The organism is Clostridium sp. K04, from assembly GCF_019734375.1.
Lineage (GTDB): Bacteria > Bacillota > Clostridia > Clostridiales > Clostridiaceae > Clostridium > Clostridium saudiense.
Genome location: NZ_JAASHD010000025.1, coordinates 11,834 through 58,771, shown reverse-complemented (window position 1 = coordinate 58,771; position 46,938 = coordinate 11,834). Strand labels below are relative to the sequence as shown.

Sequence of the window (46,938 nt, the reverse complement as noted above, 5' to 3'; positions counted from 1 at the left end):
TTATCGAAAAAATTTCGTTAATACTCACTTTTACTTTAAAAGCAATAGTAATCTATTTCTTTAATACAACACTAAAACTAAATAGGTACCTTTTATATTTATTCTTTAAAATTAACTATTCCTAATAATTTATTATCATTTGATGCTGAAATCACTTCTACTGATATTTTACCATCTTCATATGTACAAATACTAAACTGAGCATTCTCCTCAAACCTTACTATTCCATTACCCTCATCATGCCCTATAAAACTAAGGCTACCTGTTGAAAAATATGGTTTGTCCGCAAAACTCCCATTAAAAGGATGATGAGTGTGCCCAACAAAAATTCCAACTAATGAACTTTCCCTTATTATCTTTTCAAAGTTATCATCTATATCCACCGACGGTGTAGTAAATTGATCTTTTATAAGATGATGGTGAAGTATTAAAATAGTATCTTTTTTACTACTATCCTTTAATTGATTTTCTAACCACTTATACTGTTCATTTGAAATAAATCCATCACTATTTTTATATACTGAATTATCAAAACTAATAATTCTAAGATTATCAATTTCATTAACAGTATTATAAGGCTCGTTACACTCCTTATTAAACCATCCCTTATAAAAAGCTGCCTTATTATCATGATTTCCTAATGTAAGTATATAAGGAACATTACCTAATAACTTTTCTAATTCACATTTTAAGCTAAAATAATCCTCATACATTCCTGATTCTACTAAATCACCAGTTATAATAACAAAATCAATTTTACTTAAATCTACCATAATTAAAGCCTTTTTTAGCTGAATTAAAGGACTTGTCATATCATTAAAAATAGCATTATACCCCTTTTCAGCCTTAGGATACTCTCTTAAGAAATGAATATCTGATAAATGTAAAAATTTCATATTCTACACCTACTTAATTCTCTTTTTCTTATTTCTTTTAGTTTGTATACTAAATAATATAAGTGCGACTATTGTAGCTACATAAGGTATAGATGCAGTAATTTGTGTTTTTAATGATGTATTTTGAAGTACATTTCCAGCTGCTTGTGAGAATCCAAAAAATAAACTTGATAAAAGTACCCCTATTGGATGAGATTTACCTAAGTTATTAGCTGCCATAGCAATATATCCACGCCCTGAAGTCATGTTTTGCATGAATAATGTTACAGTTCCCATAGAAAGAAGAACCCCACCTAATCCACATAATATACCTGATAAACTTATAGTAAGGAATTGATATTTTTCTACTGGTGTACCAAGACTTCTAGCAGCTTCTTTATTAATTCCAACGGCACGTAATCTATATCCTAATACCGTTTTATATAAGAAAATATACATTCCTATCGCTAATATAAATGCTAAATAATCAATAATTGTTAATCCTGAAAAAATAGTCCCTAATATAGGAATATCCTTAATAATAGGTAAATCTATTTTGGGAAGGCTTACTAAGCTAGTATCAGTAAATACTCCTTTTGTTTTGAAAATTATGTAAAGTAAATATGTTGTTACTCCTCCCATCATAGTATTTGTTGCCATACCAACAACAACTGGGGATGCTTTTAATTTAATTATACAAAATCCTACAATAGCAGATACTATCATTCCACTAATTGCTCCAGCAAGAACAGATAAAAATACATTATGAGTATAATAGTTAGCAACAATACTGAAAAATGCTCCTGTTAACATTGTTCCTTCCATTGCTATATTAAAAATACGTACTTTAGTACATATAGCTGCAGCTAAAGTCACTAATAAAATAGGTGTCATCATACGAAGAGTCGAATTAGCTACCACTGCTAAATAATCTATACTTAACTCCATTACTATACTCCTTCCTTGCCTGTTGCACTTTTCTTTTTATACCACTTTACAGCAAATCTCGCTGTAATTAGTAAAGTAATAATTCCTTGAATAATTGTTGTTACTTCTGATGGAACTCCCATACTACGCTCAATAGTACTTCCGCCTGTAGTAATTCCAGCTAAGAAAATACTACTAACTAAAATACCAACCGGGTGGTTGCTTGACATTAATGAAGCTATAATACCAGTCCATGCATAACCTGGCGATGTAATCATACTATCTACATAACGATATCTTGTTCCTAAAACTTCACATGCACCACCAAGTCCTGCTAATGCCCCACTAAGCATTAATACATAATACATCATCTTAGTACTATTAACACCACCATAGTTTGCAAAGTTAGAATTTAATCCACCCATTTTTGCTTTATATCCAAAGCTTGTTCTCTTCATTATAAAAAGTACAAATAATACACAAATAACTGAAATTACAAATCCCCAATGTAATGAATATCCTTCAAACATCTTAGGTAAAATATTATCAGTTAACTTTTGTGTTTGAATTGCTGAAGAATCTAAACCTAGCGGATCCTTTACAACATATGTTGTAAAATAAGAAGCTATATAATCAGCAACATAATTCATCATAAGAGTTATAATAAGTAAATCTAGCTTAAATCTTTCACTTACATAAGCTGAAATAAGTGAATATAAAACACCTACTATTGCACCACTTATAAGAGACATAGCAACAACAAAAGCTGGTGGGCCTGGACATATCACAGCTACAACTGCTGAAGTAAATGCCCCTAAAACCATTTGACCCGCAGCACCTAAGCTTGAATAACCTGATCCCCAAGCTAATGCACCAGCAAGACCAGCAAATATAATAGGAACTGAACGTGTTAAAGTCGTAGTTAAATAATAAGCAGATCCAAATCCACCTTTAAACATTCCTATAATTGCTTCAAAAGGATTAAATCCAGAAAATGCAATAATTACACCACCTAATAATATTCCAACAACAATAGCTTGTAGAGGATGCTTTAATGGTTCAAATATATTTGAAAGTCTACTCTTTGCAATACTCCCAGATAACGAATTTTTACTTTTCATTATTCTTACCTCCTACCATTAAAAGACCTAATTCCTTTTCATCAATACTTCCTCTTTTAAATTCACCAACAATTTCACCCTCATAAATAACGTAAATTCTATCACTTAAATCCATAATTTCACTTAACTCTGAAGATACTAATAATACACTATCTCCTTTATTTCTTTTTTCAACAAGCTGATCATGAATAAACTCTATTGCACCTATATCAATTCCCCTTGTAGGCTCACAAGCAATAATAAGTGGTGTTTCCATAGATATTTCTCTTGCAACAATAAGTTTTTGTGCATTTCCACCTGAAAGTTCTTTTATTTTTTGTGAAGGTGAATCTGCCTTAACACGGAATTTATAAATCAAATCTGTTGCATGCTTTGTTACTTTATTAATATTTAAAATTCCCTTTTTAGAAAATTCTTTATTATCTTCATATCCCATTAATGCATTTTCAGCTAATGTTGCATCTGGTGCACTTCCCCACATATAACGATCTTCAGGAATATGCGCAATACCAGACTCTCTAATATTCATTACAGTATGATTTGTAATATCTTTATTATTGATAATTACATTACCACCATCAACTTTTTCTAAACCCGTTATACATCGAATTAGCTCAGATTGACCATTTCCTGATACACCTGCAATACCTACTATCTCACCTTTTTTAATATGTAAGTTAACATTATTTAAGATATTTTTATCATGTTCACCCTTTAATATTAAGTTCTTAACTTCTAAAAGTTGTTCCTTTGTTTCCTTTTCTGGAATTACTCTATTAGCTATTTGTCTTCCAACCATTAAATACGATAACTCTTCAACACTTGTATCCTTCTTTAATCTTTCAGCTACAACTTCTCCAAGTCTCATTACTACAATCCTATCTGCAACTTCCATAACTTCATGAAGCTTATGAGTTATAATTATTAAGCTTTTTCCTAACTTAGCTAATTGCTTCATAGTCTTTAAAAGTTCATCTACTTCAATAGGTGTAAGTACTGCTGAAGGCTCATCAAAAATAATGACATCCGCATTTTGATAAAGTGTTTTTAATATTTCTACACGTTGTTGAAGCCCTACTGGACATTGCCCTACAATAGCACTTGGATCCACTTGTAACATGTAACGCTTTGACAGATCTTCTACCACTTTAATATTCTTTTTATAATCGAAGAATACTCCTCTTTTCATTTCATTTTTATATACAATATTTTCTGCAACAGTCATTGACTCAAAAAGCATGAAATGTTGCTGTACCATTCCAATTCCTTCTTGCATAGCGTCTGACGGATTATGAAAATTCATTTTATTTCCATTGATAAATATTTCTCCCGAATCAGGTCTTTCCAATCCATAAAGTATCTTCATTATAGTAGACTTTCCAGCACCATTTTCTCCAACAACAGCAAGTATTTCTCCCTTATTAAGGTTTATATTAACTTTGTTGTTAGCCACTACATTACCATATGTCTTGACTATATTTCTCATTTCTAAAAGCATATCCAAGTTACTCCTTTTTCTAAATTAATCTAGAATATTAATAAGAGGCAAAGCTAAAATCGCTTATGCCCCTTATATAATTGGTACTACGTACTAATTTTATATTCTAATTAGTTTGCAGCTTCTTCAGGAACTTCTATTATTAATTCCCCTGAAATAATTTTTTCTGCTGCTTCTTTACCCGCTGCTATAACTTCATCAGTTATAATTTTAGTATTTCTATAATTCATTTCTTCTGGAGAAACACCAACAACTCCAAATGCACCTTCTTTTAATCCAAGAATTTGTGAACCACCATTTAATTCATCTGCTAAGAATCTCTCAATTATAGTATCTACAACAGCCCCTGTATTCTTTAATAATCCGCTAATAATACTTGCATTTTCAGAAGTAGTTTGGTCTACACTTAATCCTGTTGTATATATTGGTGTACCCTTTTTGCTTAACTCTTGAGCAGCTTGGTATATACCAGAGTTTGCACTAGCAGAAACCCCACCAAAAATAAAGTTTGCTCCTGCGGCTTTTTGTTGTAAAGCATATTCATAAGCTAAGTTAGTATCATTGTAAGAATTAGTGTAGTTGTACATGAATTTAGCATCTGGGTTAACAGATTTTACACCTTCTGCAAATCCATATCTGTATTTATATGTAGCTTGTGTTTGGAATGATGAAATATATCCATATAAGCTTTCATTAGGGAAAGCAGTTCCAACCATTACCCCTAAAACGTATGAACCTTGTGCCTCATCAAATCCAAAGCTTGTTACTTTTCCATTAGATGCAGTTGTATCAATTACAGCATATTTTGTATTTGGGAATTTATCTGCAGCATCACTAAATGGATCAGCTGCTTGCCAACCAATACCTATTATTAAATCGTACCCTTCGTTAGATGCAGCAAGTGTATTTTCTTCCCATGCAGCAGTATCAGTACATTCAATAGATGTCATTTTAAATCCGTAAGTTTTACTTGCTTCTTCTAAAGCTTCATATGCTTGAAGAATAAATTTTTCAGTTCCGATTGTATCAGAAATTAAAGCTATATTTAAATTTGAATAATCACCATTATCACCTTTGCTTCCTGCTGATTCCTTATTTCCAGAGTTTGAACATCCAGCAAAAAGAAGTGTAGTCATAATAAGCAGTAAAGAAGTTATTATTTTTCTCATTATTTCATCTCCTAAAATTCATTTATACCTTGATTATAATGATTATGGTGATAAAAAAATATGACTTATGTCATATTTCGACCAAAAAACTGTATATTATTTTATTTTTTTTATTCATCATTCGCTTTTTACCTTAATATTTTTATTTAACTACATATATATTGAATACTCTTTTAATAAATATTTAGCATTTTACTTAATATTTATTAATCATATATTTGCTTATTTATTCACCAAGTAGTGATTTTTCCTTATTTTTCTTAGCCTAAGACCTTATTGTTATATGTCTATTGTTATGTTAAAATAATGACACGAATATACGAATAATATTATTAATTTACTCATTTATTTGGAGGAACTTATGATAAAGATTACGGATAATGTATTACTAGATAAATACATTAATAATACTGGTATTTCTAAATTATTTTCACAAGATATTAATAACTACTTAGAACTTTTTTCTTTAAATAAAGGTGATTTCTTAATTAACGAAGGAGAATGCTCTAATTATCTATATTTTTTAGTAAGTGGAAAATTAAAAGTTTTCTCTCATTCCACATCTGGTAAAATAATGTCTATAACCCATTTTAATTCTTTTGAAATTATAGGTGAAACCTGCAGTTTATGGGACAAACCTCCAACTGCCTCAGTTCAAGCTAGTTCAAAGGCATACTGTATTGGCATATCTATGCAATATAGAAGTCTTCTTTTAAATGATGTAGTATTCTTAAGATATATTTGTCAAAATCTTGGTGAAAGACTTAGTTATATGAATAATAACACTTGCACCAATCTTTATGAATCATTAGAAAGCCGTTTAGCATCTTTTATCTTAAAAACTGAGAAAGATGGAATCTTCTCTTATAATCTAACAGAATGCGCCGAGCTTTTATGTGCAAGCTATAGACATTTGTTGAGAATCATTAATTCATTTTGTAGTACAAATAAACTTTTTAAAAACGGAAAATATTACAAGATAATAGATAGAGATTATTTAGAAAAAGTTGCTTCAAATTCTTCTATAACCTAAAAAAACTGTATTGATTATAAAATCAATACAGTTTTTTATGTTATAGAATATTATTTAGCCCTCATTAAATAATTCTTTATTAATATTACGACTATACTTAATATTGCCATTACTAAAAATACTATTATTTCCTGTGTTCCTAAATTGCTCAAATGTAATATACTTCTAAATAAAATTGCTGCTACAAAAAATCCTATTGCTGTTGTTGTACATAAAAATAAACGCAATTTATTAAATGGTCTACACACTCTTATTACAGCTAAAATACTTGTTAATCCAATCATGTAATACATAATCGTAGTCATTTCATATAATTTTATATTTAAAGCTGGAGCTATTAAATATAAAATTATGATATTTATTATTATCACTATAGCATATGGCAATGAATTCTTTAATACACTCTTTAAAAATTTTTCTTTTATTTGCTTTCCATTTGGTTCAAATGATAAAAAGAATGATGTATATCCTTCAATAGCAAGATCTATTAATGTAATTTGTATTGGCATAAATGGAAACGCTGTACAAGTTATAATATTCAATATTGATAACATTACAGAATATAATGTTTTTATGAAAAATATTGTAGCAACGTTAGTAATATTATTTACAACTCTTCTTCCTTCCATTAATACATCTTTTAAAACACTAAAGTCAGAATTTAAAAGTACTATTTGTGATACTTGCTTAGCTACATCACTAGCTTCTGGAAGAGTTATGCTACAATCAGCTTGTCTTAATGCAATAACATCATTTACTCCATCCCCTGTCATTGCAACTGTATGTCCTTTTGCTTGTAGAGCTTGAACTAATAAACTTTTTTGATTTGGAGAAACCCTAGCAAATATACTATACTTATCAACTATTTCCATTATTTCATCGTCATTTTTTATAGTAGATAAGTCTATGTATGATTCATAATCTTCTAATCCTGCTTGCTTAGCTATACTAGAAACAGTCAATGGATTATCACCTGAAATTACTTTTACTGTTACGACTTCCCCCTTAAAAAATCCAAGCATTTCTTTTGCATTTTTCCTTAATGGATCAGACAATTCTATAGAAGCAATTATATCTATATCAGGTAATACATCTTCTACTACCTCTTTAGAGTATCCTACGAGTAATACTCTTTTACCTTGCTTTTGTGCTTCTACCAAACTTTCATCCATTGTAAAGTTGCTCTTTAATATTAATTTTTCAGGTGCTCCAACTATTATAGATCCTATGTCTTTAAATGAAATAGAACTCCACTTTCTTTCAGATGAAAATGTATTCTTATACTCAATTTCAAATGTATCACTTTCTTTAAAGTAATCTTTTAATGCTTGAAAAGTTCCATTATTATCTCCAATTTCATTAACAAAAGCACTTAAGGCCTGTTTTAATGAAATTGGCATTATTTCCTCATTAAATTTTACAACATTAGAAACTTTCATTTTTCCTTCTGTAATAGTACCAGTCTTATCAAGACATAATGTATCTACATGAGCTAATGTCTCTACACTATATAAGTCTTGTACTAATACCTTTTTCTTCGCAAGTTTTATTACACCTGTTGCAAGGGATATACTAATTAATAAAACTAGTCCTTTTGGTAGCATTCCCAATAATGCTGCTGATGTTGATATTACAGAACTTTTAATTAGTTGATTTCTAACAAAATAAGCCTCTATAAATAACAATGCTCCTACAGGTATTATGATTAAACTAGTAAGTTTTGTTACCTTTCTCATTGAGCTTAATAATTCTGAATTTATCTTCTTATGTTTTTTACTCTTTAATGTAATTTCGGCTACTAAATTATCTTTTCCTACTTTCTCAACTTTCGCATAGCATTTTCCACTAACAACATAACTCCCTGAAAATAATTTATCTCCTGGTAACTTTATAATTGTGTCTGACTCTCCAGTAAGTAAAGATTCATTTACTTCTATTTTCCCATCAATAACAACTGAATCTGAACAAATTTGATTTCCCATATTTAATATAGTTATGTCATCTAAAACTACTTCATCGACATCTATACTAATTTCTCTTCCTTCTCTTATTACATCAACCTTTGATACTGTTAGTACAGATAAATTTGCTACCAAGTTTTTAGCATGTATCTCTTGAAAACTACCAATACATATATTCAATATAATTATCAGCATAAATGCTAAATTAGAATATGCACCAACTGACATTAAAGCAATAGCAATAAGAAAATTATATAAATTGAATAATGTAAATACATTACCTGAAATAATCTCCCAATTAGATTTTACAGTTTTTTCTTCAACAATGTTTATTTTTCCTTTTTCTTTTCTATCTAATACTTCCTCTTGTGTTAATCCTAATATAGTTTGCTGTTCTCCCACATTAACCACACTCCATATCAATTCTTCTAGTAATTATTTTTATAGTACCTTTTCAATATGTATCTATATTTTTACTTATAATAACACTTATTATATCTATATAATGTAAAATCTATGTTAAATTTTAAAATTTTTCTATAATATAGTTTTTAAATTATATATCTCTTCCATATTTTGAGTTATAAAAATACTGCATCAATTAAATTAATTCAGTATCTTTTCTTTTACTATAAAACAAAAAATGGAGCCTTTATCCCTAAGAATAAAAGCTCCATCGCTTTAAAACCCATTTAATATTATAAACAATTTACAATTTATGTTTTATAAATAAATTGGCTATTTGCTAAATATTATCTATTTTCTATTAATTTAAAAACAGATAAATTAATTAACAAATTGTTCCTCCAACAGCTTTGATATCATTATCATTTTCAACTGCTGCCTTTATTGATAATTCTAATGCCTTACTAATATCAACAATACTCATTGATGGCTTTTCTGGTTTATCTACTACTTGTGCAGGTATATATGGAACATGAATAAATCCAGCTTTCATGTTAGGATATTTTTTATCAACTAAGTATAATAAACCATACATAACGTGATTACATACAAAAGTACCTGCTGTATTTGAAACTGATGCTGGAAGTCCACCATCTTTAATTTCCTTAACCATAGCCTTTATTGGTAAGTTAGAAAAGTATGCTGGTTCTCCATCTTCGTATATAGCTATATCTAATGGTTGATTACCTTCATTATCTTCTATTCTTGCATCATCAATATTAATTGCAACTCTTTCTGGTGTAACTCCAAATCTTCCACCAGCTTGACCTATAGAAATAACTATATCTGGATTATGTTTTTCTATAGCTTCTTCTATTTTAGCTAATGATTTTCTAAAAACAGTTGGAATTTCTAACTTAATTACTTCTGCTCCACTAATATTTTCTGGTAATAATTTAACAGCTTCTAAAGCTGGATTTATACTTTCTCCACCAAATGGATCAAATCCTGTTATTAATACCTTCATTTTCATCTTCTCCCTCATTTTACATTTTGTCTTTTTGGCAAATATGAGATATTTCCTTTAATCAAAACATTTAAAGAAAATATCTCATAAATAAAATTTTTAATTATAATTTATCTAATTGAATTTACTCAACATCCTAAGATGCTCAGTTTCATTTATAATAACATTATATACAATTATTCATTAAATTAAAATGCTAAGAAGTACATTAATAAAATATGAATAGCTAATAAAATTAATGCTACAGGAGCTTGTTGCTTGATTATTGCATTTTTATCCTCAATTTCAAGTAAAGCTGCTGGCATAATATTAAAGTTAGCTGCCATTGGTGTTAATAATGTACCACAGTAACCAGCTGTTAAAGCTAAAGCTCCTGCTATAGCCACATTAGCACCCTGTGCAAATACAAATGGTATACCTATACCAACTGTTATTACTGAAAATGCTGCAAAAGCATTTCCCATAATCATTGTGAATAATGCCATACCTACACAGTAAGCAGTAACCCCTATGAATATATTTCCTTGAGGTAATATACCTGATATTCCTGAAGAAATTACATCTCCAACTCCTGCTGCTGTAAATAATGCACCAAGTGCTGCTAATAATTGTGGTAATATACTTACTGCACCTACTGATTGAAGCATTCTATCTGATTCTTCAACTAATACTCTTGGTTTTGCTTTTGTAATAACAAATGTTACTATTGCTGCAATAACAGCTGCAACACCTATAGCTGCTGTTCCTGAAATTGCTGTAAATTGTGCAATCCCTAAAGCCGCTAAAGCTATAACTAATGATGGTACAAATACCTTTAAACCTAATTTCTTTGCTTGTTCTTCTCCAAATTTTTCATCTAATGCTTTAACAGTTCCTGGTTTAACTTGCTTAGTTAAAGTAAGTACTGCTATAACTACTAATATTCCACCAACAACTACTGATGGTATGTACGGTCCAAATATAAATATTATTCCTAATAATGCCCAAAATAGAGATGTCCCTATTTTTGCCTTATGATTTTTATCTCTTAATGTTAATACTGCTGTATTTAACATCATAATTCCAATTATTATATAGAATATTTCTAATAACATATTAGAAATTGCTGCAAAATCCATATGCGTCTTCTCCTTTGTTAACTATTTATTCTTTTTTCCAAACTCTCTTTCTAATCTCTTGTCCAGTAAAATGTTTTGAATTACAACTAATCCAAATGCAATTATTGCTACAGGTATTGATGCTTTTGCAATATCTAACCCTGATGTTGCATATCCTAAATCACTTAATGTATTAGCAATTAATAAAACTCCTGAACTTGCTAGGAAAAGGTTTTGTCCATAGAAGTTACCATAGTTGTCCATAGATGCTGCTGCAGCTTTTATTTTAGCTTCTGTTTTTTCATCTATCTTTCCATACTTACTTATTGCTGCACCTTGAGCCATTGGATTTATTAATGGTCTAACAAATTGAGGATGTCCACTTATTCTTAATGACATAGCTCCTGCAATTTGTCTTATTAAACAATAAAGTGTTAAAAGCTTTCCTGTTGAAAGATTTTTTACTTGTTTAATTAATGCAACTGCCTTTTCTTTTAATCCGTATCTTTCTGATATTCCTATTACAGGTAAAGTTAATATGAAAATTGTTATTAATCTTTGATTAACAAATGTATTACCAAGTATTGATAGTATTTCAGTTATATCCATGTTTGCTGCAAACCCTGTAGCCAATGCTGATATTATTATTACAGCAATACTATCAAGTTTTAATGCAAAACCTACTATTACCATCAAAATTCCTATTAGCACCATTTAAATCATCCCTCCACTATTTCTTATATTATATTTATACTTCTTTTTTATACATTTGTCTACAATTTTCTGTATTTTTTTTATTCTTTTATGCTAATTGTTTAATTTAATACCGATTTAATTAACAAAGTGTTAATATATAGCATTATAAATAATTGCATCTATATATTTGGCTAATTTAGGTTATATATATAAGCTAATCATCTCCGAATAATTATTCAATATTATTCATAATTATTCATAATTATTCATAATTGTATGTATATTTCTTCATAATATTAAAGAGATTGCTAACTTTAGCAATCTCTTTAATATCAAATTCATTTTCTCTTTCATACCTACCTATAAGTTTAGATACTTTTATTATCTATTTAATTATTTCTAATATATACACTAAAAGTCCCAAAATTAATAATAAAAGTAATATAAATAATATAGCATTAAATATACTTCTCTTCCTCTCATAAATACTTTTGTTTAAATATATTCTATTTATATATCAAATATTATATTATTTGACCCTTTTTAGGTAATAGCATATCTCTATTCTCATTATAAAGTTTTTCTGGATGATATGAATGAATTGGAATTAACAACCTTGGAGTAATTAAATTAATTATTTTTACTAAATCATAAGGCCTAGCATGACCACTACATGACATCATCTTAAATTCAATATCATTATCTTCAAATTGTTTCACAAATGGTGCAAATCTAGGGTCAAAATCTCCTAATGGAGATGCATCTGAATGTATATAAATCCCTTTTTTCTTTAATTTATCTATATATTTTAATGCAAGTGTATCTAACTGCCAAAAATATTTACTTTCATCATTTATTAATTCTTTAAAATCAACTCTTAAGTTTTCATCTAAGCCATAATCTTTATTATCTAATTGATAATAATAAGTTGCTATTCCTGTAGCTTCTTTAACTACATATGAAAAATATGCATCTAACACAACAACTCTTGGGTTAGTTTTAATTATATTTAATATTCTTTCCACATTAGCAATATAATAATTAAATGTAAGCTGTTTATCAGGATTACTTTTAACAACTTCGTTTATTTTTTCTATAAGCTCTTCCTCATTTTCAGCTTCATTTTCTCTTAATTTTTCTCCAAAATCTTGAAATGAAACACTTACCCCTTCAATTAATAGAACATCACAATTTTTACTTTCTTTACAGAAATTAATAGTATCATTTTCCCTATACCCATGTAATCTTATATCACCTGAGTATGCTATCTTTAAATCTGGCGTTTCAATTAATAGCCCACATGCCCCATATGCATCATGATCAACTGGCATTACTTTAACTTTAATTTTCCCAACATTAATAATTTCATTTTCTTCAACACCAATTACTTCTCTTGTATTCGTTTGCCCTTTTTCATATAAAGGAAAAATAAAATCATTATTAATATTCAATGTATTTAATAATGATTTTGTACCTTCTAATGTATACAATGGTATTTCAGAGTTTAAATAATTTACAATTTTCGAATGATCTAAATGAATATGAGATAAAAATACAGCGGTATCATTGAACTTGTTTTCTTTTGATTTATACCCCTTTAATGGTATCTTTGGATCAAATATATTATCTAAATATGGTACTAATTTATTATCTAATAATCCTTGTAAATCACTAGGCTGAACCTTTGCCGCTGGATTAAATTCACTTCCAAAATCAAAGAATATATGACTATCTTCATATGCAATTTCTATAATAGTTCCACCTATTGTTAAGACTCCACTATGAAATGTAATTTTTGTTTTTTTATCTTTTAGCATATTTATAAACAACTCCTCGTATCTTAAATATTTTCATCATTAGTAAATTTATAACTCTATAATAACGTATTTTCCATTCTTTATAAACTCCCTCTCTATATTCACTAATCCTATTATATTTTTATAAACTGTAGAAAAATTCTCTTATCTTTTACTTAAAATTATAATTCATTTTTACAGTATCTATTTTAATACGTAAATACAATATACACTTTCTAAAATATCATTTCATAATATCTTTTAATATTTCTTTCAAGCTCTAATAAATCAACATTTCTACCAATTCTTAAAGTCTCCTTTCCTTCAATATATAGTAGAAATATAGGTAAAGAAAATACTCCATACTTTGCTGCTAGCTCTACATTTTTTTCTCCATCTATCTCTACAGCCTTTATATTTGGTAATGTTCTTAAAATACCTTCAATCTTAAATTTTATCGCTTCACATGCACCACAATCTCTCCCCGTAAAATAAACTACTACCATTTCATTATCATTAATTAATCTCAAAACCTCATCTTCACTTGATATCCTATTCAAAATTATCCCTCATTTCAATAACTATAATTTAAGTAATTCATGTTAATAAATTATAGTTAATAATATATTGCTTCTTTTAGCTTAACTTTTATAAGTAAATTATATACAAAAATATAGCTAGTACCTGAATATTCAAGTGCTAGCTACTTATTTAATTATTTATTATTTTTATAAAAATATTCTAAAATATCATCAAATGTTTCAAATGCTAATCCTGCAGCTTCACAACATTCTGTTATAGCCTCTTCCATTTCCTTAATAGGAATATCTTTTACAGTATCGCATTCTATACCTTGTTCACGATAAGATTCACATATTGCATTTTCTAAATCTTCTTGTGAAATCCCCTCTTCCTTAAACATGCTTAAAAAAATTTCTCTAATATTATTTTCTCTTTCAATTTCAGTTAATATGTTTTCCATATATCCTCCAAATGTCATCTCAAAAATTTATATTCTCATTGATAATTATACCATAATTTATAAATTTATAACATTTACAAATAGGTTTTTAATCTCTCCTATCATCAATCCTTATTTAGTTATTATTCTCTAACTTTTAATTTATATAAAAAGAGTTATCTTTAATTGATTTATTAATCATTAAAGATAACTCTACTTTTAACTCTTATTTCATTAAATACTTATCAACAGCTAATGCTGCATTTCTTCCTTCAGCAATTCCCCATACAACCAATGATGGTCCTCTTCTTGCATCTCCAGCAACGAAAACTTTCTCTTTAGATGTTCTATAATCTATATCATTGGCAGCAATATTGCCTCTTTTATTTAGTTCTACCCCTAAATCATTAGCTATATAATCTTCAACTCCTGTGAATCCCATAGCTATTAAAACTAAATCGGCATTCCAAATTTTTTCAGAACCTTCTATTTCTTTAAGATTCATTCTACCGTCTTCTCCCTTAACCCATTGTACATCAACAGTTTTTAGAGATTTGACATTTTCATTTTCATCTCCATAAAACTCTTTAACGCTCGTTAAATATCTTCTTGGATCATGCCCAAACTTTGCAATATACTCTTCTTGGCCGTAATCAACTTTTAATACCTTTGCATATTCTGGCCAAGGATTATTTGCAGATCTAGTCTTTGGTGGCTCTCCCATAATTTCAAATTGATTTACAGATTTACATCCTTGTCTAAGAGCTGTTCCAACACAGTCTGTTCCAGTATCTCCACCACCAATTACTATTACATCCTTATTAGTTGCTAAAATATCAGTACCTTTATTAAACTGGGAGTTAATTATTCTCTTAGTATTGTTAGTTAAATATTTTACTGCAAAATGAATTCCATTAAGTTCTCTTCCCGGAGCTTTTAAATCTCTTGGATTAGATGCTCCTATAGTAACTACTACTGCATCATATTCTTTATCTAATTCGCTGTACTTTACATCAACCCCAACATTAACGCAAGTTTTAAAAATTATTCCCTCTTCTTTAAGAATCTCAGCTCTTCTTTCTATAACAGTTTTCTCAAGCTTCATATTTGGTATACCATACATCATAAGGCCACCAACATGATCTTCTCTTTCATATACAGTAACACTATGTCCTAACTTATTTAAAAAATCTGCAGCTGCAAGTCCTGATGGTCCTGAACCTATTATTGCAACCTTTTTGCCTGTTCTTACTTCTGGTGGATTTGCTTTAATTAACCCTTCGCTAAATCCTTTTTCAATAAGATACTTTTCATTAGCTTTAATAGTTACAGCATCTCCATGTAATCCACAAGTACATGCATTTTCGCATAATGCTGGACATACCCTTGATGTAAACTCTGGAAAATTACTTGTTTTTAAAAGCCTTTCTAATCCTAGTTCCCATTTTCCTAGATATACAAAGTTATTCCATTCTGGAATAAGATTATGAAGTGGACATCCTGTTGCCATATTATTTAACATAACACCTGACTGGCAAAATGGAACTCCACAATCCATACATCTTGCCCCTTGTTTTCTTCTTTCCTCTTCTGTAAGAGGTGTATCAAATTCATTCCAATGATTCACTCTATTGAGTGCATCCTCTCTGCTACAATTTTTTCTATTAAACTCCATAAAACCTGTTGCTTTTCCCATGATACTCCCTCCTTACATTACCCTTCCAGTTTTTTCATAAAAGGCATTTACTAAAGCTTCATCTCTAGTACATCCCTTTTCTTCGTTAATTCTAACAAGCTCTAAAACTTCTTTATAATCTACAGGAATAACTTTTTTAATCTTAGTTATATATAAATCAAAATTATCTAAAATAGTTTTTGCTTTAACTGAATTAGTAAGCTCATAATGTTCATTTATTATATCTTTTAAGAATTTGACATCTTTATCATCTGGATTTTCAATAAGAACCATTTCTTTATTAACCTTAGAATTGAAATCTCCATCTTCATCTAACACATAAGCAATTCCACCACTCATACCTGCTGCGAAATTCACTCCTGTTTTTCCAAGTATAACAGCTTTTCCTCCAGTCATATATTCACATCCATGAGCTCCACAACCTTCTACTACAGCTGTTGCTCCTGAATTTCTTACACAGAATCTTTCTCCAACAATTCCACTAAAGAAAGCCTTTCCTGAAGTAGCTCCATATAATGCAACATTACCTACTATAATATTATCTGCTGCAACCAGTTTACTATTTTTAGGCTGATATACTATTACCTTTCCTCCAGATAATCCCTTACCAACATAGTCATTACCATCGCCTTCAACTTCTAAAGTTAAACCACTTGGTATAAATGCCCCAAAGCTTTGTCCCGCTGCTCCTGCACATTTAATCCAAATTGTATCTTCTGGTAATCCTTCTGTTTTATATCTTCTAGTTATTTCTGACCCTAAAATAGTACCAAATGTTCTATCTGTATTAACAATATCTATATTTATTTTAACTTTTTCTTTATTATCCAATGCTGGTTTTGCTAATTCTAAAAGAACAGTTGAATCTTTAACTTCATTAAGCTTATGATCAAATTTCTTATCTTCATTAAAGATAACTCCATTTTCTGAATTAATTTGAGACTTATCTAATATTAATGATAAATCAACTCTTTCAGCCTTCCAATTATTAAGATGTTCCTTTTTCTTTAACTTATCTACTCTGCCAATCATTTCATCTATACTTCTAAATCCAAGCTTAGCCATATATTCCCTTAACTCTTGTGCTATAAATTCCATGAAGTTTACAACATATTCAGGTTTACCAGTAAACCTCTTTCTAAGCTCTTCATTTTGAGTTGCAATTCCTACTGGACAAGTATCTAAATTACATACTCTCATCATTACACAACCTAAGGCTACAAGTGGAGCTGTTGCAAATCCAAACTCTTCTGCTCCAAGTAATGCTGCTATTGCAACATCTCTTCCAGTCATAAGTTTACCATCTGTTTCTACTCTTACTCTATCCCTTAAGTTATTCATAACAAGTGTTTGATGAGCTTCAGCAAGTCCTAATTCCCAAGGAAGACCGGCATGTTGAATTGATGTCTTAGGAGATGCCCCTGTACCCCCATCATATCCTGATACTAATATAACATCAGCTCCAGCCTTAGCAACACCTGCTGCAACTGTTCCAACTCCTGCTTCTGCAACTAATTTTACTGAAACATCTGCATATATATTCGAATTCTTTAAATCATATATAAGTTGTGCTAAATCCTCAATTGAATAAATATCATGATGCGGTGGTGGTGAAATTAATCCAACTGCTGTAGTTGAATGCCTTGTCTTAGCTATCCAAGGATATACCTTTGATGCAGGTAATTGTCCACCTTCTCCAGGCTTTGCTCCCTGTGCCATTTTAATTTGTAGTTCATCAGCATTAACTAAATATTCTGATGTAACACCAAATCTTCCTGATGCTATTTGTTTAATTTTTGATCTCTTTGTATCTCCGTTTGCTAATGGAATCCATCTTTCTCTATCTTCTCCACCTTCACCAGTATTAGATTTACCACCTAATCTGTTCATAGCTATAGCAAGAGCTTCATGTGCTTCCTTTGAAATTGATCCATATGACATTGCTCCTGTCTTAAATCTCTTTACTATTTCAGATACTGGCTCTACTTCTTCTAATGGAATAGGATTTTCTTCAAATTCAAAGTCTAGTAATCCTCTTAAAGTTAATCCTTCTTCTTCTTTCATTATTAATGAAGAATACTCCTTAAACTTATTGTAATCTCCACTCTTAGTCGCTTGTTGTAGTAAATAAATACTTATTGGATTGTATAAATGCTTTTCTCCATCACTTCTTAATTTATCTCTACCAAAGTTATCTAAATCAAAGTTAAGTTGCTTAAGTCTCTTATTATAAGCATCTTCATGCTTTCCTAAAGCTTCTTTTTCAATATCCTTTAATGTTAATCCACCAATTCTGCTTGTTGTATTTGTAAAGTATTTATCTATTACAGTTTTATCTATACCTAACGCTTCAAATATTTGAGCTCCTTGATAAGATCTAATAGCCGATATTCCCATTTTAGAAAGTATCTTAGTTATACCTTTTACAACAGCATTATCATAATTGTTAGTTGCCTCTTCATAAGGAATTGTAATCATTCCATCTTCAACTAACTCATGAATAGTTTGATAAACTAAATATGGATTAACTGCTGTAGCACCATATCCTAAAAGTGTTGCAAAATGATGTACTTCTCTAGCTTCACCAGTTTCAACAATTATATCTGCTAAACTTCTAACACCCTTTTTAATTAAATAATTATTCATTGCAGCAACTGCTAATAATGAAGGTATTGGTGCATTATCCTTATCTACAAATCTATCTGATAATATAATTACATTAGTTCCTTCTTTAATTAATTGAAGTGCTTCTCTACATAAATACTTTAATGATATTTCTAAGCTATTTTCCTTTGTAATATCAAAAGTAATATCTAATGTACTTATTTTATACCCATGTCCATTTAATGATTTTATTTTTTCTAAATCCTTATTATTTATAATTGGATTAACTATTTCTATTTGTCTGCAGCTTTCTGGACAATCATCTAAAATATTTCCTTTAGATCCTAAGTAAACATTAGTAGATGTTACGATTTCTTCTCTTATAGCATCTATTGGAGGATTTGTTACTTGAGCAAATAATTGTTTAAAGTAATTAAATAATGGTTGATCCTTTAATGATAATACTGCAAGTGGTGTATCAATTCCCATAGCCGCCATTGGTTCATGCTTATTTTGAGCCATTTCAAAGATATTAGTTTTTAAATCTTCATATCCATAACCAAAAACTTTTTGATAAGTTTTTCTTTCATCTTTGTTCATGAACTTTTCTTCATAATTTTCTATTTTTATATCTCTTAATGGTGTTAATCTTTCATCTAACCATTCTTGATATGGATGCTCTAAGCTATATTTTTTCTTAACTTCTGAATCCTCTATTAATTCTCCCTTAACAGTATCAACTAATAAAATCTTACCTGGTTCTAATCTTTCTTTTCTAATAACTCTTTCCTCATCAATTGCAACAGCACCTGTTTCTGATGCTAAGAAAAGATAACCATCATCAGTTATGTAATATCTAGAAGGTCTTAATCCATTTCTATCTAAAACTGCACCAACTTTATCTCCATCAGTAAATACTATTGAAGCTGGTCCATCCCATGGTTCCATTATTGTTGAATTATATTTATAGAAAGCTTTTTTATCAGGATCTATATTTTTTGATTTTTCCCATGGCTCTGGAATTAACATTAATATCGCTCTTGTTAAATCTCTTCCACCCATATATAAGAATTCTAATACATTATCGAATGTTGCTGAATCAGAACCTTCCTTATTAATAATAGGTAATACCTCTTGTAATCTTTCACCAAAAACTTCTGATTTAATAGAATCTTCTCTTGAATAAATTTTATTAACATTACCTCTTAAAGTATTTATTTCACCATTATGAACCATCATTCTATTAGGATGTGCTCTTTCCCAACTTGGGAATGTATTTGTTGAATATCTTGAATGAACTAAAGCAATAGCTGATTCTACTTCCTTATCTAATAGGTCATGATAAAACTCTCTAACCTGTGTAGATAATAACATCCCTTTATAAACTATAGTTTTAGACGAAAGTGATGCTATATAAGTACTACAATCATTTAATTTTTCTTCATTATTAAATGACTTTTCAATATCTCTTCTTAATATATATAATTCTCTTTCAAAATCCCTAGATGAATTTATACCTTCTGGCTTATTAATTATAATTTGCATAATCTTTGGCATAGCTTCTAAAGCTGCTTTTCCAAGCCCACTATAATCTACTGGAACTTCTCTTAATAATAAAAGTGAATATCCTCTTTTATTTAAAACTTCATTAATTATATTTAATGCTAATTTCCTTTTACTTTCTTCAGTTGGTAAAAATAATGCTCCTACTGCATACTCACCTGAATCTGGTAATTTTACATTAGCTTCATTACATACTCTTTTAAAGAAATTATGTGGTATTTGAATTAATATACCAGCTCCATCACCAGTATTTTCATCAGCCCCAGTACCACCTCTATGCTTCAAATTTTCTAAAATATCTAATGCATCATTAATAACCTTATTAGATTTCTTTCCTTTAATGTTTACTACAGCTCCAATTCCACATGCGTCATGTTCAAAATTGCTGTTGTATAAGCCCCAATTTTCTTTCATAAATAACGCTCCTTTTATTTATAATTTAGTCATATTATCTTCTTTGCTTTTCAATAAAAAAATGGTTCTTTAACAAAAACTTTTAACTTATTAGCTTTCATAAACTTCGTTAGTTATAATCACAAATATGAAATAATATTTTTATTAAAAATCTCTTTTTACTAAATTAATACATTTTTATTTTATAAACATTATATACAACTTTGTATATAATTTCAATTTTTTATTAATATTTTTATATACTTTCCTTTAAAAAAATTAATTATTAATCACTTAAACTTATTTTTTTTAATAATATGTTATTTTTAAAATTCAAACTCCTTATTACATTTATAAGTTTTATATACATATTTTTACGAAATTATGAATGATATATTTTTATTTCTGTCATTTTCTCAAAAACTTTCATTATCTTTCAAACACAAAATATAGTTATTAATTTTAATAACATAAATAACTAATTGATATATCCTAATAGCAAAAAATTCTTACTAAAAAAATATATTACTTCATATATTATTAATAAAATAATTTTTATATAGGTGTTTATATGAACGATATAATTTTTAAATTAAATAGCTTAAAAAATTTAATTGGACATACTCCTCTAGTTGAAATTTCTTTTATATATAAAGAAAAAAAAATGAAGGTTTATGCTAAACTAGAGTATTATAATTTAACAGGAAGTATAAAAGATAGAATTGCATTATATATGTTAAAAAAAGCTTATATTAATAAAGAGCTTCATGATGATGATCTTATTTTAGAAGCAACTAGTGGAAATACTGGTATTTCTTTTGCCGCTATTGGAACTTATTTAGGTTTTAATGTTCATATTTATATGCCTGATTGGATGAGTCCTGAAAGAATTAAATTACTAGAAAGTTATAATGCTACTGTGCATTTGGTTTCAAAAGAAGCTGGTGGATTTTCAAAATGTATATCTTTAACTGAAGAATGTAAAGCTAATTGCTCTAATATATATTTACCACAACAATTTTCTAATAATTCAAATTCCTATTCCCACTACTATTCAACAGCCCCTGAAATATATAACACCTTAAAACGACATCATTTAACTCCTTCAATATTAGTTTCTGGTGTAGGTACAGGCGGTACAATAATGGGAATTTATAAGTACTTAAAAGAAAAAAATCATCATCTTAAGGCATATCCTTTAGAACCATCCTCATCACCAACATTATCAACAGGTACTCACACTGGCACTCATAGAATTCAGGGTATATCTGATGAATTTGTTCCTCCAATAGTAAATTTAAACGATTTAAACGAAATAATCAGTATTGATGACGGTGATGCAATAATTATGGCTCAAAAATTATCTCGAGAATTAGGTCTTGGAGTTGGAATTTCATCTGGTGCTAACTTTATAGGTGCTGTGAAAGCCTTAGAACTTAATAGTGCAACTTCTGTTGCAGTAACTGTGTTTGCTGATGATAATAAAAAATATCTATCTACAGATTTAATGAATAAAGAGCCTGTTAAAGAAAATTATATTTCTTCTAATATAAAACTAATCGATATCAAAGTTCTTTAATTATAAAAACAACTACCGAAAAGAAATATTATTTTTAAGTAAATTTCTAAAAATAATATTTCTTTTTTCCATAAAACATATTAACTTAAATTTATTCAATAACCACTAATACTATAACTATCTTTATTAAAAAAAATCTCATAATATTAATCTATAGTTATATTAATGTCCTAAAAATAAATCTAATAATGTGTATAAAAAAAACTACATTCATTCAATTTTTAGGCTTAAATACCCAAAGCTTTTTTAATACTTATATGAATACTAATATTTATCTTAAGCAAACTATATATATAAACTATTTTAAGGAGATGTTTAAGATGAAGAAAAAATTTAAAGCTCTATCATTAGTATTATTATCTCTACTTATCTTTGGTTTAGTTGGATGCGGTAGCAATAATAATACCACTAATAATGCTAACAATACTACTAATAATACCGACAAAAAAAATCCTCCTACTAATCAGGAGTATTATGATTATCTAACAGAAAGATATAATCATTACTTTAACGATAATACACTTGATACTACCTATGATATTTATGTAGATGATTTTACATATGATAATACATATGATGAATTTATAACTGCATACAACGATTCTTACGACCAATTAAAAAATAATTTAGAGGCTTTTAAGAATGACTTAAAAAATAACGTTGTAAAAGGAAATGACGAAGTTGATAAGTACAATGAAGAAGTAATAACAGCTGCTGATAAAGCTATTATTGCTGTTGATGATTATACTGGAACTTTTGTTGAAAAGACAAAAGATTATGCTACTTTATCTAAAGACGAAGTAGTAAAAGGTTTGAGATCCTTAACCTTAGATGCTCATAATGCTAGATTAGATTTAAAAAATATGATTGATAATGCTAAGGATAAATTAGGAATTAAATAAGATATAAAAAATGAACTCCTTTTCTAACGAAAGTTGGAGTTCATTTTTTTATATTATCAAACTACCTACTCTAAACCCCAAATATAGTTTGTCCGTTATCCCTTTCATATACCCCTTCCGCTCCAGCAATAAGATAAAGAAGAGATATTATAGATACTATATTAGATCTAATAATATTTATATTAGGCTCAAGTGAATAATCAATTTCTCCTCTTTCCTTTTCTTCATATAATATATTGTATCTAACAATTGCTATTCTAGTAAATATTAATTGCGTTGCAAAAAACATATATACAGCTTGTAAAGCTGTTTCATCAGCCTGTATTGAGTCAATATGTTCATTATTATATTTGCTATATATTAATTCAATTCCTTGTACAGTAGATGTGTATAATATTATATAAGCGTATATTGTTATATATATCATTAATATTTGTAAGTTTAATAACCCTAATGTTCTAATATCCGCCTCACTCATTTCATAAGAAACATCTCCGCCTTCATTATACTCACTATATTGATTATTATTTCTTTTCTTCTTACATCTATGTTTCTTCTTAGCCATTTAAATTTTCCTTCATTATGCTCATACTTTTATAATATTTATTATATTGTTGTTTGCTCCATAATTAACTATTTCACTAAAATATTATAACTTCTGAATAAATTATATTTTTCCTGCTTACTCTAATAAATAGTAAAAACTATAATTATGAGGTATAAACTAATGAAAAAAAATTTAAAAATTATATTTACTTTCTTATTAACTATTATAATTTTATTGACATCAGTTTCTTTTCCAATTGAAGCTTCAAGTGATGTTAATATTATTCAAGATTCTGCTAATACTAATTCGCTACCAGGTCACTTTCGTAAAACAACTAATATTTCTAACTCTTCAGCTCTAACATCTTTAAATATAGAAGGATTAGAAAAACTTAATATATCCGGAAGTGGCCAGTTTACTCCTACTAATTTGCCTTTATTAATAGAAAATATAAATACAAATCTTCCTATTGTAGATATTGATCTAAGACAAGAATCTCATGGGCTTATAAACGATGATATGGCTATTAGCTTTGCCAATGCAAATAATAGTGCAAATGCTGGTCTTACTTTAGATGAAGTTATTGGAAAAGAAAATAGTGATTTATCTTCTATCAACTTAAATAAACCTTTAACCTTATACAATAATAAAAAAAATAATTACACCCAATTTAGTTCAAAGTGAATCTACTTTAGCATACTCAAATAATATATCTTATATTAGAATTCCTGTAACAGATGGTAATTTGCCTAATGAAGATATGGTTAATTACTTTATTGACATTATTAAAAGCCATTCTGAAGATACATGCTTTCACTTTCACTGTAAAGCTGGAGTAGGTAGAACTACCACTTTTATGATAATGTATGACATTATTAAAAATGGTAATAATGTTAGTTTAAATGATATCATCGGACGTCAAGTATTGCTTTCTGGAATTTCTCAACGAGATGCTGTAGATTTTTATGTTGGTAATAGATATGACTTCTTAAGTAATTTTTATGATAAATATAAAGGTTGTAACTCTACATTTGCTAATTATAATTCAACTAATAGCACAAATCTTTCTAATAAAAACATAAGTTTATTAAATTGTAGCTATAATGATCGTATAGAAGTTAATGACTCCTATATTAAAGGTCCTATCCCCCCTAAATTGCTTTATGTTATATCTGACAATAATATGACAAAAGCCGAGCAAACCATGATTGCAACTCTTCAGGGGCTTATAGCTTCAAAAAGTGATAAGCAAATATATATATTAAGTTCAAGCGAACCTGATTATCAAATATGGCTTGATGATTTAAATAAAAACTACAATGCAAAATATAAAATAATAAATGACCCTTGGAAACTTATAGATAAGTTTAAATGCTATATAAACGGCTATGTACTATATAGCAATGTAAAGGAATCATCAATAAACAATGCCTGCACCTTAGCATCATTAAATGACTCAATAGCAATTGATGAATCTATCGAAACCATATTAAACAATCATGGCATAACAAACCTAATTGAAGACTGCAGAGAAACTGATAAATATTGGGCATTTAATAATCTATGGAACTCTGGCTTAAATCATTCTACTGTAATAGAATTACCTAGTGATAAATATATGTCATTAAGAGACTATGCCATTCTTTCAAAGTCATTAGTTTTCTACGAAGATGATATACACGATAGCACATTAAGAGAATTAATTTTTAATTCTATGGATGACGGTGGTAGAATCTTAGGCTGGGCACCTGATGAACACACAAATGTTTCAATTGCATCTAGCTTTGGTATTGACACTATTGCTGCAGATTGGTCTTATAATCTTTCAGTTTTAAGTTCGTATCCTTCAACAACAAAGCTTCAAAATATTAATAATCAAGTTACTGAAGAAGATGGAGTTCATTACATTACTTTTATTATGTCTGATGGAGATAATCAACAATGGCTATTAGGAAGTAATTTCAATATGAAGAATTGGTTTGGCTCTCCTCACAGAGGTAAATTTAATTTAGGTTGGTCTTTAAATCCATCTTTGTACTATTTAGCTCCTACAGTTTTTAATAAATATTATGAAGCTGCAAATTCCACTAAATATACTGATAATTATGTAGTTGCAGCTTCTGGTAATGGATACATGTATCCTAGTAAATATCCATCTGACAAACTACTTAGCTATACCAAAAGACTCAATGAATATATGGCAAATGTTGATGCACATAATGTATTGATTCTTGATGATGAAGCTTTTTATAGAAAAGATTTATGGGATAAATATACCTGTAACTCAAATATAGATGGCTTACTTTATCTAAATTATGATATAAACAATGCCTATAATGGAAAAATAATTTGGTCTAATGATAAACCAATTATTTCATGCCGCGATTTACTTTGGGGAGGAATAGAGGATGAAAATCAATTACTTTCTAATATCAATGATAGAATTGATTGTGGTTATACTAATATTAAAGATCCTAACTCTTATACCTTTGTTTATGTTCATGTTTGGAGTAATACAATGGATAATGTTAATGATGTCATAACTAAGTTAAATAAAAACCCTAAAGTTAGAATTGTTACTCCTGATACCTTTGTTAAACTAATACAAAATAATGTTTCACATAATGCATAATCAATGTTATACTAATACTCTTTTTACTTATCATTAATTAGATAAGATAGAATTAATATTTATATAAAACCTTATTTTATAAATATCATTTATAATTAAAAAGTTTAATTTTCTAACATTAAAATAATTCTTTTACTTCAAAAAGAAACTATAACAAAATTCAACTCTTGTTATAGTTTCTAATACCTAGGATAAATCTTACTAATTGCAACTTAAATAAATCACTACTCTATATGGAGGATATAAATTATAATTTAACAAAAATTGCTGAACGAAAGTAATCTTCTATTTAAATTATTGATTTATTATTTATAGTACAATATATGTAAAATACTATCTTATGTTACATATGTTTTAATTTATTTATTAATTTTTTAAATAAAACAGCTTTATTAAATTTTCTTAATAAAGCTGTTTCAAATAAATTATTTTATTTTGCTAATTGAATAGCTCTTGCTGCTGCTTGTGGAGGAGTACTCTTAGTCATTGCTTCACTTAATACAAAAAATACAGTATCACCTTTTTGTATTTTAAACTCCTTAGGATTAACTTTCTTAATATCTGGTTCTTCCCCTTCCTTAGGGCATTCATTTGGTATTATTAATGTTTCATCACTAACAATAGCTATAAGCTCCTGATTTTGAACTACTAATCCCTTTAAATATCCCTTAACCTTTACATTAATTGTATTATTATCCTCATTTCTTTGAACTTCTTCTACAGTTCCCATAAATATAGCATTTGGTTCTGGTTTTCTTCTGTCTGCAAAAACATTACTACTAAATACTAATAAAAATAATAGTGCCAATGCAATTATTCTTTTGTTTTTCATAATAATCTCCTTTTTATAATAAAAATTTTATATACGATTATTATTCTTCTAACCAAAATAAATATTCATAAAACTAAACTATGCTTTTACATATTTTACTTAATTTATTTTAAAGTCAAATACCCTTCATAAACTTTTTGTAACTTAACCCTTATATTTCCTTATAATCAATTGAATATAACCTTTACATGAGTTATTATTATATTATGGTATTTTTATGGGAGGAATTTTTATGGGTAATTTGTTTAATTTAGATAGTGGCTTTTCAAAATTTATGAATAGAGTAAGTGATTTGTTTTTACTTAATATTTTATGGGTAATTTGTAGTATTCCAATAATTACAATTGGTGCATCTACTACTGCTTTATACTCTGTTAATTTAAATCTACTATCTGAAAATGAAGGTCATATAACTAAAGCTTTTTTTAAGGCTTTTAAAGAAAATTTCAAAAAATCTACTGCTATTTGGTTAATTGTTTTGTTAACATCTACTATATTAGGAGTTAATTTAATTTTCTGGTTAAAATGTGGACTGTCTATTGCTTATATAGCTCTACCATTTATATTTTTTACTCTATTTATTTTTTTATTAGTAACTCCTTATATTTTTCCAGTACTATCTCAAACTAACTCATCAATATTAAGTATAATTAAGTATTGCTTTTTTATATCAATAAAAGCTTTACCTTATAGCTTACTTATTACTTTATTTGGATTATCAGTTTTATTTGCTACTTTTTATTTTCCTATTGTCTTTTTATTTATGCTCCTTTTAGGAGTTGCTATTCATAGCTATATGGTTTCTCGTATTTTTTTAATTGTATACAATAAAAATAATAACCATTTTAGTAAAATATTATCATAAGTACTCTTTTTACCTATGATAATGCAAAAAATAAATGGATTATCTCCAGTAATTTATATAATTTTCATTAGGAATTTATATTATTACTTACAGTAATCCATTTATTTTTTATTTATTTTTTATTTATTTCCAAGTTAATTGTCTTGCATCTAGCTTTAATTTAAAAAATTAATATTTTCGCTAATTTTTTTAATCTAACCTCATATATAACTTATTTACTTTTCTTTCTTAATCTAAGTCCACCAACTACTGCACTCGTTCCTCCTAATATTAATGCAAGTGCTATACCTACATCACCTGTTTGAGGTAATTTTGATGGCTTCTTTCCTGAGTCATTTCCATCATCATCCTTTGATGGATCTTGATTGTCCTCATCTTGATTGTTATCTTCATCCTGATTGTTATCATCTTCATCAGTTGGTCCTTCAGGATTTTCTGGTTCTTCTTCAACTTTCGTTTCTTCATTATAAAGAGCCTCAACTTGCTTATCAGTTAATGCAACATTATAGATAGAAACATTATCGAACTTTGCATTAGCTATATCCCTATCAGACCATATATTACCACTACCAATTCTAACATCAGTCATCAATGCTAAGAAGTTATCATTGAAACATGCTGAAATATCCTTATCTTGTCTTGCAACCTCGTTTCCATCAACATAAACTACTATTCCATCAGACTTTACTGTATAAGTAACATACTCCCATTTGTTTCCTTCCAATGATTTAGAAACTTCTGTGGCATCTGAATATGCTCCATTAGCATTTATTCTACCATAAAGATTAGCACTGATTCTTGTAATTGGGTAATCTGGCGTACCATCTTCTTTAGTCATGCTTGCTTCAAATAATGCACTGTGTTCAAAATAATTTGGATCATTTTTATCTATATTAACCCACATACTTACTGTATATCCTTCTTTAGTAATTCCATCAAATGTGTCTGTAGGTAAAGCTAAATAATTATTTTTTACTGCTCCATCTTCATTTTTTATTTCTAATACATTTCCTCTATCTGTATCTTCAACAACTGATGTAGTACCAACTAAAATTGCATTACCACTCTTACTTCCTGAATTAGCAATTGCTTCTTCCTCTATAGTTTCAAAGTCATATTTATATATTGGTTCTGCTCCAACTTCTTGTAATACACCTTTAACTGTTATATTAAACTCTTTAACTATTGATTCACTTTCCTTAGTTATTGTAGCCGTTAAAGTAACAGTTACATCTTCTCCTGTACGATTTACTTTACCATCATTAGAAATGCTCTCTTCATTATTTGATGCCCAAGTAATTGTTGTATCATATGCTCCTACTAAAGGTAATTCTATATTTGTTTTAGTTACAGTTGGTATTTTATTTTCTAAGTCCTTACTTGCATAATCGACAGCCTCACTAGCATCTAAATCAAGTTTACTTCCCCAGACAGATTCATTATTGCTTCCAACAGCAGTAAATGTCATCACTTTATTATCTTCTAATGATTCATCTTGTTGTTTAAAGAATACACCGCTATAAGTAACATCATTAGTAGTAATTGTCATATAGTAAGAACCTTCTTCCATTGTCCAAGTACCATCTATATCTCCACTTACTGTGTTATCTTCATTTAAGCTCACATTTAAAGTGTCAGCTACTTTTCCAGTTGTTGCTGTTCCATGATTTATAAATTGATAATTTCCAACAACTTGATCCTTTGAATATCCAGTTTCTGAAATCTTATCTCCACTATTTTCATAAGGTGCTACAAGAAGCCATCCTTCCTTATTAACAAACATTTGATGAACTCTTACTTCATGATATTCTGTACCATCATCAAATCTTTGGTGATGAATTAAATATCTTTCTCCATCATCATCAATAAGAACTGAATTATGTCCAGCAGCTTTTAAAGCTTTATCTTGGCAAGCAAATTTATAATTAGATATTAATTTAATTCCATTAGCTGTATTAGTAACATTTCCTGATAATGCTGCATTGTTTCCCTTTGCATCTAAATATGGTCCTGTTGGACTTTCTGATCTAAACAATCTCATATTATAACCACCATCAGAAGTTAAACTTCCATAAGTTATTGTCATGTAATAATATCCTGTTTCTGAATCATATACTACATCTGCCCCTTCCCCTGATTGAGTATATCCAACAGCTATTCTCTTACCAAAATATCTATCTGTAGGATTAATAGTATCAGTATCTGAGTCTTCTCCTGGATAAATAGGTTGTCCAGTAGTATTATCTATTTCTAATATATAAACTCCACCTGACCATGAACCATAAGTCATCCATAACTTTCCTTCTGTATCATAAAATAATTCTGGATCTATTGCATTTGGTGCATATGTTGTATTATATGATCCATCAGCTGCAAACCAAGAATCATTTACTCCACTTATAGTTCCATCTTCAATTAATTCATCAATATGTGTATTAGTATAAATTGTATTTTTATTACTATTTGAATCATAAGCATCATTTTTTGTAAATCCAGAATAAATTATGGTATCTACATATGTGTAAGGTCCCTCAATCTCTTGTGAAATAGCATATCCTATAGCAGATCTCTTATAAGTTGATGATGTACAATAATACATCATATAAGCACCCATACTTCCGTCATCGTTTACATAAGACTCATTCCAAAATACTGTTGGTGCCCAAACAGCATATCCTCCTTTACAATCAGAATCATCTTCACCAGCCCATTCAAATGATTCTTCTAAGTTATCTGATAAATCTCCAAAAATAACATTCCCAGGTGTTGTATACCCATTAGTAAAAGTAGTCCAATTTTGTAAATCCGTAGATTTAGCTGCTTCTATATGTGATCCAAACACATAATAAGTATCATCTTCTTTTACGATAGATGGGTCATGCACAGAAACACGACTCTTTTCTAATAGCTTTTCTTCCCCAGAAGTGACACTAGTAAATCCTAACGTTGAAATTAATATTCCAGCTAATATTATAGCCATTAACCTTTTAACTTTTCTTGATTTCATTTAAATTTTCTCCCCTCATACCCTCATTTTTTTATCTTTTAAATTATTTTTTAATATCGCCCTTTCTTAATAAACATAATTATAGGCATACATCAACCAACATATTTTCATATAGGAATATCTAACTTTAAATTATCATTTAGCTTAATTTTAAAAATTATATATTTAACAATAAATTTTTCTTTGCTTAAACCTTAAATAATATTGATTTACTATATTCCTATAATCTTATGTTAATTTGATATATGCCTTTTTATAGGTACTATACCTTATATTAAATTATTGAATTATCTAGATTCATGAAATTTTATCCCATTTTCTCTCTATATTAGGACAATAATTTTTCTTTACAGCTGCCCTCATTTCTACATAACAGCCACAAAGCTTACACATTCCATTAATGAGATTATCACAATCCATACAAATACCTAATCGTTCCTTATAATCTTTTTCTTCTGTTTTAATAAAACTATCTATATTACTGATGTAATCTTGCATATGCTTATATTCAGCCTGTCCCATTACTTCATTCATTAAGCACTTTTTACAAAATCTATTTTCCATAATAATTACTCAACAACAAAACTAATAACACTACAAGCTGGAATCCTAAAGTTTAATCCATTTTCTGTAATAGTAAAATCCTTAAATTTTTCTGGTTTAACTACATCTGGATTATCAAATGTATTAAATGCATTCATTTCATTAGTTAAAACAGTTGCTTTTACAGTTTTGACAGGCCTACCTACGATTATACTTTCAACATCATATGCTTCATCAATTGATAGATTATTTATTGTTATATTAATTTTTCCTTCACCATCAACTGAAACTGATTCATGTAAATTTGGTACTTGATTTTCTTCATCTAACCCAATCATTTTAGTTTCTAAATAACTTTCAACTAAAGTTGCTTCTTGATGGTTTTTATACATATTAAATACATGATAAGTTGGAGTTAACACCATCTTTTCTCCTTCTGTTAATATAACTGCTTGAAGAACATTTACTACTTGTGCTAAATTTGCCATCTTAACTCTATCACTATGCTTATTGAATATATTTAAATTAATACCAGCAATAAGGGCATCTCTCATAGTATTTTGTTGATATAAGAATCCTGGATTAGTCCCTGGTTCAACGTCATACCAGCCTCCCCATTCATCTACTATTAAATCAACTCTCTTTTCAGGATCATATTTATTCATTATTTCTAAATGCCTATTAATTAATTCTTCCATTTTTAAAGTTTTATTCATACTGATATACCAAGTTTCTTTATCAAATCCTGTTGCTGCTCCTTTATTTAACCATCCACCTGGATGAGTGTAATAATGTAATGTTAATGCATCCATAAAGTTTGCAGCAACCTTCATTACTCCATCTGTCCAATTATAATCATCTACATTTGGACCACAAGCAATTTTATAAAGTTTATTATCTCCATAATTTCTGCAGTATGTTTGATATCTTCTATACATGTTTCCATAGAATTCTGGTGTCATATTTCCACCACAACCCCAATTTTCATTCCCTACACCAAAGTATTTAACTTTCCAAGGTTCTGCATGTCCATTTTGCTTTCTTAATTCTGCCATAGGTGAAATACCATCAAAAGTTAAGTATTCAACCCATTCAGACATTTCTTGAACTGTACCACTACCAACATTTCCATTTATATAAGGTTCACATTCAAGTTGTCTACACAACTCCATAAATTCATGTGTCCCAAAGCTATTGTCTTCTACAACACCACCCCAGTGTGTATTAACCATCTTTTTACGATTTTCCTTTGGACCAATCCCATCCATCCAATGATATTCGTCAGCAAAACATCCGCCTGGCCAACGTAATACTGGAATTTTAATTTCTTTTAATGCATCAACAACATCTTTTCTCATTCCATTTACATTTGGTATTGGAGAGTTTTCTCCTACATATATTCCTTCATAAATACACCTACCTAAATGTTCAGAAAAATGACCATATATTTCTTTACTTATTTTTGATTTTTTATTGTGTGGATTAATTATTAATTTGCTCATAATTCCCAGCTCCTTTTATTTAATATATTTATTATTGTATTTTTATATTTCTTCACTAATTATTTTTAAGCCAAATACTCTTCCTGCTATAGACCCTTCTTCACTTTCAAACTTTATCCTAATATATGATTTTCCATTTGTTACTTCTTCAGGAATGCCATAAATTTTATTAAATAGTACAAATGGTTTATTTTCATCTAATTTCTCTTGTGCTATCATCAAATCTTCAGCATAAATTTTAAATTTTCTACTATACATTTTTCCATCTTCAAATATTTCTCTATCACTACCCCAGTAGGTTAACAATAAATATACCTTTTTATTATTTTTCAACTGTACTTCATAACTAAAATATCCATTATCCCTGCACTCTCTCCAGCCTTGCCCACACTCTTTAGAATAGTCTGATTTTGAATTTAAAGCTTTAATTTTATGCTCTATTTCTGATTGCTGATTATTTGGATTTACTTGATCTATAGTAATTTTCTCTATTTTATCTTGATAATTATTAGTGTTATTTTCTATATTTTTATACTCTTTCTCACTCATTACACTCCAATAAATAGTATATCTTTCATGAGTGACTTTATAAAATGGAATTAGTTTAACCTTTACATTTTCAGGCTGCCCTATTGCTTTACTCTCAAAAATTAATTCTTTTTCATTAATTTTTGTTATGCAACTTGATATTTCATCAATATCACCAACTAACTTGGGTACGTTTATTCCTGGATGATGATTTAACTTTAAGTGATCCTCTAAAATATCTGTCTCTGGGAAATTTTCTTTTCCTAAAGCTCCTGCTAAAACTAAAGGCCCATACATAAATACAATTTCATTTTTATTTTCTTTTGAATTATATAAATGTATATTCATAGGTAAATTAATATTTACTATATCACCTTTATTCCATGTTCTAGATATTGTTATATAACTATCCTCATTTTTTATATATACCGTTTCATTATTAATAGTAACTTGTACATTTTCTGAAACCCAATAAGGTATTCTTATTCTTATGCTCATGAACTCATTATCAGCTTCTTCTATCACAAGCTTTATATTTTCCTCTTCTGGGAAATTCGTTATTTGTGATATCTTAATTTTTTTATCTTCTATATTAATTTTTGATGATATAAAAAGATTTACAAACAAACTATCATTATCCTTAAAATATATATTTCTTATATACCTTGCTGGATTTTCCATACCAGTTCCTGTGCAGCACCAAAATGAATTATCTGGTGTACAATACACTTTAAAATGCCCTGGTTTAGTTGAAACAAAATAAGTTTTCATTCCACTATCAGGATCTTGTGAAGCTAATATATGATTGTATAGTGACTTTTCATAATAATCCATATACTCTGCTTTATGATGCCATTCATATAAATGTTCTGTAAGCTTTAACATATTATATGTATTACAAGTTTCAGCAGTAGTAACATCTAACTTTTCTGTCCCACATTTACCAAAATGCTCATCTCTACTATTTCCACCGATTGCATATGATCTACCTTTAGTAACTATATTCCAAAAGAATTCACAAGCTCTTTTATATTCTTCTTTACCTGTTATTTCATAAAGTGTAGCTACACCAATAACCTTAGGAATTTGTGTATTAGCATGTTTTCCTTCTAACTCATCCTTTAAATCAATTAATGGATTAATTGTTTCTTTATGAATAAATCTAATTGATAAATTTAAATAATCCTGATTTTTTGTTATCTTATAGAGATTTGCCATGGCTTCACACATTCCACCATGTTCACAATAAAGCATTTTTTCAAATTGATCTTCATTTAAATTATCAGTCCCTTTTTTAGCCCAATCAGCTAATTTAGTAACAACTTTTAAAGCTTGTTCATTTCCAATAAGTTCATATGCATCAATAAGTCCTGCATATATTTTATGAATGCTGTACCATGGAACCCAACTATCCCCTAATTCAAATCTTGTAACGTTAAAATTTCCGCTAAAAACTTTATCAAAGCATTTTCTTGGAAAACCACTCACATATCCCTCTTCATCTAAATCTTGAAGATATGCCAATTCTGATACTATATAGTCTGCTTTTTCCTTTAGCCTTATATCATTATCTGCTATATACATAGCACATAATGCTGAAAGAAAATGCCCTAATGAATGTCCACTTATCTCTTTTTCTTCCCACCCGCCATATCGTGGTTTTTTAGGAATTTGATTTATTGCTTCATAACATGGGGCTAATAACCTATCTACATCTAAATGTAATAAATACTTTTTACCTATTTCTTGAGATTCTTTAAATATTCCACCTAACAAGATTACATTTTCCATAAAAACTTCCTCATGCTTTACTAATATAACCTTAAAGTATAACTAGAAAATCTAATTTTCCAGTTATACCCTATTAACTTTTCTTTAACCTTTTCTTTTATTTATTTAACATCCAATATAAGCTATTTAATTTTAATTCTTTTTCAAAATCCCTAATATTTGTGTCTTTTCCTATAACTACTGATTCAATTCCATACATATCTGCTAATGTTGTTAATTGCTCTGAATCTAATTCATAAGTAAAAGATGTATGATGAGCACCACCAGCTAAAATCCATGCTTTAGCTCCAACTTTCAATGATGGCTCTGGCCTCCATAATACTCTTGCCACTGGAAGTTCTGGTAAATCTTTTTCAACTTCTTTTGCTTCTACTTCATTAATTACTAAACGCATTCTTCCACCTAAGTCAATTAATGATGCACAAACTGCTTGTCCTGCTTGTCCGTTAAATATTAATCTAGCTGGAGCAGCCTTATCACCTATTCCTAAATGCTTAACTTCTATTAAAGGTTTATTAGCTGAAACTGTAGGACAAACTTCAAGCATATGAGCTCCTAAAATTAATTCATTTTCTGGATCAAAGTTATAAGTGTAATCTTCCATAAATGAAGTTCTAGTATTATTAGTCATAATTTTCATTAATCTAACTAATCCTGCTGTTTTCCAATCACCTTCTCCTCCAAATCCATATCCATCTTCCATAAGTCTTTGAACTGCAAGTCCTGGTAATTGTTCCATACCATGAAGCACTTGGAAGTTAGTTGTGAATGCTGTATAGCCCCCCTTTTCTAAGAATCTTCTTAATGCAATTTCTACTTTTGCTTGATATTTAATTGAATTTCTTACTGAACCTTCAGTCTTTCCTGCTTCACAAATTTCATATTTTTCTTCATATACCTTCATTAAGTTTTCAACTTCTTCATCAGTAACTTCGTTGATTACTTCAACTAAATCACCAATTCCAAATGCATCACAAGTCCAACCTAACTTTATTGCCACTTCAACCTTATCACCTTCAGTAACAGCAACATCTCTCATGTTATCATCAAATCTTGCAATCTTAATATTTCTACCTTCAACATATCCAGTAGCAACACTCATCCACTTATTAATCTCTTTATGTGTCTCTGGCTCTTGCCAATAACCAACAACAACCTTCCTGTTATTACCCATTCTTGTGTTTATAAATCCAAATTCCCTATCTCCATGAGCTGATTGATTTAAATTCATAAAATCCATATCCATTGTATCCCATGGAATATCTCTATTAAATTGAGTATGAAAATGTAATTGTGGCTTATTTAAAATTGATAAACCTCTTATCCACATTTTAGCTGGTGAAAATGTGTGCATCCAAGTAATAATACCAGCACAACTTTCATCATTATTTGCTGCTAAACATATATCATATATCTCCTTAGCATTTCTTACTGTTGGCTTATGGATTATTTCATATTTAATTCCTTCAACATCATTTAATCCATTTACCATTTCCTTTGAATCTAAAGCAACTTGTTTTAATGTATCTTCACCATATAAGTCTTGACTTCCAGTTACAAACCAAAAACTATATTTTCTTGTATTAATCATATTTAATTCTCCCCTTTTACCATATTATTTTCACTATTTTTGAACCTTACTATAATCACTTATAAATCTTTCTATACCTGCACTTGTTAATGGATGCTTAGCCATATCTTCAATTTGGGCATATGGAATAGTTGCAATATCAACTCCTGATAATATGCATTGAAGTATGTGCTCCTTAGTTCTTATGCTGGCAGCAATTATTTCTGTTTCAAATCCATAGTTTTCTTTTGCTAATATTAAATCATTTATCAAATCCATACCATCTAATCCAATATCATCTAACCTTCCGACGAATGGGCTAATATATGTTGCTCCAGCTTTTGCTGCTAAAACACCTTGATGAACGCTAAATACTAAAGTAACATTAGTTTTTATTCCTTCTTGAGATAATACTCTTACTGCACTTAATCCTTCTAATGTCATAGGAATTTTAACAACTATATTTTTGCTTATTTTAACTAATTCTCTTGCTTCTCTAATCATTCCCTCAGTGTCTAAACTCATAACCTCTGCACTTATTGGTCCATCTACTATTTCACAAATTTGTGGAATTACTTCTGCCATTGTTTTATTTTCTTTAGAAACTAATGATGGATTTGTTGTAACTCCATCAATTAACCCCATATCATTAGCCTTTTTAATTTGTTCAATATTAGCTGTATCAATAAATATTTTCATAATAATATACCCCTCTCATAACCATTTATTTTTAACTTTACGGTTTTATTTACATTAATTTTATTAAGTTTTTAACCATATCCTATTAACTCAAAGTATTATTATTTATTTTTTCAAATATTCTACTGCTTCTTGCTCAATAGTTAATCCTTTTTTATAATTTTCTAAGAATTTTTCATATCCAATAACCATATTTTCATTTGGTTCTATTGTTATAGCTTCTGCTTCTCCAAAAATAGTATTATTTAAAAATTCTTCTAAAGAATTATTTTCTTGTTTTTTATCAAGATATAATGCTAACAATGCAATTCCCCATGCACCACCTTCTCCTGCTGTTTCCATTACAACTACCGGTACATTTATTGCTGCAGATAAAATACTTTGTGCTACTCCCTTTGTCTTAAAAATTCCTCCATGCCCAAGTATCTTATCAATCTTTACATTTTCTTCTTTTGTTAAGATGTCCATACCAAGCTTCATAGCTCCAAAGCATGTATATAGTTGAACTCTCATAAAATTAGCTAGGCTAAACTTTGCATTTGCGGGATGTAAAAACATCGGACACCCCTCAGTTAATCCAACCCCGTGCTCACCTGAATAAAAACAATAAGACATTAAATCTCCACAATCATCATCACCATCTAAAGCTTTTTCAAATAATGTTTTATACAATTCACTTGCTTTAACATTAACTCCAAATGCTTCTAAGCATTGATTAAAGATTCCCATCCATGCATTGATATCAGATGTACAATTATTTGAATGTGCCATTGCGACTAAGGCCCCAGTTGGAGTTGTAACCATATCTAACTCTTTATGAACTTTAGATAGTTCATTTTCAAGAACAACCATTGCAAATGCTGAAGTTCCTGCTGATACATTTCCTGTCTTTTTTGCTACACTATTGGTAGCTACCATTCCAGTTCCTGCATCTCCTTCTGGTGGACAAAGCTTTGCACCATATTGTAATTCTCCTGATGGATCTAAAAGTAATGCACCTTCTTGAGTTAATACACCAGCATCTTCTCCTGCAACTAAAACCTTTGGAAGTATATTTCCTAACTTCCATCTATATTCATTACTTGCTATCAATACATCAAACTTCGAAATCATATCTTGATTAAAACTTTTCTTATCTAAGTCAATTGGAAACATTCCAGATGCTTCACCTATTCCCATTACCTTTTTATCTGTAAGTTTCCAATGAACATATCCTGCTAGAGTTGTAAGGAAATCAATACTCTTTACATGCTCCTCATTATTTAAAATTGCTTGATACAAATGTGCTATACTCCATCTTTGAGGAATGTTATATTGGAATAAGTCTGTTAATTTATCAGCTGCTTGTCCCGTAATATTATTTCTCCATGTACGAAATTCAACCAATTGCTTCCCTTCTTTATTAAAAGGAAGATATCCATGCATCATTGCACTTATACCCATTGAAGCTAATCTTTTTATAGTAATATCATATTTTTCTTTGACTTTATCTGATAAATCCTTATAACACTTTTGTATCCCTGTCCATACTTCTTCTAAAGAGTATGTCCAAATCCCATTAACTAAGCTATTTTCCCAATCAAATCCACCAGTTTCAATAACAGTTCCCATTTGATCTACTAAAACTGCTTTTATTCTAGTTGATCCTAGCTCAATTCCTAGAACGGCTTTTCCAGATTCTATCGTCTTTTTTACTTCTTCTAACCTACTCATGTCCTCTCATCCTCCCATCTTCTTATGAAATAAAAAATATTTAATCTTTTATATTAATTCTTTTACCTTATTTACCACAGTTTCTTTATTAAATCCAAATAAATTCATTACCTCATTACCATTACCTGATGCCCCAAATGTATCTATACATAATACATCATCAACATATTTACTCCATCCAAAAGATGAAGCCATCTCTATACCTAACTTCTTAATTCCAGTCTTTAATACACTATTCTTATATACTTCATCTTGCATATCAAATAATCTAAAACAAGGCATTGATACAACATCAACAAATATTCCTTGGTTTTCTAATTCTTTTTGAGCTTTTATTCCTAAATCTACTTCTGATCCTGTTGCTACTATTTGAGCTACTGGATTTTGTGATGCTTCTGAAATTATATATGCACCTTTTCTAACATTATCAACACAGTTAAATTCAGCATTGACATTTATATTTTGTCTTGTTAATACTAATACTGATGGTGTTTCTTTATCTTCTAAAGCTACTTGCCATGCTGCATTTGTTTCATGTGCATCTGCCGGTCTTATTACATTTACATTTGGTATAGCTCTAAGCCCAGCTAATTGTTCAATTGGTTCATGGGTTGGTCCATCTTCTCCAACTGCAATTGAATCATGTGTTAATACATAAATTAATGGTTGTTTTTCAATTGCTGACATTCTTATAGCTGGTTTTAAGTAATCACTAAATACAAAGAATGTTGAAACAAATGATCTTAACCCACCATGAAGCATTATTCCATTTCCAGCTGAAGACATTCCAAATTCTCTTACACCAAACCAAATATTCTTACCTTCTGGAGATTCTTTTCTAAAATCACCTTGTTCTTTTAAGTAAGTCATATTTGAATGTGCTAAATCTGCTGATCCTCCAAATAAACCATCATAAGCCTTTGCAATCGCATTCATTGTAAATCCTGAAGCATTACGAGTGGATATTGATTCATTTTTCTCATATTTAGGTAATACTTCTTCAAAATTAATATTTAACTCGCCATTAATTGCAGCTATCAAACTATCATAAAATTCTGGATATTTTTCTCTATACTTATTAACTAACTCATTCCATTGAGCTTCTTTTTTCTTTCCCCTTGCAATAACACCATTAACAAAGTTTTCTTTTACTTCTGTTGGAACAGTAAATGGCTCGTAATTCCAATTTAACTTTGTCTTAGTTTCTAAATATTCATTAGCTCCTAAAGGTGCTCCATGAACTCCATTAGTTCCACCCTTATTAGGTGCTCCATATCCAATTGTTGTCTTTATCTCAATTAATGTTGGCTTATCTGTTGCCTTTTTAGCTTCTTCTATTGCAGCTGAAATTGCTTCTACATTTGTATCACCATCTCCAACCTTAATAGTATGCCAATTCATAGCCTTTACTCTATCGATAACATTATCTGAAAATGAAGTTGAAAGCTTACCATCTAAACAAATATCATTTGAATCATATAGAACTATTAATTTTCCTAATCCTAAATGTCCTGCTAAAGATATAGCTTCATTTGCTACACCTTCCATTAAGTCCCCATCACCAACTATTGCATAAGTATAATGATCAATTATATTTAATTCGTCCTTATTATATTTAGCCGCTAAATGTTTTTCTGCCATTGCCATTCCAACAGCTTGTGCAATTCCTTGACCTAAAGGACCACTTGTAGCTTCTACGCCATGAGTATGTCCAACTTCCGGATGCCCTGGAGTTCTTGAATTTAGCTGTCTAAATTCTTTTAAATCCTCTATAGTTACATCAAATCCACATAAATGTAACATTGAATATAAAAGTGCTGAACCATGTCCTGCTGATAATATAAATCTATCTCTATTAAACCATTTGCTATTCTCTGGATTAATGTTTATATGTTTATTAAATAACGTATATGCCATTGGTGCTGCACCCATACAAATCCCTGGATGTCCTGAGTTAGCTTTCTCTATTTGATCTACTGATAACATTCTTATTGTGTTTATGCTTTGCATCTCTATTTCTCTCATTATTCCCCTCCAAAATTTGATTTACCTTTAAACCACTTAATATCTTTTATCCATAATTACATTAAATTGTACTTACTTATTTTGTTATAGGTTCTTTAACCTTCACTTTAGACTGTCCGTAATAAGCATTTGCTCCATGTTTTCTGAAATAATGCTTGTCTTGTAGTTCAGACGGTATTGAAGTAATATCTTTATTTAAATTTTCTGTTCTTATTGCCATTTTAGCTACTTCTTCTAAAACTACTGCATTTAATACCGCTTTGCTTGCTGTTTCTCCCCAAGCAAAAGGGCCATGGCTAGCAATGATAATTCCTGGAACGCTTAATTCATCTATATTTCTTTCAGTTAATGTTTCAATTATTACTGAACCTGTATTTTTTTCATATTCATCTTTAATTTCTTCTTTAGTTAATGATCTTGTACATGGAACTGGGCCATAGAATGTATCTGCATGAGTTGTTCCATATGAAGGAATATCTCTTTTAGCTTGTGCCCAAGATGTTGCAAATGATGAGTGAGTATGTACTACTCCTCCGATATTAGGGTATTTTTTATATAATTCTATATGAGTTGGTGTGTCTGATGATGGTCTTAAGTCACCCTCTACTACATTTCCATCTAAATCAACTACTACCATATCACTAGCTTTCATTTCGTCATAACTTACTCCACTTGGTTTAATTACCAAAAGTCCACTTTCTCTATCAATGCCACTAACATTTCCCCATGTAAGTACAACCAAGTCATGTTTTACTAAATCTAAATTTGCCTTAAAAACCTCTTCTTTTAAATTCTCTAACATCTCAATTCCCCTCCGAATATTTATATATACAGTCTAGTTTAATCCAAATATTAAATTAGACTCAGCCTTAAGAAGTTGTATCCCACTCAAATTGTACGTTATTTAAACATTAAACTCTGTTTATTTCCCCATATGTTCCGTACAATTTAATGGTAGCAAATTTTTATTTGTTTGTAAATGTTTTACTGGAAAAATATTTAAATTTTTCTTTTGTTTAATTATTTTAAAATCTAAAAATGGCATTTATAAATAACATATTTGTCATTTATAAACGCCATTTCTTAACATGTTTTAAATTCTTTTTACACTATTTTTAACTACTATTTCAGGTTCAAATATATATGAAACCTTTTCCTGTTCACCATTGATTAAACGTAATAACATTTCAGCTGCTTTTTTACCTAACTCTTCTTTTGGATGAGAAATTGTTGTAATTCCACAATCCAAAACAGCTGATACTGTTGCATCATTATCATATCCTACAATTGATAAATCTTCTGGTATTTTCAATCCTAACTCTTCTGCTACCTTTACTACCTTCATAGCAACTTTATCATTGTAACAGAATATAGCTGTTGGTCTATCATTTCTGCATAATAAGCTTCTAGTAAAGCCATCTATATAAAAATCTTCTTCAAATGTCTTAAACTTACCAACTATTGTAGAGTCTATTTCAATATTATTTTCCTCTAAAGCTCGTAAATATCCTTTTTTACGTTCTATACCTTGTACATCATCTTCCTTAAATAGCCCAGCAATTCTTTTATGTCCCAAATCAATTAAATATTTACAAATAGTATATCCACCTTTTTCATCATCAATTGCTACATAAGATTGTTTATCTTTATCATATGCTGCATTAATCATTAAATATGGTATATTATTATTAGATATTTCTTTATAATAATCTTCATTCGTATTACCTAACGCACTAGCTGTAGGCTCAATTATTGCTCCAACAACATCATATTCTAATAATTTTTTTAACTGTTCTCTTTCTTTTTGTTTTTCATTATTCGTACTTAATAATAGTATGTCATAGCCATTTTTGCTTAATACTTCTTCTATTCCTTTTATTAAGAATGGAAATATATATTCTGATACATATGTTGTTATTACTATTATCATTTTACTCTTTGTCTTTTTACTTTTTTCTAATTTATCTACATATGCACCTTTGCTTCTTTCTCTATAAATGTACCCTTGTTTTTCAAGCTCTAATATAGATTGTCTTACTGTATGTCTACTTACTGAAAATAATTCTCCTATTTCTTGTTCTGTAGGAAGTTTTTCTCCATATACCATTTCTCCATTAAGTATTTTATCTCTATAATATTCAAATATTTCTATATACTTTATTGTTTTCTCCACTTTCCACTGCCCCCTCATATTGTACTTACAATCGCTCTTTCTTAATTTAATTTTAACCTAATTTTATACTTTTTACCATACGAATTTTATGAAAATATTATAAATAGTATATAAAAGATAAAAAACATATATTTAAATGCAACAAATAAATGCCCTTAAGTTTATTCATTATATAAAATAAACTTAAAGGCACTACTCATTTTTACAATTATTTTTCTAGTTCCAAATAATTATATAATGCTCCAATTAAATTAGCATCATTAACTAAATATAGTATTTTGTTATTTTATTAAACCATACTAAGCTTGTATCTCTTATATATTTCCTTTTGTTCTTCTAGTACTAATAAGTCTAATCTTTGACTTATGCTTATTGTCTCCAAGCTACCAATTCCATTTGCCTCTATGGACTCATTTAATAATACTTTAAAAGTATACATTAAAATTTTAATTATATTCATTGTTTTCCTCCACTGGTAACATTTCAACATCAATTATTTTGAGTTATCATATGATTATTATATTATTTCTAATTTAAATAGTTAAATATACCGTTAGTCTTATTTCGTCATTATAAATATATTTAACGTATTATTTTATTTACTTTTTGTAAAATAATTGTTTTATGACTAAATCCACACTATTACATCACTTTTAAAATAAGCAATAAAATTAATATATTTAGATTATTTATATTTTTATTTAATATAACTTTCCATATGTATTGCGTACATTTTATAAAAAAAATGAACTACTATCATCACATGTGTAATAGTAGTTCATTTTTATTTTAGTGTGGTAAAAAATTCATTTTAACATTAATGAAGATGTCTTAATTCTTAAACAATTTTCTTATATAATTCAATAATTTGTTCCTTAGTAAATTCTACTGGATTTCCTGGAGCACAAATATCTTTCATTGCATTTTCAGCTAAAAGATCAAAGTCTACATCATTAACTCCAAGTTCACCTAAAGTAGCTGGGATTCCAACTTTCTTAGCTAATTCCTTCATTGAATCTACAACAAAGGCTGCACATTCTTGAGCTGATTTACCTTCAACATCATATCCAAGTACATTTGCAATTGAAACAAACTTTTCTGGTACATACTTTGCATTTTCCTCTTCAACATATGGAAGTAACATTGCATTGCAAACACCATGTGGCAGATTATAAATTCCACCTAATTGATGGGCCATAGCATGTACATTTCCTAAACCAGCATTACTAAATGCAATTCCACCTAGGAATACTGCATATACCATTTGTTCTCTAGCTTCAATGTCATGTCCATTTTCAACAGCTCTTGGTAAATAATCAAATATTATTTTAACTGCTGCTAATGCTGTTGCATCAGATACTGGATAAGCTCCTGGTGTAACTATTGTTTCGATAGCATGAGTTAAAGCATCCATTCCTGTTGCTGCTGTAAGTGATGCTGGTTTTTCAACCATAAGCTCTGGGTCATTAACAGTTACTGTAGCTAATGAATTTTTATCTACCATAACCATTTTTACATGTCTTTCTTCATCAGTTACAACATAGTTTATAGTAACTTCACTTGAAGTACCTGCTGTAGTATTTACAGCTACTATTGGTAATGACTTATTTTTAGAAAGATTAACTCCTTCATATTCTTTAATATGTCCACCATTAGTTGCTAAGATTCCTATAGCCTTAGCTGTATCTTGTGGTGATCCTCCACCAATTGATACTAAGAAATCACAATCAGTTCCTTTTAATCTTTCTAATCCATCATGAACATTTTTACAAGTTGGATTTGGAACTACTTCTGAGTATACTTCATAAGCTATTCCTGCTCCCTCTAAAACATTTAATACTTTATTTGCTACTCCATTACTCATTAGGAAATTATCAGTAATAACAAAAGCTTTCTTAAATCCTAAATCATTAACTGTTGCTCCTAAATCATTTAAACATCCAGCTCCCATTAAATTAATAGATGGTACATAATATATTGCCATAATATCCTCTCCTTACTCTAATTTTTTCTATATAACTTATAAATTTTTCGTATATTCTTTATTAATATATAAATTAAAGAGTAAAACCTGAATTTCTATTTTTAATACCACATTAGTTTCAGAAATACTTAAGAAAAATACAATTTACCTCAACTTTTCGCTTTACCCTTTAATCCTTAACTTAATTAATTACTTTAAATATTCTTCTGAAATAGTAACATTAAAATCTCTTGCTAAATCTCTAAAATTATCTGAGCTTATAGTTTGTCTCTTTCCGCCCATTGATAGAACTTTTACAAGTATTTCAGCAGACTTCTCAACTGTATCCATAAGTCCAAATGTCAAATCTAAATCCTCACCTGAACAGAACACTCCATGATGTGCCCAAATAACTACGTCATGCTTCTTCATTAATTCACTTGTTGCTTCAGCAATTTCAGCTCCACCTGGAACCATCCAAGGAACTATTCCTACTCCTGATGGGAATACTACTGGACATTCGGTTGCCATTTCCCATAATTCTCTTGTAAATACAGCTCCATCAAGAGGTAATACAAATGTTAAAGCAATTAAATTTGTCGCATGTGAATGCATTATCACTCTATGCTTCCCATTAGTTGCTTCGAATTTAACAGAGTGACTCATTAAATGAGATGGTAATTCGCTAGTCGGTTTAGCACCATTAACTAATCCCCAAACAACTTTATAGTTTTCACCTTTTTCATCAATTTTAACTATTCCTACATTAGCCTCTAAATCAACAGCTACATTTCTTATAAACTTTCCACTTCCAGTTACTAAGAAATATTCATTAGCTAAATTTTTAACTGTAACCCCTATTGGTGAATAATCTCTATTTTCATCAATAATATTCTTAATTGATTCTACATTTTCAGAAGTTAATCTATAAGAAATATTTCCACCATTTCTTTCATGCCATCCTTTAAGCCAAGCATCATTAGTCATTTTCATAAAGTTTTGTACAAATTTCATATCTTGCATACTCATTTTCATTACCTCTTATTCAATAAATTTTGTATATTAGATATCAAAACTCTATTATGGTATTATTTTGATATCTAATATAAATTCTTCTTTTATTATTACTTATAATTAATTTCTCTTTGATAACACTTCTTCTTCATATCTTTTAACATCTTCTATCCAAGATTCACCTACTGGTACATTATTCTTTTCACAGTAGTAATTCCATATATCTCCCAT

34 protein-coding genes and 1 pseudogene are annotated in these 46,938 nt (G+C 29.0%); 5 read left to right on the top strand and 30 right to left on the bottom strand.

The window, feature by feature from the left end; translation table 11 throughout:
- Positions 1–98: 98 nt before the first annotated feature.
- From HCG70_RS11470 to HCG70_RS11450, 5 genes are all read right to left on the bottom strand, one after another.
- Entirely contained in the window at positions 99–896 is a 798-nt protein-coding gene (locus HCG70_RS11470) for a metallophosphoesterase (protein WP_042399408.1), read from the bottom strand.
- 9 nt (positions 897–905) lie between these two features.
- Positions 906–1,823: an ABC transporter permease gene (locus HCG70_RS11465; RefSeq protein WP_042399405.1), complete on the bottom strand. Its 918-nt coding sequence runs from the start codon at positions 1,821–1,823 to the stop codon at positions 906–908.
- Positions 1,824–1,825: 2 nt separating this feature from the next.
- The gene (locus HCG70_RS11460) at positions 1,826–2,923 is read right to left on the bottom strand and encodes an ABC transporter permease (RefSeq protein ID WP_042399402.1); all 1,098 of its coding nucleotides are present in this window, start codon (positions 2,921–2,923) and stop codon (positions 1,826–1,828) included.
- Positions 2,913–4,421, bottom strand: a complete 1,509-nt coding sequence (locus HCG70_RS11455) for an ABC transporter ATP-binding protein (RefSeq protein WP_042399399.1) — start codon at positions 4,419–4,421, stop codon at positions 2,913–2,915. Before HCG70_RS11455 ends, HCG70_RS11460 begins: the two co-directional genes overlap by 11 nt.
- Positions 4,422–4,531: 110 nt before the next feature.
- The gene (locus HCG70_RS11450; RefSeq protein WP_042399396.1) at positions 4,532–5,590 is read right to left on the bottom strand and encodes a BMP family protein; all 1,059 of its coding nucleotides are present in this window, start codon (positions 5,588–5,590) and stop codon (positions 4,532–4,534) included.
- A gap of 361 nt (positions 5,591–5,951) precedes the next feature.
- Between HCG70_RS11450 and HCG70_RS11445 the strand changes: the two genes are divergently transcribed.
- Positions 5,952–6,623, top strand: coding sequence for a cyclic nucleotide-binding domain-containing protein (locus HCG70_RS11445; RefSeq protein WP_042399393.1), 672 nt, complete (start codon positions 5,952–5,954; stop codon positions 6,621–6,623).
- A gap of 50 nt (positions 6,624–6,673) precedes the next feature.
- Here the strand turns inward: HCG70_RS11445 and HCG70_RS11440 are convergent, their stop codons facing one another.
- The 9 genes from HCG70_RS11440 to gltB form a co-directional block, all read right to left on the bottom strand.
- Entirely contained in the window at positions 6,674–8,986 is a 2,313-nt protein-coding gene (locus tag HCG70_RS11440) for a cation-translocating P-type ATPase (protein WP_221697794.1), read from the bottom strand.
- Between the two features lie 388 nt (positions 8,987–9,374).
- Positions 9,375–10,016, bottom strand: a complete 642-nt coding sequence (gene pcp, locus HCG70_RS11435) for a pyroglutamyl-peptidase I (protein WP_042399386.1) — start codon at positions 10,014–10,016, stop codon at positions 9,375–9,377.
- A 188-nt stretch (positions 10,017–10,204) separates the two neighbouring features.
- Positions 10,205–11,134: a DUF979 domain-containing protein gene (locus tag HCG70_RS11430; protein ID WP_042399382.1), complete on the bottom strand. Its 930-nt coding sequence runs from the start codon at positions 11,132–11,134 to the stop codon at positions 10,205–10,207.
- Positions 11,135–11,155: 21 nt separating this feature from the next.
- Positions 11,156–11,827 carry a DUF969 domain-containing protein gene (locus HCG70_RS11425; RefSeq protein ID WP_042399380.1) on the bottom strand — a complete coding sequence of 224 codons (672 nt, stop codon included), beginning with the start codon at positions 11,825–11,827 and terminating at the stop codon, positions 11,156–11,158.
- Positions 11,828–12,333: 506 nt separating this feature from the next.
- Entirely contained in the window at positions 12,334–13,626 is a 1,293-nt protein-coding gene (locus HCG70_RS11420; protein ID WP_221697793.1) for an MBL fold metallo-hydrolase, read from the bottom strand.
- A 215-nt stretch (positions 13,627–13,841) separates the two neighbouring features.
- Complete coding sequence (locus tag HCG70_RS11415) at positions 13,842–14,165, bottom strand: thioredoxin family protein (protein WP_156327821.1); 324 nt, start codon at positions 14,163–14,165, stop codon at positions 13,842–13,844.
- 155 nt (positions 14,166–14,320) lie between these two features.
- The gene (locus HCG70_RS11410) at positions 14,321–14,587 is read right to left on the bottom strand and encodes a cobalamin biosynthesis protein (RefSeq protein ID WP_042399374.1); all 267 of its coding nucleotides are present in this window, start codon (positions 14,585–14,587) and stop codon (positions 14,321–14,323) included.
- A gap of 205 nt (positions 14,588–14,792) precedes the next feature.
- Positions 14,793–16,262, bottom strand: coding sequence for a glutamate synthase subunit beta (locus HCG70_RS11405; RefSeq protein WP_221697792.1), 1,470 nt, complete (start codon positions 16,260–16,262; stop codon positions 14,793–14,795).
- 12 nt (positions 16,263–16,274) lie between these two features.
- The gene (gltB, locus tag HCG70_RS11400) at positions 16,275–20,843 is read right to left on the bottom strand and encodes a glutamate synthase large subunit (RefSeq protein ID WP_221697791.1); all 4,569 of its coding nucleotides are present in this window, start codon (positions 20,841–20,843) and stop codon (positions 16,275–16,277) included.
- Between the two features lie 550 nt (positions 20,844–21,393).
- Here gltB and HCG70_RS11395 point away from each other — a divergent pair.
- Both HCG70_RS11395 and HCG70_RS11390 read left to right on the top strand, forming a co-directional pair.
- Positions 21,394–22,401: a PLP-dependent cysteine synthase family protein gene (locus tag HCG70_RS11395; RefSeq protein ID WP_221697790.1), complete on the top strand. Its 1,008-nt coding sequence runs from the start codon at positions 21,394–21,396 to the stop codon at positions 22,399–22,401.
- A gap of 320 nt (positions 22,402–22,721) precedes the next feature.
- Complete coding sequence (locus HCG70_RS11390) at positions 22,722–23,303, top strand: hypothetical protein (RefSeq protein WP_042399361.1); 582 nt, start codon at positions 22,722–22,724, stop codon at positions 23,301–23,303.
- 70 nt (positions 23,304–23,373) lie between these two features.
- Here the strand turns inward: HCG70_RS11390 and HCG70_RS11385 are convergent, their stop codons facing one another.
- Complete coding sequence (locus tag HCG70_RS11385; RefSeq protein WP_042399358.1) at positions 23,374–23,868, bottom strand: hypothetical protein; 495 nt, start codon at positions 23,866–23,868, stop codon at positions 23,374–23,376.
- A 162-nt stretch (positions 23,869–24,030) separates the two neighbouring features.
- Here HCG70_RS11385 and HCG70_RS11380 point away from each other — a divergent pair.
- A pseudogene (locus HCG70_RS11380) lies at positions 24,031–26,482 on the top strand (GxGYxYP domain-containing protein).
- Positions 26,483–26,912: 430 nt separating this feature from the next.
- Here HCG70_RS11380 and HCG70_RS11375 read toward each other — a convergent pair.
- Entirely contained in the window at positions 26,913–27,314 is a 402-nt protein-coding gene (locus tag HCG70_RS11375; RefSeq protein ID WP_042399354.1) for a hypothetical protein, read from the bottom strand.
- A 232-nt stretch (positions 27,315–27,546) separates the two neighbouring features.
- On the opposite strand from HCG70_RS11375, the gene HCG70_RS11370 reads away from it, so the two are divergent.
- Positions 27,547–28,179 (top strand): YesL family protein, encoded by a 633-nt coding sequence (locus HCG70_RS11370; RefSeq protein ID WP_042399351.1) that lies wholly within the window; start codon positions 27,547–27,549, stop codon positions 28,177–28,179.
- 211 nt (positions 28,180–28,390) lie between these two features.
- On the opposite strand, the gene HCG70_RS11365 is transcribed toward HCG70_RS11370, so the two are convergent.
- The 14 genes from HCG70_RS11365 to HCG70_RS17805 form a co-directional block, all read right to left on the bottom strand.
- The gene (locus tag HCG70_RS11365) at positions 28,391–31,186 is read right to left on the bottom strand and encodes a lipocalin-like domain-containing protein (protein WP_221697789.1); all 2,796 of its coding nucleotides are present in this window, start codon (positions 31,184–31,186) and stop codon (positions 28,391–28,393) included.
- Positions 31,187–31,483: 297 nt separating this feature from the next.
- Positions 31,484–31,750 carry a DUF6171 family protein gene (locus HCG70_RS11360; protein ID WP_042399349.1) on the bottom strand — a complete coding sequence of 89 codons (267 nt, stop codon included), beginning with the start codon at positions 31,748–31,750 and terminating at the stop codon, positions 31,484–31,486.
- A 5-nt stretch (positions 31,751–31,755) separates the two neighbouring features.
- A complete protein-coding gene (locus HCG70_RS11355; protein ID WP_042399347.1) occupies positions 31,756–33,231 on the bottom strand; it encodes an alpha-N-arabinofuranosidase in 1,476 nt (491 codons plus the stop codon).
- 42 nt (positions 33,232–33,273) lie between these two features.
- Entirely contained in the window at positions 33,274–35,550 is a 2,277-nt protein-coding gene (locus tag HCG70_RS11350; RefSeq protein WP_042399345.1) for a glycoside hydrolase family 127 protein, read from the bottom strand.
- Positions 35,551–35,647: 97 nt separating this feature from the next.
- Entirely contained in the window at positions 35,648–37,141 is a 1,494-nt protein-coding gene (araA, locus tag HCG70_RS11345; RefSeq protein WP_042399343.1) for an L-arabinose isomerase, read from the bottom strand.
- Positions 37,142–37,174: 33 nt separating this feature from the next.
- The gene (fsa, locus tag HCG70_RS11340) at positions 37,175–37,819 is read right to left on the bottom strand and encodes a fructose-6-phosphate aldolase (protein WP_055275071.1); all 645 of its coding nucleotides are present in this window, start codon (positions 37,817–37,819) and stop codon (positions 37,175–37,177) included.
- Between the two features lie 105 nt (positions 37,820–37,924).
- A complete protein-coding gene (locus HCG70_RS11335) occupies positions 37,925–39,532 on the bottom strand; it encodes a xylulokinase (protein WP_042399340.1) in 1,608 nt (535 codons plus the stop codon).
- Positions 39,533–39,580: 48 nt separating this feature from the next.
- Entirely contained in the window at positions 39,581–41,557 is a 1,977-nt protein-coding gene (tkt, locus tag HCG70_RS11330) for a transketolase (protein WP_260457817.1), read from the bottom strand.
- Between the two features lie 76 nt (positions 41,558–41,633).
- On the bottom strand, positions 41,634–42,359 hold the full coding sequence (locus tag HCG70_RS11325) for an L-ribulose-5-phosphate 4-epimerase (protein ID WP_221697788.1): 726 nt from the start codon (positions 42,357–42,359) through the stop codon (positions 41,634–41,636).
- Positions 42,360–42,650: 291 nt separating this feature from the next.
- Positions 42,651–43,730, bottom strand: a complete 1,080-nt coding sequence (locus HCG70_RS11320; protein ID WP_221697787.1) for a GntR family transcriptional regulator — start codon at positions 43,728–43,730, stop codon at positions 42,651–42,653.
- 289 nt (positions 43,731–44,019) lie between these two features.
- Positions 44,020–44,190: a Spo0E family sporulation regulatory protein-aspartic acid phosphatase gene (locus tag HCG70_RS11315; RefSeq protein WP_172676136.1), complete on the bottom strand. Its 171-nt coding sequence runs from the start codon at positions 44,188–44,190 to the stop codon at positions 44,020–44,022.
- 378 nt (positions 44,191–44,568) lie between these two features.
- Positions 44,569–45,714: an iron-containing alcohol dehydrogenase gene (locus tag HCG70_RS11310; protein ID WP_221697786.1), complete on the bottom strand. Its 1,146-nt coding sequence runs from the start codon at positions 45,712–45,714 to the stop codon at positions 44,569–44,571.
- A gap of 189 nt (positions 45,715–45,903) precedes the next feature.
- Positions 45,904–46,722 (bottom strand): rhamnulose-1-phosphate aldolase, encoded by an 819-nt coding sequence (rhaD, locus tag HCG70_RS11305; protein ID WP_042399324.1) that lies wholly within the window; start codon positions 46,720–46,722, stop codon positions 45,904–45,906.
- A gap of 105 nt (positions 46,723–46,827) precedes the next feature.
- Positions 46,828–46,938 (bottom strand): L-rhamnose isomerase (locus HCG70_RS17805; RefSeq protein ID WP_221697795.1); only part of this gene is annotated, 111 nt, incomplete at its 5' end.

Bases quoted from the DNA above. Each gene is read 5' to 3' on its own strand.
- HCG70_RS11350 (WP_042399345.1), bottom strand. From the start codon at position 35,550: ATGGAAAATGTAATCTTGTTAGGTGGAATATTTAAAGAATCTCAAGAA.
- rhaD (WP_042399324.1), bottom strand. From the start codon at position 46,722: ATGAGTATGCAAGATATGAAATTTGTACAAAACTTTATGAAAATGACT.
- HCG70_RS11395 (WP_221697790.1), top strand. From the start codon at position 21,394: ATGAACGATATAATTTTTAAATTAAATAGCTTAAAAAATTTAATTGGA.
- tkt (WP_260457817.1), bottom strand. From the start codon at position 41,557: ATGAGAGAAATAGAGATGCAAAGCATAAACACAATAAGAATGTTATCA.
- HCG70_RS11425 (WP_042399380.1), bottom strand. From the start codon at position 11,827: ATGGTGCTAATAGGAATTTTGATGGTAATAGTAGGTTTTGCATTAAAA.
- HCG70_RS11325 (WP_221697788.1), bottom strand. From the start codon at position 42,359: ATGTTAGAGAATTTAAAAGAAGAGGTTTTTAAGGCAAATTTAGATTTA.
- HCG70_RS11465 (WP_042399405.1), bottom strand. From the start codon at position 1,823: ATGGAGTTAAGTATAGATTATTTAGCAGTGGTAGCTAATTCGACTCTT.
- HCG70_RS11470 (WP_042399408.1), bottom strand. From the start codon at position 896: ATGAAATTTTTACATTTATCAGATATTCATTTCTTAAGAGAGTATCCT.
- HCG70_RS11405 (WP_221697792.1), bottom strand. From the start codon at position 16,262: ATGGGAAAAGCAACAGGTTTTATGGAGTTTAATAGAAAAAATTGTAGC.
- pcp (WP_042399386.1), bottom strand. From the start codon at position 10,016: ATGAAGGTATTAATAACAGGATTTGATCCATTTGGTGGAGAAAGTATA.
- HCG70_RS11445 (WP_042399393.1), top strand. From the start codon at position 5,952: ATGATAAAGATTACGGATAATGTATTACTAGATAAATACATTAATAAT.
- HCG70_RS11430 (WP_042399382.1), bottom strand. From the start codon at position 11,134: ATGGATTTTGCAGCAATTTCTAATATGTTATTAGAAATATTCTATATA.
- HCG70_RS11335 (WP_042399340.1), bottom strand. From the start codon at position 39,532: ATGAGTAGGTTAGAAGAAGTAAAAAAGACGATAGAATCTGGAAAAGCC.
- HCG70_RS11390 (WP_042399361.1), top strand. From the start codon at position 22,722: ATGAAGAAAAAATTTAAAGCTCTATCATTAGTATTATTATCTCTACTT.
- HCG70_RS11420 (WP_221697793.1), bottom strand. From the start codon at position 13,626: ATGCTAAAAGATAAAAAAACAAAAATTACATTTCATAGTGGAGTCTTA.
- gltB (WP_221697791.1), bottom strand. From the start codon at position 20,843: ATGAAAGAAAATTGGGGCTTATACAACAGCAATTTTGAACATGACGCA.
- HCG70_RS11370 (WP_042399351.1), top strand. From the start codon at position 27,547: ATGGGTAATTTGTTTAATTTAGATAGTGGCTTTTCAAAATTTATGAAT.
- HCG70_RS11360 (WP_042399349.1), bottom strand. From the start codon at position 31,750: ATGGAAAATAGATTTTGTAAAAAGTGCTTAATGAATGAAGTAATGGGA.
- HCG70_RS11460 (WP_042399402.1), bottom strand. From the start codon at position 2,923: ATGAAAAGTAAAAATTCGTTATCTGGGAGTATTGCAAAGAGTAGACTT.
- HCG70_RS11310 (WP_221697786.1), bottom strand. From the start codon at position 45,714: ATGGCAATATATTATGTACCATCTATTAATTTAATGGGAGCTGGATGT.
- HCG70_RS11315 (WP_172676136.1), bottom strand. From the start codon at position 44,190: ATGAATATAATTAAAATTTTAATGTATACTTTTAAAGTATTATTAAAT.
- HCG70_RS11450 (WP_042399396.1), bottom strand. From the start codon at position 5,590: ATGAGAAAAATAATAACTTCTTTACTGCTTATTATGACTACACTTCTT.
- HCG70_RS11455 (WP_042399399.1), bottom strand. From the start codon at position 4,421: ATGCTTTTAGAAATGAGAAATATAGTCAAGACATATGGTAATGTAGTG.
- HCG70_RS11385 (WP_042399358.1), bottom strand. From the start codon at position 23,868: ATGGCTAAGAAGAAACATAGATGTAAGAAGAAAAGAAATAATAATCAA.
- HCG70_RS11355 (WP_042399347.1), bottom strand. From the start codon at position 33,231: ATGAGCAAATTAATAATTAATCCACACAATAAAAAATCAAAAATAAGT.
- HCG70_RS11365 (WP_221697789.1), bottom strand. From the start codon at position 31,186: ATGAAATCAAGAAAAGTTAAAAGGTTAATGGCTATAATATTAGCTGGA.
- fsa (WP_055275071.1), bottom strand. From the start codon at position 37,819: ATGAAAATATTTATTGATACAGCTAATATTGAACAAATTAAAAAGGCT.
- araA (WP_042399343.1), bottom strand. From the start codon at position 37,141: ATGATTAATACAAGAAAATATAGTTTTTGGTTTGTAACTGGAAGTCAA.
- HCG70_RS11375 (WP_042399354.1), bottom strand. From the start codon at position 27,314: ATGAAAAACAAAAGAATAATTGCATTGGCACTATTATTTTTATTAGTA.
- HCG70_RS11410 (WP_042399374.1), bottom strand. From the start codon at position 14,587: ATGGAAAACATATTAACTGAAATTGAAAGAGAAAATAATATTAGAGAA.